49 protein-coding genes (2 of these 49 cut by a window edge) are annotated in these 57,109 nt (G+C 65.7%); 28 read left to right on the top strand and 21 right to left on the bottom strand.

The annotated features are described in order from the left end of the window. Both ACSU1L_RS06450 and ACSU1L_RS06445 read right to left on the bottom strand, forming a co-directional pair. A protein-coding gene (locus ACSU1L_RS06450) for an AMP-binding protein (RefSeq protein WP_439255126.1) crosses the window boundary here: on the bottom strand, positions 1-529 show its beginning. The gene continues 1,130 nt to the left of window position 1, outside the view; the window shows 529 of its 1,659 coding nt (coding positions 1-529); the start codon lies at positions 527-529; its stop codon lies off the left edge, out of view. A 16-nt stretch (positions 530-545) separates the two neighbouring features. Further along, positions 546-1,334: a nuclear transport factor 2 family protein gene (locus ACSU1L_RS06445; protein WP_439255125.1), complete on the bottom strand. Its 789-nt coding sequence runs from the start codon at positions 1,332-1,334 to the stop codon at positions 546-548. Between the two features lie 103 nt (positions 1,335-1,437). Here ACSU1L_RS06445 and ACSU1L_RS06440 point away from each other — a divergent pair, with 103 nt between their 5' ends. Beyond that, positions 1,438-2,214, top strand: coding sequence for an SDR family NAD(P)-dependent oxidoreductase (locus ACSU1L_RS06440; RefSeq protein ID WP_439255124.1), 777 nt, complete (start codon positions 1,438-1,440; stop codon positions 2,212-2,214). A 14-nt stretch (positions 2,215-2,228) separates the two neighbouring features. Beyond that, entirely contained in the window at positions 2,229-3,263 is a 1,035-nt protein-coding gene (locus ACSU1L_RS06435; RefSeq protein ID WP_439255123.1) for an MBL fold metallo-hydrolase, read from the top strand. A gap of 32 nt (positions 3,264-3,295) precedes the next feature. On the opposite strand, the gene ACSU1L_RS06430 is transcribed toward ACSU1L_RS06435, so the two are convergent. Beyond that, complete coding sequence (locus tag ACSU1L_RS06430; protein ID WP_439255122.1) at positions 3,296-5,371, bottom strand: 3-hydroxyacyl-CoA dehydrogenase NAD-binding domain-containing protein; 2,076 nt, start codon at positions 5,369-5,371, stop codon at positions 3,296-3,298. Between the two features lie 202 nt (positions 5,372-5,573). Between ACSU1L_RS06430 and ACSU1L_RS06425 the strand changes: the two genes are divergently transcribed. From ACSU1L_RS06425 to ACSU1L_RS06405, 5 genes are read left to right on the top strand one after another with little or no spacing between them, the layout of a single operon-like run. Further along, on the top strand, positions 5,574-7,076 hold the full coding sequence (locus ACSU1L_RS06425; RefSeq protein WP_439255121.1) for a CoA-acylating methylmalonate-semialdehyde dehydrogenase: 1,503 nt from the start codon (positions 5,574-5,576) through the stop codon (positions 7,074-7,076). 5 nt (positions 7,077-7,081) lie between these two features. Beyond that, entirely contained in the window at positions 7,082-8,227 is a 1,146-nt protein-coding gene (locus tag ACSU1L_RS06420; RefSeq protein WP_439255120.1) for an acyl-CoA dehydrogenase family protein, read from the top strand. Next, positions 8,224-9,282 (top strand): enoyl-CoA hydratase/isomerase family protein, encoded by a 1,059-nt coding sequence (locus tag ACSU1L_RS06415; protein ID WP_439255119.1) that lies wholly within the window; start codon positions 8,224-8,226, stop codon positions 9,280-9,282. Before ACSU1L_RS06420 ends, ACSU1L_RS06415 begins: the two co-directional genes overlap by 4 nt. A 15-nt stretch (positions 9,283-9,297) precedes the next feature. Continuing rightward, positions 9,298-10,206, top strand: coding sequence for a 3-hydroxyisobutyrate dehydrogenase (mmsB, locus tag ACSU1L_RS06410; protein WP_439255118.1), 909 nt, complete (start codon positions 9,298-9,300; stop codon positions 10,204-10,206). A gap of 11 nt (positions 10,207-10,217) precedes the next feature. Next, positions 10,218-10,994 (top strand): enoyl-CoA hydratase, encoded by a 777-nt coding sequence (locus ACSU1L_RS06405; RefSeq protein WP_439255117.1) that lies wholly within the window; start codon positions 10,218-10,220, stop codon positions 10,992-10,994. A 36-nt stretch (positions 10,995-11,030) separates the two neighbouring features. Here ACSU1L_RS06405 and ACSU1L_RS06400 read toward each other — a convergent pair whose 3' ends face one another. Then, positions 11,031-11,564 (bottom strand): MarR family winged helix-turn-helix transcriptional regulator, encoded by a 534-nt coding sequence (locus ACSU1L_RS06400; RefSeq protein WP_439255116.1) that lies wholly within the window; start codon positions 11,562-11,564, stop codon positions 11,031-11,033. A 316-nt stretch (positions 11,565-11,880) separates the two neighbouring features. Between ACSU1L_RS06400 and ACSU1L_RS06395 the strand changes: the two genes are divergently transcribed. Together ACSU1L_RS06395 and ppsA are read left to right on the top strand one after the other, a co-directional pair. Next, positions 11,881-12,717, top strand: a complete 837-nt coding sequence (locus ACSU1L_RS06395) for a pyruvate, water dikinase regulatory protein (RefSeq protein ID WP_439255115.1) — start codon at positions 11,881-11,883, stop codon at positions 12,715-12,717. A gap of 36 nt (positions 12,718-12,753) precedes the next feature. Beyond that, the gene (ppsA, locus tag ACSU1L_RS06390; protein ID WP_439255114.1) at positions 12,754-15,150 is read left to right on the top strand and encodes a phosphoenolpyruvate synthase; all 2,397 of its coding nucleotides are present in this window, start codon (positions 12,754-12,756) and stop codon (positions 15,148-15,150) included. Positions 15,151-15,177: 27 nt separating this feature from the next. On the opposite strand, the gene ACSU1L_RS06385 is transcribed toward ppsA, so the two are convergent. Continuing rightward, on the bottom strand, positions 15,178-15,822 hold the full coding sequence (locus tag ACSU1L_RS06385; protein ID WP_439255113.1) for a GntR family transcriptional regulator: 645 nt from the start codon (positions 15,820-15,822) through the stop codon (positions 15,178-15,180). A gap of 144 nt (positions 15,823-15,966) precedes the next feature. Here ACSU1L_RS06385 and ACSU1L_RS06380 point away from each other — a divergent pair, with 144 nt between their 5' ends. The 6 genes from ACSU1L_RS06380 (at position 15,967) to ACSU1L_RS06355 (ending at position 24,678) form a co-directional block, all read left to right on the top strand. After that, positions 15,967-17,367: an FAD-binding oxidoreductase gene (locus ACSU1L_RS06380; protein ID WP_439255112.1), complete on the top strand. Its 1,401-nt coding sequence runs from the start codon at positions 15,967-15,969 to the stop codon at positions 17,365-17,367. Further along, positions 17,364-17,792 (top strand): GlcG/HbpS family heme-binding protein, encoded by a 429-nt coding sequence (locus ACSU1L_RS06375; protein ID WP_439255111.1) that lies wholly within the window; start codon positions 17,364-17,366, stop codon positions 17,790-17,792. Before ACSU1L_RS06380 ends, ACSU1L_RS06375 begins: the two co-directional genes overlap by 4 nt. Next, positions 17,789-19,996, top strand: coding sequence for a malate synthase G (locus tag ACSU1L_RS06370; RefSeq protein WP_439255110.1), 2,208 nt, complete (start codon positions 17,789-17,791; stop codon positions 19,994-19,996). Before ACSU1L_RS06375 ends, ACSU1L_RS06370 begins: the two co-directional genes overlap by 4 nt. After that, complete coding sequence (locus ACSU1L_RS06365; RefSeq protein WP_439255109.1) at positions 19,993-20,517, top strand: hypothetical protein; 525 nt, start codon at positions 19,993-19,995, stop codon at positions 20,515-20,517. The genes ACSU1L_RS06370 and ACSU1L_RS06365 overlap by 4 nt, the downstream gene beginning before the upstream one ends. 254 nt (positions 20,518-20,771) lie before the next feature. Then, positions 20,772-23,486, top strand: coding sequence for an alpha/beta hydrolase-fold protein (locus ACSU1L_RS06360; RefSeq protein WP_439255108.1), 2,715 nt, complete (start codon positions 20,772-20,774; stop codon positions 23,484-23,486). Positions 23,487-23,559: 73 nt separating this feature from the next. Next, on the top strand, positions 23,560-24,678 hold the full coding sequence (locus ACSU1L_RS06355) for a COG1470 family protein (RefSeq protein ID WP_439255107.1): 1,119 nt from the start codon (positions 23,560-23,562) through the stop codon (positions 24,676-24,678). Between the two features lie 4 nt (positions 24,679-24,682). Here the strand turns inward: ACSU1L_RS06355 and ACSU1L_RS06350 are convergent, their stop codons facing one another. After that, positions 24,683-25,711, bottom strand: coding sequence for a LacI family DNA-binding transcriptional regulator (locus ACSU1L_RS06350; protein WP_439255106.1), 1,029 nt, complete (start codon positions 25,709-25,711; stop codon positions 24,683-24,685). 121 nt (positions 25,712-25,832) lie between these two features. Here ACSU1L_RS06350 and ACSU1L_RS06345 point away from each other — a divergent pair, with 121 nt between their 5' ends. The 5 genes from ACSU1L_RS06345 (at position 25,833) to ACSU1L_RS06325 (ending at position 30,810) form a co-directional block, all read left to right on the top strand. Further along, complete coding sequence (locus ACSU1L_RS06345) at positions 25,833-26,531, top strand: GntR family transcriptional regulator (protein WP_438253974.1); 699 nt, start codon at positions 25,833-25,835, stop codon at positions 26,529-26,531. A gap of 121 nt (positions 26,532-26,652) precedes the next feature. Then, positions 26,653-27,633 carry a sugar phosphate isomerase/epimerase family protein gene (locus ACSU1L_RS06340; RefSeq protein WP_439255105.1) on the top strand — a complete coding sequence of 327 codons (981 nt, stop codon included), beginning with the start codon at positions 26,653-26,655 and terminating at the stop codon, positions 27,631-27,633. Further along, complete coding sequence (locus ACSU1L_RS06335; protein WP_439255104.1) at positions 27,630-29,396, top strand: dihydroxyacetone kinase family protein; 1,767 nt, start codon at positions 27,630-27,632, stop codon at positions 29,394-29,396. Before ACSU1L_RS06340 ends, ACSU1L_RS06335 begins: the two co-directional genes overlap by 4 nt. Next, positions 29,393-29,860, top strand: coding sequence for a ribose-5-phosphate isomerase (locus ACSU1L_RS06330; RefSeq protein WP_438253977.1), 468 nt, complete (start codon positions 29,393-29,395; stop codon positions 29,858-29,860). The genes ACSU1L_RS06335 and ACSU1L_RS06330 overlap by 4 nt, the downstream gene beginning before the upstream one ends. After that, the gene (locus ACSU1L_RS06325; protein WP_438253978.1) at positions 29,857-30,810 is read left to right on the top strand and encodes a 3-hydroxyacyl-CoA dehydrogenase family protein; all 954 of its coding nucleotides are present in this window, start codon (positions 29,857-29,859) and stop codon (positions 30,808-30,810) included. The genes ACSU1L_RS06330 and ACSU1L_RS06325 overlap by 4 nt, the downstream gene beginning before the upstream one ends. Before the next feature lie 93 nt (positions 30,811-30,903). Here ACSU1L_RS06325 and ACSU1L_RS06320 read toward each other — a convergent pair whose 3' ends face one another. The 3 genes from ACSU1L_RS06320 to ACSU1L_RS06310 form a co-directional block, all read right to left on the bottom strand. Beyond that, positions 30,904-32,238, bottom strand: coding sequence for an ABC transporter substrate-binding protein (locus ACSU1L_RS06320; RefSeq protein WP_439255103.1), 1,335 nt, complete (start codon positions 32,236-32,238; stop codon positions 30,904-30,906). 66 nt (positions 32,239-32,304) lie between these two features. Then, positions 32,305-33,198, bottom strand: coding sequence for a carbohydrate ABC transporter permease (locus tag ACSU1L_RS06315; protein ID WP_438253980.1), 894 nt, complete (start codon positions 33,196-33,198; stop codon positions 32,305-32,307). Next, entirely contained in the window at positions 33,195-34,112 is a 918-nt protein-coding gene (locus ACSU1L_RS06310; RefSeq protein WP_438253981.1) for a carbohydrate ABC transporter permease, read from the bottom strand. The genes ACSU1L_RS06315 and ACSU1L_RS06310 overlap by 4 nt, the downstream gene beginning before the upstream one ends. A 145-nt stretch (positions 34,113-34,257) precedes the next feature. On the opposite strand from ACSU1L_RS06310, the gene arfA reads away from it, so the two are divergent. The 6 genes from arfA (at position 34,258) to ACSU1L_RS06280 (ending at position 42,332) form a co-directional block, all read left to right on the top strand. Continuing rightward, complete coding sequence (arfA, locus tag ACSU1L_RS06305; RefSeq protein ID WP_439255102.1) at positions 34,258-35,769, top strand: arabinosylfuranosidase ArfA; 1,512 nt, start codon at positions 34,258-34,260, stop codon at positions 35,767-35,769. Positions 35,770-35,891: 122 nt separating this feature from the next. After that, positions 35,892-37,007, top strand: coding sequence for a LacI family DNA-binding transcriptional regulator (locus ACSU1L_RS06300; RefSeq protein ID WP_439255101.1), 1,116 nt, complete (start codon positions 35,892-35,894; stop codon positions 37,005-37,007). Positions 37,008-37,475: 468 nt separating this feature from the next. Then, complete coding sequence (locus ACSU1L_RS06295; RefSeq protein WP_439255100.1) at positions 37,476-38,195, top strand: L-ribulose-5-phosphate 4-epimerase; 720 nt, start codon at positions 37,476-37,478, stop codon at positions 38,193-38,195. After that, positions 38,192-39,775, top strand: a complete 1,584-nt coding sequence (locus ACSU1L_RS06290; protein ID WP_439255099.1) for a xylulokinase — start codon at positions 38,192-38,194, stop codon at positions 39,773-39,775. The genes ACSU1L_RS06295 and ACSU1L_RS06290 overlap by 4 nt, the downstream gene beginning before the upstream one ends. Positions 39,776-39,861: 86 nt before the next feature. After that, complete coding sequence (araA, locus tag ACSU1L_RS06285) at positions 39,862-41,385, top strand: L-arabinose isomerase (RefSeq protein WP_439255098.1); 1,524 nt, start codon at positions 39,862-39,864, stop codon at positions 41,383-41,385. Positions 41,386-41,408: 23 nt separating this feature from the next. Beyond that, positions 41,409-42,332: an aldose 1-epimerase family protein gene (locus ACSU1L_RS06280; protein WP_439255097.1), complete on the top strand. Its 924-nt coding sequence runs from the start codon at positions 41,409-41,411 to the stop codon at positions 42,330-42,332. 90 nt (positions 42,333-42,422) lie between these two features. On the opposite strand, the gene ACSU1L_RS06275 is transcribed toward ACSU1L_RS06280, so the two are convergent. The 9 genes from ACSU1L_RS06275 to ACSU1L_RS06235 all read right to left on the bottom strand — a co-directional run bounded on the left by ACSU1L_RS06275 (position 42,423) and on the right by ACSU1L_RS06235 (position 52,233). Then, positions 42,423-43,001 (bottom strand): antibiotic biosynthesis monooxygenase, encoded by a 579-nt coding sequence (locus ACSU1L_RS06275; RefSeq protein WP_439255096.1) that lies wholly within the window; start codon positions 42,999-43,001, stop codon positions 42,423-42,425. Positions 43,002-43,151: 150 nt separating this feature from the next. Then, positions 43,152-44,129: an endonuclease domain-containing protein gene (locus tag ACSU1L_RS06270; protein ID WP_439255095.1), complete on the bottom strand. Its 978-nt coding sequence runs from the start codon at positions 44,127-44,129 to the stop codon at positions 43,152-43,154. A 133-nt stretch (positions 44,130-44,262) separates the two neighbouring features. Then, on the bottom strand, positions 44,263-45,315 hold the full coding sequence (locus tag ACSU1L_RS06265) for a branched-chain amino acid ABC transporter permease (RefSeq protein ID WP_438253998.1): 1,053 nt from the start codon (positions 45,313-45,315) through the stop codon (positions 44,263-44,265). Next, positions 45,312-46,190, bottom strand: a complete 879-nt coding sequence (locus tag ACSU1L_RS06260) for a branched-chain amino acid ABC transporter permease (RefSeq protein WP_438253999.1) — start codon at positions 46,188-46,190, stop codon at positions 45,312-45,314. The genes ACSU1L_RS06265 and ACSU1L_RS06260 overlap by 4 nt, the downstream gene beginning before the upstream one ends. Position 46,191: 1 nt before the next feature. Continuing rightward, a complete protein-coding gene (locus tag ACSU1L_RS06255; protein ID WP_438254000.1) occupies positions 46,192-46,899 on the bottom strand; it encodes an ABC transporter ATP-binding protein in 708 nt (235 codons plus the stop codon). Then, a complete protein-coding gene (locus tag ACSU1L_RS06250) occupies positions 46,896-47,663 on the bottom strand; it encodes an ABC transporter ATP-binding protein (protein WP_439255094.1) in 768 nt (255 codons plus the stop codon). The genes ACSU1L_RS06255 and ACSU1L_RS06250 overlap by 4 nt, the downstream gene beginning before the upstream one ends. A gap of 59 nt (positions 47,664-47,722) precedes the next feature. Beyond that, positions 47,723-49,015 (bottom strand): ABC transporter substrate-binding protein, encoded by a 1,293-nt coding sequence (locus ACSU1L_RS06245; RefSeq protein ID WP_439255093.1) that lies wholly within the window; start codon positions 49,013-49,015, stop codon positions 47,723-47,725. A gap of 32 nt (positions 49,016-49,047) precedes the next feature. After that, a complete protein-coding gene (locus tag ACSU1L_RS06240; protein WP_439255092.1) occupies positions 49,048-50,637 on the bottom strand; it encodes an alcohol dehydrogenase catalytic domain-containing protein in 1,590 nt (529 codons plus the stop codon). A 3-nt stretch (positions 50,638-50,640) separates the two neighbouring features. Then, positions 50,641-52,233, bottom strand: a complete 1,593-nt coding sequence (locus tag ACSU1L_RS06235; protein ID WP_438254005.1) for a long-chain-fatty-acid--CoA ligase — start codon at positions 52,231-52,233, stop codon at positions 50,641-50,643. A 186-nt stretch (positions 52,234-52,419) separates the two neighbouring features. On the opposite strand from ACSU1L_RS06235, the gene ACSU1L_RS06230 reads away from it, so the two are divergent. Next, positions 52,420-53,631 (top strand): TetR/AcrR family transcriptional regulator, encoded by a 1,212-nt coding sequence (locus tag ACSU1L_RS06230; RefSeq protein ID WP_439255091.1) that lies wholly within the window; start codon positions 52,420-52,422, stop codon positions 53,629-53,631. Between the two features lie 115 nt (positions 53,632-53,746). Here the strand turns inward: ACSU1L_RS06230 and ACSU1L_RS06225 are convergent, their stop codons facing one another. Continuing rightward, on the bottom strand, positions 53,747-55,237 hold the full coding sequence (locus ACSU1L_RS06225) for an aldehyde dehydrogenase family protein (protein ID WP_439255090.1): 1,491 nt from the start codon (positions 55,235-55,237) through the stop codon (positions 53,747-53,749). A gap of 115 nt (positions 55,238-55,352) precedes the next feature. On the opposite strand from ACSU1L_RS06225, the gene ACSU1L_RS06220 reads away from it, so the two are divergent. After that, complete coding sequence (locus ACSU1L_RS06220; RefSeq protein WP_438254008.1) at positions 55,353-55,958, top strand: TetR/AcrR family transcriptional regulator; 606 nt, start codon at positions 55,353-55,355, stop codon at positions 55,956-55,958. Between the two features lie 49 nt (positions 55,959-56,007). Here the strand turns inward: ACSU1L_RS06220 and ACSU1L_RS06215 are convergent, their stop codons facing one another. Further along, positions 56,008-57,000: an NAD(P)H-dependent flavin oxidoreductase gene (locus ACSU1L_RS06215; protein ID WP_439255089.1), complete on the bottom strand. Its 993-nt coding sequence runs from the start codon at positions 56,998-57,000 to the stop codon at positions 56,008-56,010. Then, on the bottom strand, positions 56,997-57,109 hold the 3' end of the coding sequence (locus ACSU1L_RS06210; RefSeq protein ID WP_439255088.1) for a 3-hydroxyacyl-CoA dehydrogenase NAD-binding domain-containing protein. Its footprint extends 2,119 nt past the window's final position; 113 of the gene's 2,232 nt are visible here — the last part of the coding sequence; its start codon lies beyond the right edge, outside the window; it ends in the stop codon at positions 56,997-56,999. The genes ACSU1L_RS06215 and ACSU1L_RS06210 overlap by 4 nt, the downstream gene beginning before the upstream one ends.

The following is a 57,109-nucleotide window of genomic DNA, read 5'->3' as shown; positions in this document are numbered from 1 at the left end:
GGTTCTTGAGCTCATCGAGCGAGATCCCGGCTGCTGCGGCATCGAACTGTGCACGTGTCAGGAACGAGTCCACGCGTCCGGAGAAGTCCACGACGTGCCGCAGTGTGTCGCCGATCGATTCGTACGCGTCACCCGGCGGCGGGTTGAGCACGCGATGAACGAGACGGGGGTAGTCGGTGCCGGCATCGTCGGCGTTCACGAGGAGGATGCTGAGATCGGCATGATCGATGATGTAGCTTGCCTCGGCCTCTCTAAATCGGCCGTTGATCGGTACGCTCACCGCTCCGACCTTCGCGGTGGCGATGAGGGCGAGCACGAAATCCAGGCAATTGTGCATCAGGATGCCGACGTGGTCTCCCGAGCGCACGCCCAGTCCGATCAGGCTTGATGCGAAGGCATCGGTGCGCTGCGCCAGTTCTGGATAGCTCAGCCGCACGCCTGACGGCATGACAAGAGCGATCCCGTCGTTCGTGGCCGCTTGCCGATCGACGATGTCGCCGAGCGGACTGGTGGGGGGTGTCAGGGGCATGCTCGTGTCCTCTGTCTTACTTCATCGCGCGCAGTTGCCGGTGTACCGCGACGCGATTGCTCGCGCCACGCAGGTCGTTCACGGTGCTGCCTGTGAGGTCACCGATCGCGCCGACCCAAGTCTGGACGGTGCAGCCCAGCAGCTCATCGTCGTCCGGCAGGCCACCTTCGTACGTGCCGATGATCTTCGCATTGAAGCCCACTCGGTTCGCCTCAGCGACGACGGCGATCAGCTCTGTCGTGATGATTCGGATGCGGGGCTGTTCGGCCTGTGCGAATCCGGTGTCGAGTCGGGATTCCGCCGGCGGCCATGCTTCGAGGCCATTCAGCCAGGAACGCACGGTTGGCGCCGCAGCGGCGGATGCGCTCGGACTCGCATCCTCATGCCCCGACCAGGGGTCGACCGCAACCGGGGGCACCGGGTCGCTCACTCCGGCCTGGAGCTGACGGCGTTTGCCGTAGTGGTCCTGTTCCACCCAGCATTCCACGAGCCGGCTGCCGGCAGCGCGGTAGATGCCCATGCCGATCCAGGAGGCCTCGTTGTCGGGGTGACGCGATGACCGACCGTGTTCGCTGAAGAGCACCGCTGTCTTCTCGCCGTCCGTGACGAGTTCATGGATGCTGTAGCCCAGCTGGGGGAACTGTTCCATCTGTAGCTGCACAGCAGGAAGGTAATGATCGTCGCGTCCTACGAGCGTCTCGGTGCCCACGTGCAGGGTGTAGTCATCGCTCATGATCTCCAGCGGCACAGCGAAATCGCGGCTGTTCACGAATCCGTACGCGTAGCGACGCAGTACTTCGATCATCCGGTTCAACTCCTCATCGAGTGGATATTCTTAGGGTACACCTTATTCGACCAAACGAACGGTCGAACGTGTATGGTCGAACATGCAGACAGAGGGGGCATGAATGGACAGCACAACTTTGCGCGGCCGTGCCGCGCTTGTCACCGGTGGTTCCCGGGGGATGGGCCGTGCGATCGCCGTGAAGCTCGCTCGCCAAGGCGCAACGGTCGCATTCTCATACCGTAAAGACGGCGATGCCGCCCGTGAGGTCGTGGCCGAGGTCGAGGCGTTCGGCGGACGTGCGGTATCGATTGCCGGTGATCTGCGTGCCCCTGGTGCCGCTGGTGATCTCGCGCGCCGAGCTGCGGAGGAAGTCGGGCCGATCTCGGTGTTGGTGAGCAATGCCGGGATGGCGTCTCGGGGGCACACGGTCACCGAGAGCTCGCGAGACGAGTACCAGGACATGCTGCAGATGCATGCCTTTGCCGTCGTGGAGATGGCCGGGGTCGTGCTTCCGGGGATGCGCGAAGCCGGGTCGGGCAACATCATCGTCGTCACCAGCAACGTGACGATCTCGCTGCCGGCCAACACCGCCCCATATGCGGTGGCAAAGACTTCCGCGGAATCCATCGTGCGGGTGCTGGCGATGGAAGAGCGAGCCAACGGCATCCGAGTCAATGCTCTCGCGCCCGGGCTGGTCGCCACAGACATGGGCGAGCGTCTCGTCCGCGCCAGCGTTGACAGCACGCTCGACTCCCTCGCTGACGCCTATCCGTTCGGGCGCGTCTGCCGCCCCGAGGACATCGCCGATGCGGTGGCGTTCCTTGCTGCGCCTGATTCGTACGTGACCGGCCAGCGACTGGTCATCGACGGCGGAGGCCCGGCGCTGCCGCTTTACTGACGAGAGGGATGATGATGACTGCCCAAGACTGGACGACACCCGGGGCGTGGGAGATCGCGCCCGATCTCTACCGGATTCCGCTCGCAATGCCCAGCAACGGTCTGCGCGCGGTCAACGTCTACGCTTTCCGTGCGGGCGATCGCGTCACTATCATCGACTCCGGATGGGCAGTTCCCGAAGCGCGTGCGCAGCTCGATGCCGCACTGCAGAGCATCGGTCTCGGGCTACACTCCATCGACGAGTTTCTCATCACCCACTCCCACAGTGATCACATCACCCTCGGCGTGCAGTTGCGCGCAGAGTTCGGGATGAAGCTCAGCGTCGGCAAAGACGAGGAGCCGAACATTCGGGCCGTAATGGAGCACTGGTTCAACGGTTTCAAAATGAACTTCCACCGGCTGCGTGCAGCAGGTGCCGGCAGCGTCGCGGATGCGATGCATGCTCGGATCGAGGCGAATCCCGATGCCGAGCGGATGGCCGAGGAGTACTTCGAGCTGCCCGATCGCTGGCTCAACGACGACGACATCATCACGGTCGGTCGGTACCGATTGCGTGCGATCGCGACACCGGGGCACACCCGCGGACACCTCGTATTCGCTGACGAGGCTGCACGGATCATCGTCACCGGTGATCACGTGCTGCCCACGATCACGCCATCGATCGGATTCGAAGCCCAGCGCAACGGATTGCCGCTCAAGCGTTTCCTTGAATCTCAGGAAGTGATGCTCGCGCTCCCAGATCTCCGGGTGCTTCCCGCGCACGGAGCCGTCACCGACAGTCTTCACGCGCGATCTCGTGAACTCATCGAATATCATGAGCAACGTCTCGACGAGTGCTTCGCCGCAATGCAGAGCGGAGCGGCTGATGCGCTCGAGGTTGCCCGGGCCATCGGATGGACGAGGCGCCTGCGACACTTCGATGAGCTCGACGAATTCAATCAGATGCTTGCGGTCACCGAGACCATCGCTCACCTTGATGTGCTCGCTGACCGCGGGCTCGCTGATGAGGACATCATCGACGGTGTGAAGTTCTACCGACTGGGGCAGTAGGCATCGGCGCACTGCCCCAGTCGATCCCTCGCTCAACTGCCTGGGGATACCAAGCGTGATTCGTCTGCGAATGATGCACCAGAGTCTGTCAGCTGGGGCAGGCGGGAACCGATGGGAAACGCGTTCTCGCCGAGTTCGGCGCAACGCGCGATGACCCAGTCGAGACCCTGCTGGTCAGCCCAGTGGTACGGGCCGCCGAGCGCCCTCGGGAAGCCAATCCCCAGCACGGATGCGACGTCACCATCAGTGGGATGGAGGATAGTTCCATCGTCCCAGCACAGGAAGCCCTCAGTTGCGAATGCGAGCAGCAGTCGGTCAGCGATGGACTGCTGGTCCATATCGCTCGGCGTGACCGCCAGCGTCTCAACAACCAAGGGATTCACGCCTGCGCGCTTGCCATCCTGATACGTGTAGAAGCCTGCCCCGAAACGTCGCCCTTCCACTCCCACCGCAATGAGAGATTCGAGGGCGCTGCGCACCACGGCGACGTCTAGCCTGCCGGCCATGACGGGCTCGGCGACCTGGGTGATGCTGGCCTTCACGACCAGATCGAGCGTTGCCTCATCGTGCGCCTGGAGTGGGCCAACGGGAAAGCCTGCAGCTTTCGCGGCACTATCCACAGCATCCGGAGCTACGCCGTCAAGCAGGAGGCGCACTCCCTCCATGAGCCAGCGCGCATACACCCGTGACGTGAAGAATCCGGGCTTGTCTGCTACCACAACCGGGAGCTTTCCGAGTGAGCGCGCGAGTGATCCCGCGCGCTCGACGGTCCCCACAGAAGTGCCACTGTGTGGCACGAGCTCGACCAGCGGCATCCGCTCGACCGGGGAGAAGAAGTGCATTCCGAGGAAACGCTCGGGTGCTGCTACAGCGGACGCCAGGCTGCCCACCGGGATAGCAGAGGTATTGGTCGCCACTAGTGTTTCGCTGGAGACGATGTCGCTCACAAGTGTAAGCGTCTCGCGCTTGACTTCAGGCAGCTCAAATACTGCCTCGATGACAGCATTCGCTGACTCAAAGCCAGCCCATTCCGTCGTTCCAGCCCAGTTCGCGATGAGCTCTTCCTTGCGGCCGGGGTCACTGCGGGTGAGGACGCGATCGACGTAGGAGCGGGCACCGTCGAGCTTGTCATCAGTCACGTCGCGGACGACCGCGGAGAGGCCGCGACCCACCGCGGTGGCAGCGATGCCGGAGCCCATTTGTCCGCCTCCGACGACCCCGACGCGCTGAAATGCCGCGCCGGTGCCGCGGCTGCGTCGTTTGATGTCGTTCTCTGCCGTGAACAGATGGATGCGCGCCTTCGCCTCTGCGGATTCGACGAGGGCAATAAATGATGAGCGCTCGGCCGCGCATCCGGCTGCATACCCGTCTGTGATCCCGGCACGCACGGCGTCGATGATGGCCCCCGCAGCCATGGAAACCGCGTCCCCTCGCCGCGCTACGAGCGCGGCGAGGGCGATGGTCGTGTCCTCGGCGACGACCGCGCGAGGCATCTCGCGGTCGGTGAGGCGCTGAGCCGTCGCAAGCGCTACCGCGAGCAGGTCATCGTCCGCGATGGCGGCCACGAGCCCGATCTCTTGCGCCGTGGCCGCATCGATCGTCCGTCCACTGAGGAGTAAGTCGAGCGCTGTCGTCGTGTCGACGAATCGTCGGATGAGCTGGGTTCCTGCGCCGCCGGGGATGAGGCCGAGCGTGATCTCTGGCAGGCCGAGGATCGCGTTGGGGGCCGCGACGATCGCGTGCATGGAGAGTGCTACTTCAAGTGCTCCGCCGAACGCCGCACCGTGCACGGCTGCGACATAGGGCTTCGGGGAGTCGGCGATCTCGGCCATGAGCTGATGCACGGAATCGAGGAAGCCATCGGCGTCGGGGCGGGCGACGAGTTCGGGAAGCCAGGAGACGTCTGCCCCGGCGCCGAAAGCCCCGGGCTTTCCGGAGGTCAGCACCACGGCGGAGATCGTGTTGTCTTCCGCTACGGTGCGCACCTGCTCGCGGAGCTCTACGAATACCGACTCATCCACGACGTTCATGGAGCGGTTGGGGTAATCGAAGGTGAGAACGGCGATGCCGTCATGATCCATGCGTGTGATCCGTGCCGTGACGTTCATGAAACCCCTATCTACCAACCGACCAGTCGATTATACTATTGCACTCACTCGGCGCGCGTGCAACAGCGGCGCCGGGCGGGGATCGATGCAGGTGGGGTCCCGCGGCATAGTGGACCGGTTGACAATAGTTGGTCTTCCTATTATATGGTTGGGGCCACCAGGTATGCGCTGCGACGAATGCACCGCGAAAGGACTCGTCACAATGACTCGTGAACTTACCCACTTCATCGGCGGCAAGCACGTCGCCGGTACGTCCGGACGTTTCGCGGATGTGTTCGATCCGAGCACCGGTGAGGTGCAGGCACGGGTACCGCTGGCGAGCACGGAGGAGATGTCCGCCGCGATCGCGAACGCGGAAGAGGCTCAGGTCGGGTGGGGTGCGACGAACCCACAGAAGCGTGCCCGTGTGCTGCTGAAGTTCCTCGACCTGATCGCGAAGGACGCACCGGAACTTGCCAAGACGCTGTCGCGCGAGCACGGTAAGACGGTTGATGACGCACTGGGTGATATTCAGCGTGGTGTCGAGGTGATTGAGTTCGCAGCCGGCGCTCCGCACCTTCTTAAGGGGGAGTACTCGACCGGTGCCGGCACCGGGATCGACGTCTATTCGATGCGTCAGCCGCTCGGTGTCGTGGCGGGTATTACGCCATTCAACTTCCCGGCCATGATCCCGCTGTGGAAGATGGGCCCGGCGCTCGCCGCCGGTAACTCCTTCATCCTCAAGCCCAGCGAGCGCGACCCCTCTGTGCCATTGCGCATCGCGGAACTTTTCCTCGAGGCAGGTCTGCCAGCTGGCGTGCTGAACGTCGTCAACGGCGACAAGGTATCCGTTGATGCGATCCTGCATGACGAGCGGGTGAAGGCTGTCGGGTTCGTCGGTTCGACGCCGATCGCGCAGTACATCTACGAGACCGCCGCCCAGAACGGCAAGCGCGCTCAGTGTTTCGGCGGCGCGAAGAACCACATGATCGTAATGCCGGATGCTGACCTCGACCAGGTTGCTGACGCTCTGATCGGCGCAGGCTACGGTTCGGCAGGCGAGCGTTGCATGGCGATCTCGGTCGCTGTTCCGGTAGGCAAAGAGACCGGTGACGCGCTCGCCGCGAAGCTCACCGAGCGTGTCAAGGCGCTCAGGATCGGCCCGGCCCTCGCCGATGGCGTCGACTACGGGCCCCTCGTCACGGCCGAGGCGCTCCAGCGCGTCGAGGGCTACATCCAGACGGGCATTGACGAGGGCGCAACGCTGCTCGCCGATGGCCGTGGATACACGGTCGAGGGGTACGAGAACGGGTTCTATCTCGGCCCGACGCTGTTCGATAACGTGTCGACCGACATGACGGTGTACAAGGAAGAAGTCTTCGGCCCTGTACTGTTCATCGCGCGCGCTGACGACTACGAGCAGGCACTCGCCATGGCGAGCGATCATGAGTTCGGCAACGGCGTCTCGATCTTCACACGCGACGGCGACGCTGCCCGCGACTTCTCCACACGGGTGAACGTCGGCATGGTCGGCGTCAACGTGCCGATCCCCGTGCCGATCGCCTACCACACGTTCGGCGGGTGGAAGAAGTCCGGTTTCGGTGATCTAAATCAGCACGGCCCTGATGCCTTCCGTTTCTACACGAAGACGAAGACGGTCACGAGCCGTTGGCTGTCGCACGACCTCAAGGAAGGCGCGAGCTTCGTCATCCCGACGATGCACTGACTGCCATGTCGAGCACGATCATTGAGGAGCGCGCCGCACTCGTCGGCGCCGTCCGCGACTTCGCCGAGACCGAACTCGTCCCGTACGCCGCGAAGTGGGATGCCGAGAAATACTTCCCGGTCGACACGTTGCGCAAAGCGGGTGAGATGGGTCTCGGCGGCATCTACGTCCGCGAAGACGCCGGCGGATCCGGGCTCTCGCGCTCGGATGCCGTCGCGATTTTTGAGGAGCTCGCGAAGGGCGACACGACTATCGCCGCCTACATCTCTATTCACAACATGGTCGCGTGGATGATCGATACGTTCGGTGACGACGCGCAGCGGCAGCGCTGGGTCCCCGGGCTCGCTGAGATGTCCGCGCTGGGTAGTTACTGTCTCACCGAACCGGGCGTGGGTTCTGATGCGGCGGCGATCACGACCTCCGCGATCCGCGACGACGATGAGTATCTCATCAACGGTGTGAAGCAGTTCATCTCGGGCGCCGGCTCTTCTGCGGTGTACATCGTGATGGCTCGCACCGGTGCTCCGGGTTCACGGGGCATTAGCGCGATTGTGGTTCCTGACGGGACGCCAGGTCTGAGCTTCGGTCCGAACGAGGAGAAGATGGGCTGGAACGCACAGCCCACCCGTCAGGTGTTCTTCGACAACGTCCGCGTGCCGGTCACGCATCGGCTCGGCGAGGAGGGCGACGGCTTCGGCATCGCCATGAAAGGCCTCAATGGCGGGCGAGTGAACATGGGCGCCTGCTCGCTGGGAGGTGCCCAGTGGGCGTTGGACCGCGCGACGAGGTACGTGCAGGAGCGTCACGCTTTCGGTGGTCCGCTCTCCGATAACCAGTCGATCGTGTTCACGCTCGCGGACATGGAGACCGAGTTGCAGGCAGCCCGCGCGCTGCTCCAGCGCGCGGCGGAGAAGATGGATGAGGGAGCGCCCGACGTGGCAGTGGCGTGCGCGCTCGCGAAGCGATTCGCGACCGACGTGGCATCCTCCGCGGCCAATGCGGCCCTCCAGCTCCACGGTGGCTACGGCTACCTCAAGGAGTACGGCATCGAACGCGTCGTGCGCGACCTGCGTGTGCACCAGATCCTGGAAGGCAGCAACGAGATCATGCGACTCATCGTCGGACGTGAGCTTCTGGCGGCGACACGATGAGCGACGTCGCCGAACATGACGTGCTCTTCGAGCAGCGCGGACGGCTCGGACTGATCACGCTCAACCGTCCGAAGGTCATCAACGCCCTGAACCATGCGATGGTCATCGCGATGAGTGAGGCGCTCACCCGCTGGGCTCAGGACGATTCGATCCAGACGATCGCGATCACGGGAGCAGGCGAGCGCGGCCTCTGCGCCGGCGGCGACATCGTGGGCCTGTACGAGGACGCACTGTCTGGCGACGGCTCCGCCTCCGCACGGTTCTGGTACGACGAGTACCGTCTCAACGCACAGATCGCACGTTTCGCGAAGCCTGTCGTTGCGATCCAGGACGGTATCGTCTTGGGCGGCGGCATCGGGATATCGGCCCATGCTTCGCATCGGATCGTCACCGAGCGCAGCAGGCTCGGACTGCCAGAGGTCGGTATCGGCTTCATTCCCGATGTCGGTGCCACCTGGCTCCTCTCTCGTGCGCCGGGCCAGATCGGCACCTTCGTCGCGCTGACTGCGGGCTCTGTGGGCGCAGCGGACGCGATCGCGATCGGGCTCAGCGACGACTTCATCTCATCCTCCAAGATTCCGAAACTCCTGAAGGCGCTGGAAACGACGGATGCGGCCGAAGCGATCCTGCTGCTCGCAGCGGATCCGGGGATAGCTCCGCTGGTCGCGAGTCGCCCGTGGATCGACGATGCGTTCTCCGCGCCGGGCGTTCCGGAGATCGTGGGACGTCTGCGCACTGTCGGTAATCCGGAGGCGGAACGCGCCGCGGACGCCATTGATGGGAAATCGCCGCTCGCGCTTGCGGTCACCCTCGAATCACTCCGCCGGGCGTCAGCTCTGACGAGCCTTGAGCAGGCGCTCGATCAGGAGTATCGAGTTTCTCGTCGTGCACATGCCGCTCCCGACTTCGCTGAGGGCGTGCGTGCGCAGGTGATCGACAAGGATCGCAATCCAATTTGGGAGGCATCCAAGGCTCTGTCACCAGACACCATCGATGCCTACTTCTTGCCACTCGGCGACCATGAACTCGGACTGGCTCCCGCCACCGGCCACTGAAAGAGAGCACAAGTCATGACCAGCATCGCATTCCTCGGCCTCGGGCACATGGGCGGCCCGATGGCAGCCAACCTCGCCACCGCAGGTCACCGCGTCATCGGGTTCGATCCGATGCCGAAGGCCCTCGCCACCGCGCGAGAGCACGGAATCGAGATCGCAACGGACTCCATTACCGCAGTGGCGGACGTCGACATCGTGATCACCATGCTGCCCACGGGCGGGCATGTCATCGCCGCCTACCAGGGCGACGGTGCTCACACCGGTCTGCTCGCCGCGGCGAAGCCCGGAACACTGTTCATCGACTGTTCGACGATCGCCGTCGACGAAGCACGTACGGCGCACGACCTCGCGCTCGCGGCTGGCCACCGGGCGGCGGACGCTCCGGTGTCCGGGGGAGTCGTCGGCGCGGAGAAGGGTACCCTCGCGTTCATGGTGGGGGCGAGCGATGAGGACTTCGAATCCGCGCGGCCGATCCTGGAAGTGATGGGCGGACGCATCGTGCACTGCGGTGGGTCGGGGCTGGGGCAGGCGGCGAAGGTCTGCAACAACATGATCCTCGGGATCACACAGATCGCGGTCGCCGAGGCCTTCGTGCTCGGCGAGCGACTCGGGCTCAGCCATCAGGCACTGTTCGATGTCGCATCCAACGCCTCCGGACAGTGCTGGGCGCTGACGACGAACTGCCCCGTCCCCGGCCCCGTGGCCACCAGCCCCGCGAACAACGACTACGAGCCCGGCTTCGCTGGCGCTCTGATGTCGAAGGACCTCGGCCTGGCAGAATCGGCCATCGAGCTGACCGGGGTAGACGCGCAGCTCGGGCGCCACGCGCGAGAGATCTACCAGGCGTATGCCGACGGTGATGGCGCGCGCAAAGACTTCTCCGGAATCATCAACACGATCCGTGCGCAGAGCGCGGACGCCTGACAGGAGCGATAGTGAGCGACTACGAAACGATCATCACCGAAACCAAAGGCCGCGTCGGCTGGATCACGCTGAACCGTCCCGAGGCGCTCAATGCGCTGAACGCAAAGCTCATCGGCGAGGTCGTTGCGGCGGGAAAGGCCTTCGACGATGATCCCGCCATTGGCGCGATCGTGATCACCGGTTCCGCGAAGGCATTCGCGGCGGGAGCGGATATCAAGGAGATGGCGGACAAGGGGTACATCGACATGTATCTCAACGATCCCTTCGCCGACTGGAACGACTTCGGTCGGCTGCGCACCCCGGTGGTCGCTGCCGTGGCCGGGTTCGCACTCGGTGGCGGATGCGAGCTTGCGATGATGGCAGACATCATCCTCGCCGCTGACACCGCGAAGTTCGGGCAACCCGAGATCAACCTCGGTGTCATCCCCGGCATCGGTGGTACTCAACGGCTCCCTCGCGCGATCGGCAAGTACAAGGCTGCGGAGCTGGTGCTCACCGGACGCATCATGGGTGCCGAAGAAGCTGAGCGGTCAGGCCTCGTCTCACGCGTCATCCCTGCCGATGAGCTGTTGGACGAAGCAGCGAAGGTTGCTGAGACGATCGCATCGAAGTCTCTCCCGGTTGTCTATGCGGCCAAGGCTGCGTTGCTGGCGGCAGAGGAGACCACCCTCGCCGAGGGCATGCGGTTCGAGAGGCAGGCGTTCGCTGCAACGTTCGCCTTGGATGACCAGACCGAGGGCATGGCGGCCTTCCGCGACAAGCGCGCCCCGGTCTTCAGCCACCGCTGAGAACCTGATGCTGTGCGCCCTCGCAGGCGTAAAGCATCAGAGCGGGTCCGGTGGCTGCACAGGGTCCGAGAAATCTCCGGCCTCTTTGCGGAAGCGTGCGAGGATCCGGACAAGATCGATGGTGTCGCCATCAGCAAGCCCGACGTCACAGAACACTTCGTTCAGTGCTGCGGTTGCCGACTCGATGATCCCCCGGCCGGCGGGAGTCAGGACGACGAGGGCGGCTCTGCCATCGTCAGGATGCTGTTCTCGCTGCACCAGCTCGTCTTTCACGAGCCGCGTCACCGTGTTCGTCACACTCGTCGGGTGAACCTGCAGGCGCGCGATCGCACTGGCCATCGGCATCCGGCCCTCGCGAGTGAAGGCGAGTAGCCGCAACATTTCGAACCGTGCGAAAGAAAGCCCGAAAGGCTTCAGCGTCCGCTCAACCCGCGCGAGCATGAGCTGTTGCGTGCGCATCACCGACGTCACTGCCGACATGCCGGCGGCGGCATCCTGCCACCCGTGAACGGTCCACTGGCGCTTGGCCTCAGCGATCGGGTCAACAGGAAGCGGATTGTTGCGTGTCATCGTTCACTCTCCCCTTCACCGTCAAACATATTCGTTCTGACTCAATCGGCAGAATGCACCACGCAGGGCTTGTCGGCGCACGGGGGGGAGGGGGGGGGGGGGGGGGGAGAGCAGCGGTCCCACAAAGGAAGGGAAANCCCCCCCCTACCCCCCCCCCCCCCCCCCCCCCCCCCCCCCCCCCCCCCCCCCCCCCCCCCCCCCAACAGCGGTCCCACAACGGAAGGGAAAGACTTCGTCTTTCCGGTCGGGTAAATATGCAGAATCCTTCGCCATGAAATGGCCATTCAGCATGATGAACTTTCCGTAGCGTTGTCTCATGACCACCCCCGCAGTCCCAGACACCGCCGCCGCGCGCGCCGCGTACTTCGTCTCGGACAGCACGGGTGTCACCGCGGAAACTCTCGGCAATGCACTGCTGGCGAACTTCCCCGGTATCCGCTTCCTCAAACACACGATCCCGTTCGTGGTCACCGATGCCGAGGCGCGCGGAGTCGTCACTAGCATCGACGCGGACGCTGAACTAGGCCGCGCGCCGCTCGTCTTCACAACGGTGAAGCACGCGGCGATCCGCAGCATCCTGGCCAGCTCCAAGGCTGTCCTGATCGACCTCCTCGCCGGTCACCTGACGGAGCTGGAGACAGCACTCGGCACGACGGCATCAGAACAACTCGGCCAGTTCCATGGCCTGGGTGACACCGACCGCTACTTCGCGCGCATGCGCGCCGTCGAATACGCGATCGAACACGACGACGGGCAGAGCTCAAGGGCTCTCGACCAGGCCGACGTCGTCATCATCGCGCCATCCCGTTGCGGCAAGACGCCAACGACCATGTACCTCGCTCTGCAACACGGGCTGCGAGTGGCGAATTACCCGCTCACGGACGACGACTACCCGTCCGAAGCACTCCCGCGTGCAGTGGCGAAGTATGGTGCCCGCTGCTTCGGGCTCACCACCACGCCCCTGCGGCTGAGTCAGGTGCGCCACGAACGGCGGCCGAGCTCGCAGTACTCCAGCCTCGAGCAGTGCACCGTCGAGCTGCGCCGTGCCGAAGACCTCTACCGACGAAACCGTGTTCCCTTCCTGAACTCCGCGACCAAAAGCGTCGAGGAGATGTCCGCGGTCATCATGCAGACCATGAAGCTGCGGGCGTGACCGCGCTTTATATAACCCAGTGAAAGAAGCATCCTTATGAGCAACATCCTGTGGTTCGACGAGGTCGGCATGGCAGACCTTCCTCAGGTCGGCGGCAAGAACGCCTCCCTCGGCGAGATGGTCTCCCACCTCGGAGGCCTCGGCGTGCGCGTGCCCGGCGGCTTCGCGACGACAGCGGATGCTTATCGCTCCTTTCTTTCGACGAGCGGCCTCGACCTGCGCATCCGCGAAGCGGTCGAAGCAATCGACGTCGACGACGTCACCCAGCTCTCCCGCGTCGGCGCCGCGGTGCGCGAGTGGATCGAGCAGCAGCCGCTGCCCGATGACATCGAGCGTGACATCCGCTCCGCTTACACGCGCCTGGTCGAGAACGACCCCGCCCCGGATGCCGTTTCCTGGGCCGTACGTTCATCGGCCACCGCAGAAGACCTCCCCGACGCCTCTTTCGCCGGCCAGCAGGAGACATTCCTCAACATCGCCGGCATCGAGCACATCCTGCAGGCAGTGAAGCAGGTGTTCTCGTCGCTCTACAACGACCGCGCAATCTCATACCGGGTGCACAACGGCTTCGACCACCACGACGTGGCGCTCTCCGTCGGCGTGCAGCGGATGGTGCGCTCCGACATCGGAGCATCCGGAGTCATGTTCACCGTCGACACCGAATCCGGTTTCGAGGACGCCGTCTTCATCACCAGCTCTTACGGGCTGGGCGAGGCCGTCGTGCAGGGTGCCGTGAACCCGGATGAGTTCTATGTCTACAAGCCGGCGCTCGCCGCCTTCCGCCCCGCGATCCTCAAGCGCTCCGTCGGCGAGAAAGCGATCGCGATGCGATACACCGAGAGTGAGCAGGTCGGCGGAACGACCGTCTTCGAAGACGTCCCGCTCGACCAGCGCCGCCTGCTCAGCATCACGGATGCTGAGGTCGAAGAACTGGCCCGTCACGCAGTCACGATCGAGCAGCACTACGGACGCCCGATGGACATCGAGTGGGCGCGCGACGGCGTCGACGGCAGGATCTACATCCTGCAGGCTCGACCAGAGACCGTCGTTTCCCGCGCCGACGCGAACGTCATGCGCCGCTTCGTACTCGCCGAGCGAAGTGATGTGCTCTCGACCGGACGCGCGATCGGTCAGAAGATCGGCTCCGGCGCGGTGAGCGTGCTGCGCAGCATCGACCAGATGGCGGACTTCAGAGCGGGCGACGTGCTCGTGGCCGACATGACCGACCCCGACTGGGAGCCGATCATGAAGAAAGCATCCGCGATCGTCACGAACCGCGGTGGCCGCACCTGCCACGCGGCGATCATCGCGCGCGAGCTCGGCATCCCCGCGGTCGTCGGCACGGGAGATGCGACCAGCGTGCTCCCTGACGGCCTTGACGTCACCGTCTCGTGTGCGGAGGGTGACGACGGCCTCGTCTACCAAGGTCTCCTCGACTTCACCGAGGAGGAGACCCACCTGGATCGGATGCCGGAGGTCCCGGTCAAGATCATGATGAATGTCGGCACACCCGATCAGGCCTTCTCCTTTTCGCGCCTGCCCAATCGTGGTGTCGGACTCGCGCGCCTGGAGTTCGTCATCAACCGCCAGATCGGCATCCATCCGCGTGCTCTGCTCGATTACGAAACGCTCCCGGACGATCTGAGAACCCAGATCTCCGACCGCATCGCGGCGTACTCGTCACCGCGGGAGTTCTTCGTGCAGCGCGTCGTAGAGGGTGTGGCGATGCTGGCCGCAGCGTTCGCTCCGGAGCCGGTGATCGTGCGCATGAGCGACTTCAAGTCGAATGAGTACGCGAACCTGCTCGGTGGTGACCGCTACGAGCCGCACGAGGAGAACCCGATGATCGGGTACCGTGGGGCGTCGCGCTACATCTCCGCGGACTTCCGCGAGTGCTTCGATATGGAGTGCGAGGCTATCCGCCGGGTGCGCGATGACATGGGCCTGAAGAACGTCAAGATCATGATCCCGTTCGTCCGCACCGTGGCCGAGGGCGCAGCCGTTATCGAACTACTCGCCGCGAACGGCCTGCGTCGCGGCGAGAACGGACTCGAGGTCGTCATGATGTGCGAGGTGCCGTCGAACGCGCTGCTGGCGGACGAATTCCTCGATCACTTCGACGGTTTCTCGATCGGCTCGAACGACATGACCCAGCTGACGCTCGGCCTTGACCGCGACTCCGCGCTCGTCGCGCAGACGTTCGATGAGCGCGACCCGGCAGTGAAGAAGATGCTCGCGATGGCGATCGAGGCGTGCCTGCGTCGCGGCAAGTACGTCGGCATCTGCGGGCAGGGGCCATCGGACCACCCGGATCTCGCCGACTGGCTGCTCGATCAGGGAATCGAATCGATGTCGCTCAACCCCGACACTGTTGTGGAAACCTGGATGCGGTTGGCGCAGCGCGCGGACAAGGCGGTGCCCGCGCTCGGGTGACACCTGCGCGGCAGCACGCAGCACCTCTTACCGCCGATGCGCCCGATCGTGGATCGATCGCATGTGCTCCATGAGGCGCGTCGAGAACGCGGCGACGTCCCGTTGTGAGACGATCTCGGCGAGATCCGCATGGTCGGTCACGATCGCCTGCATCCGCGTCTTGTCGTGCCAGACCGACCGCGTCGTCATGCGCCGAAGCCTGTCACGCAGACCGCGATAGATATCGGCGAGGATGTCGTTGCCGCTGGAATTCACGATCACGAGGTGGAACTCGGCATCCAGTGTCGTGAACGTCTCGATGTCACCGGCATCCATCGCCACACGCATCTGCTCGGTGATGTCGAGCAGCCGGCGGCGCAGGGCCTGGGCGGCATCGGCGCTCGCCGCGATCGTGGTCATCGCGTGCGTCTCGATGAGTTGCCGCGCCTCGAGAACCTGTTCCTTCTCCTCCGGCTGAACGGGCACGACCAGCGCGCCGCGCTTCGGATAGAGCTTCAGCCACCCCTCGGCCTCGAGCCGCAAAAAAGCTTCGCGCACGGGTGTGCGGCTGAGGCCGGTGGCTTCAACGAACTGCCCCTCGGTGATCAGCTCACCGGAGCCGATCTGTCCGTCGAGGATGAGCTCACGAACATGTCGGTAGACCTGATCCGACGCAGACATCGGCTGGGACATCCGGACCTCCTTCGCCTCGCCCTCCAGATTATCGCGCAAAGCGGGCGTTGGGATTCATGTTGTATCTATCTTGCATCTATGACGTATCTAACGCTAGCCTCGGTTCGAACGGGCGCGAAGGCCCAGGGAGCAGATGGAGACAATATGACAGCCGCAGCTCACCCGGTGATCCCAGAACTAGCGCAGGCGCTTCCTGCCGACGCGCTCATCACGGACCCGGCATCCATCGACGCCTACCGGTGGGATCGGGCCCTTGATCCGAACGCCGGCGTCCCGCTCGCCGTCGTGCGCCCGACCACGACCGAGCAGGTGCAGGAGGTCGTGCAGATCGCGGCCCGCAATCGCATCGCCATTGTGCCGCGCGGCGCCGGTTCAGGGCTCTCGGGCGGCAGCTCCGCCGTCGAAGGCGCGCTGATCGTCTCTCTCGATCGGATGCGACGGATCGAGGTCGATGCCGCAACCCGGATGGCCACAGTCCAGCCCGGGGCCTTCAACGCCGAGGTGAAGCAGGCCGCCGCAGCCCACGGCCTCTGGTACCCGCCGGACCCGTCCTCGTTCGAGTTCTGCTCGATCGGCGGCAACGTCGCAACCAACGCCGGTGGTCTCTGCTGCGTCAAATACGGCGTGACGACCGACTATGTGCTCGGCATGACGGTCGTCCTCGCCGATGGCCGCGCCGTGACCCTCGGCGGACCCCGGCTGAAGGACGTCGCTGGGCTCTCCCTCGCCAAGCTGTTCGTCGGAAGCGAAGGGACGCTCGGCATCATCACCGAGATCATCCTCCGTCTGGTCCCCGCCCAGCGGCCCCCATCCACGGTCGTGGCCACCTTCCCGACGCTGACGGGCGCGACCGACGCGGTGCTGGAGATCACGCGAACTATGCGCCCATCGATGCTGGAGCTCATGGATCGCATTTCGATCAATGCCGTCGAAGACGAGACGCGCATGGGGCTCGACCGGGAAGCCGCGGCGATGCTCATCATCCAATCCGACGAGTCACCGGCCGCGGCGAGTGAAGAGGTCGCACGGGTGGAGGCGATCTGCCAACAGTTCGGCGCGAGCGAGTGCTACATGACAGCGGATCCCGACGAGAGCGAGGCATTCGTCGTCGCCCGTCGAATGGCGATTCCAGCGATAGAGAAGAAGGGCAAGCTGCTGCTCGAAGACGTCGGCGTTCCGCTCCCGCGCCTCGGTGATCTGGTCGCCGGGCTCGAGCAGATCTCTGCCGCGCGTGAGGTTCTGATCGCCGTCATCGCGCACGCGGGCGATGGCAACACGCATCCGCTCATCGTGTTCGACCCGAACGATCTCGACCAGCAGGCCCGCGCCGAAGCGGCCTACGGAGAGGTCATCGACCTTGCGATCTCACTCGGCGGCACCATCACCGGCGAGCACGGGGTCGGCCGACTCAAGCAGCCGTGGCTGCCGGCGTACCTCGGCCCGGACGTGCTCGAACTCAACATCCGCATCAAGAACGCCCTTGACCCGCAGAACATCTTCAACCCCGGCGCCGTATTCGGCCCCTTGGGAGAGGCAGCCTCATGACCACGCACACAACCATCCAAGCCGTCACCTATGCCACCGCAGCCCGCGCGATCGAGCTCGGAATGCAGATTGCGACCGCCGCGGGCGTGCGTGCGGTGATCACCGTCGCCGACCCCACCATGGCTATGGTCGCCTTCGGCCGCACCGATGGTGCCACACCGCACAGTGTTGAGACGAGTCGCCGAAAGGCGGCAACCGCCGCGTCGACCCGCAAGCCCACCGTTGCGATCGCGCCCGAGTTCGCCGTCGCGCTCGAGCACGGCACCGGCGGACTGCTCACCAGCGTTGCCGGTGGCGTTCCCCTCTCGTTCGCCGGTGTGCACATCGGTGGAATCGGCATCGCTGGTGGGCGTCCGGACCAGGACGCTGAGATCGCGCTTGCTCTGCTCGCCGAACTCGGTGCCGACGTGGAGGTCGCCCGATGAACGCGCAGCGGGTGGGCCGGTCTGGACTTCAGGTGATGCTGCCGCTGGCGGAATTCGTCGAGAGGGAGGCGCTTCCGGCATCCGGAATCGAGGCGGGCGCGTTCTGGGCGGGCGTGGCCGACATCATCCGCGATCTTGCTCCCGTCAATCGCGAGCTTCTCGACGTTCGTGACCGGATGCAGCAGAGCATCGATGCATATCACTTGGCGAACCCCGGACAACCGGATGCTGCCGACTATCGCCGCCACCTGGAAGAGATCGGGTATCTGCTGCCGGCTCCGGCATCCGTCACGGTCGTCACCGAGGGCGTCGATGCGGAGATCGCGCAGATCGCCGGCCCCCAACTCGTGGTGCCGCTGCTCAACGCACGATTCGCGATCAACGCCGCCAACGCGCGGTGGGGTTCGCTCTACGACGCACTCTACGGCACAGATGTGATCTCTGCCGATGGTGATCTCGCACCAGGAAGCGGCTACAACCCCGCCCGTGGCGCTGCGGCGATTCAGCGCGGGCGTGAACTGCTCGATCAGGTGGCACCGCTCGAGCGCGGATCGCACCGCGATGCCACGGGTTACCGGGTCGAAGACGGAGCGCTGCGGGTGCAGCTCGCGTCCGCGGGCCCCGTCGCTCTTGCCGACCCGGACGGATTCGTCGGCTTCACCGGCGACCCGGCAGATCCAGCATCGGTCGTTCTCGTCCATCACGGATTGCACGTCGAGATCGTGCGCGACCGCGAGAGCACGATCGGCAGCTCTGACCCGGCCGCGATCGCTGACATCGTGATCGAATCGGCCACGACGACGATCATGGACCTCGAAGACTCGGTCGCGGCGGTGGATGCCGAAGACAAGGTGCTGGGATACCGCAACTGGCATGCGCTGATGCGCGGTGACCTCACGGCCGAAGTGGCCAAGGACGGATCGACGTTCCTGCGGACGATGAATCCCGATCGCACGTTCACCACTCCCGATGGTGGCAGTGTGTCGCTGCCGGGGCGTTCCTTGCTGCTTGTGCGCAACGTCGGTCACCTGATGACCACCGATGCGGTTCTTGATGCGTCGGACGCTGAGATACCCGAGGGCATCCTCGACGCGGTCATGACGGTCCTCGGCTCGGTCGCCGACCTGCGGGGGGATGCCGTGGGCGGAAACTCTCGCACCGGATCGGTCTACGTCGTCAAGCCGAAGATGCATGGACCGGAAGAGGTGGCGTTCGCCGTCTCGCTCTTCGAACGGGTCGAGAAGCTGCTGGATCTGCCGCACGCGAGCGTGAAACTCGGCATCATGGACGAGGAACGCCGAACGACCGTCAACCTCGCCGCCTGCATTGAGGCTGCGCGCGAGCGCGTCGCCTTCATCAACACCGGCTTCCTCGATCGCACCGGCGATGAGCTGCACACCTCCATGCATGCGGGCGTCATGGTCCCGAAGGCCGCCATGCGCGATGAAGCATGGTTGGCGGCGTACGAGCGCTCCAACGTCGACGTCGGCACGGCCTCTGGCCTGCGCGGACGCGGTCAGATCGGCAAGGGGATGTGGGCGATGCCCGACCTCATGCGCGACATGCTCGAACAGAAGGCGTCGCAGCTGCGGGCCGGAGCGACGACGGCGTGGGTACCATCGCCGACCGCGGCAACCCTGCATGCGCTGCACTATCACGAGGTTGACACAGACGCGGTGGCCGCCGAGCTAGCGGAACGTCCGGCACAGTCCATCGACGAGATCCTCCACATTCCGCTGGTGGACGGTTCGCTTTCGCCGGAGACGATCGAGGTTGAGCTCGACAATAACGTGCAGTCGATCCTCGGCTACGTCGTGCGCTGGATCGATCAGGGCATCGGGTGCTCGAAGGTTCCCGACATCCATGGCGTCGCACTGATGGAGGATCGCGCCACACTGCGCATCTCCAGCCAACTGCTGGCGAACTGGCTGGTGCACGGCGTGATCGACGTCGACGACATCGACCAGAGCCTGCACCGGATGGCACCTGTCGTTGACCAGCAGAACGCGGATGACCTGCTGTACGAGCCGTTGGTCGGAGCGTACGGGCCGGGGCTCGCCTTCGATGCGGCCCGACGACTGATCATCGAGGGCGCCCGCCAGCCCAATGGTTATACCGAGCCGCTCCTGCACCGACTGCGGCGTGAGAAGAAGGCAGGCGTGGAGTCATCGCAGCACGCGGACTCTGCCAAAATAGGCGGATGACGAGGACGAAGACCCTGGTGCCGCTGATCGGAATGCTCGTCCTGGGAGCAGCGCTGATCAGCGGATGCGCACCGGTGCCAGCCATTGAGGATTCGACGCCGCCGGCGGAGGCGGTTTCGGAATCGCCGACACCAACCGCCGCGCCGTCGCACCCGACGACATCTTCCCCCGACACGGATGCGACAACGAGCTTCCTCGCGTGGCTCGATGCTTCGCGCGTTCCCGACCTCGATGCTGCCTGCGCGCCGCTGTCGCCCGCGCTCGTCGCCCGGATGCTCGCGGAAATGCAGCGCGACGGTTTCCCTGAGGTCTCCACGTGCGAGGAGATGATCACTGTCGCTGCAGAGCTGTATCGCGCGTTCGATCAGAGTGCTGAGGTGACCATCGACGTGCAATCCGAGACGGCGAGCGACGCCGTTCTGTTCGTCACCTACCTCGCCAGCGGGGACTGCGGGACAGTCGTGATGGAGCGTCCGGCATCCGAATGGATCATCACCGAGCAGACCGAAGAGTGCGCCTGATCTGCTGCGCGCGCGGCTGAGCTATCCGTCTACGACTCAAGGTCAGCGATCAATGTGGACTTTCGTTTACAACGTCGTAATTTCTCTTGACTTCGATTGATAATTAGCGCCATGCTGGCCATCGGACGGATTACTACGTTGTAAACGCCGATCGTCTGGTGATGCCTCGTGGGATTCGCCGCGTGCCGCCTCGCTGCCGTCGCGGCATCCGAAGCGCGCCTTCATGCGCGTCAAAACGAGAGGAATCAAAGGTGATGAGAACTCGAACAACCGCTCCCCATCCCGCAGGCTCAGGCCGGCGATGGGCAGCGATTCTTACCGCTGCTGCGGTGGGAGCGGGATCGCTACTGGCGACCCCGTCAGCCTTCGCCGCAACGCCAGAGGATCCGTGGATAGGCCACCCAGCCGAGGGGCTGCACCGGTTCTATGTGCCGGACGCTGTTGTACAAGCCGAAGTGGGAACGTCCGCAGCTTCCGTCCGTGTCGAGGGAAACTTCGGGCCCGGCAACACGTGGTCTCACCTGAATCTGGGACTCAACGGCGACGAGTGGAACGCGACGATCGGGCCGCTCGAGCCGGGGCAGTATTACTACCAGTACACGGCAACGATCGCGGGCAGCGATGAGGAGGTTACCTTCCGAAACCCCGATATCGAACAGGTGGTAACCGCTCAGCCCGCGATGAACACCTTCTTCGTAGCGGGTGACTCAGCGGCGTGGCTGGCTGACGTGCCTGCAGGCGGCCAGCTGGAAACCTTCACGTACGACAGCGCCGTGGCCGATACTGAGAAGTCCGCGCAGGTGTGGACCCCGCCGAGCTACGACCCGAACCGCGCCGAGCCATACCCCGTGCTGTACCTGTTGCAAGACCGCGGGCAGGCGCACTCAGAATGGACCGAACTTGGTCGAGCGGCGCAGATCCTCGACAATCTCGCAGTCGAGGGTGATCTCGAACCCATGGTTGTTGTGATGGGCGACGGGGACTCCACCGATGTCCGTGCCGAGGTGCTCGACAGCCTCGTGCCCGCGGCTCAGGACGAGTTCCACATTTCCATAGATCCTTCGGAGCAGGCAATCGCTGGCATCGGCCGAGGCGCATCGCAGGCGCTGAACCTCATGGTGACCGATCCTGGCGAATTCTCGCATGTTGGTTCGTTCTCTGGGAGCCTCGCGAGCAGTATCTCTGCGGCTAAGGCTCAGCAGATCAACGAGGGCACAGACCTGGTGCGTCTGTACGTCGGCAACACCACTGACCGCTCGTACAACCAGAACGTGAGCCTGGTCGGCAAGCTCGACGCCGCGGGCGTGGAGTACGAGTTCGACGGTTCGAACCCTGATTTCGGTGACGTCTGGGAGACCTGGCAGCATTCGCTCCACGACTTCGCCTCGCGACTGTTCCGCGATGTCGGTGATCACGGAATGAGCGAAGGGCATCTGGCGCTGGATGGCGGACACTCGCTACCTGCACCAGGAACAACCCCGACGCCGTGGGTGGACGAGAACGGCATCGTCACGTTCGAGACGGGTACTGAGTTCAGCTCGGCCAAGAACGTCACGATCTGGGCGAACTGGGCGCCGGCAGGAAACTGGCTGCGCATTCCGATGGAGAAGGCCGGAGACCGGTGGCGTCTGACCCTGGGGCCGGTCGAGGGCGGCTCGTACTATTACAAGTTCGTCGTCGATGGAGTCGATCACAAGGACACGGGTAACCCGACCTTCGTCAACTCGGAGCCGACCTGGAGCACGTTCTTCGTTGCGGGCGACGGGATCAGAGGCGAGTTCACCGGAGATGTGGCACCGGACAATCGCGGTGCTGTCGACACGATGAACTACGAGAGCAGTGCAGGCGGAGACGCGCGCTCGGCCTACGTCTGGACGCCCCCGGGGTATGACGCTGATCGTGAAGAGGCCTATCCGGTCTTCTTCTTGCAGCACGGTGGCGGTCAGACCTGGAGCGACTGGGTGCAGGTCGGTCGCGCCGCACAGATCCTCGACAACCACTACGCCAAGGGCAACATCACCCCGATGGTGGTCGTGATGGCCAACGGCAACGGTGTGGATTATCCGAAGGAGATTCTGCAGAACATCATCCCGGCAACCGAATCGGCGTACAACGTCAGCTCGGATCCGGCACAGCGCGCTCTGGCCGGGCTTTCGATGGGATCGGGACACGCTCTGAGTACGCTCTACGCGCATCCTGGCGAGTTCGGCTACATCGGAGCCATGTCGGCGTTCAGCCCGCCGCCGGCCAGCGCCGACGTCGAGGCGATCAACGCAGGAACGAAGCTTTTGGCCGTCTACACCGGCGACATCCAGGACTTCACCTACGAGAACACCATGACGCTCGTCGCTGCGCTGGAGGATCGCGGAATCAACCACGAGTTCAACCCACCGATTCCGGGACCGCACAGCTGGGACGTCTGGCAGAAGTCGATCATCGACTTCCTGCCGAAGCTCTTCAAGGCGGACAGCACGTCCGGTATCCCGATCGAGGCCGCCATTACAGAAGGGGAGAACGGCGTGCTCGCGATCACCGTTGCCGATTTCGGCGCGGGCATCGCACTGTCGGCGCCGGAGAACGTCGGCGACCGGCTGCGATTCAGCGGAGCGCTGCCAGAGGTCGCAGTGACCGACTCCCGCACGGCACAGCAGGCGGGGCTGGGCGGCTGGACCGTCGCAGCTCAGGCGCGATCATTCACCTCGGGAGGTCAGACCATCCAGGCTGATCACCTGGGGTGGATTCCAGAAGTGCTGACCCCGCGTGATGGGCTCGCCGCCGGCGACTCGATCGCGACAGCGCTGGACGGTGGTCTGGGTCTGTCGACTCCCGCAGAGCTCGCCAGTGCGAACACTGAGGGACGCTTCGGCGCAGCCAAGCTCGGAGCAGGACTCCTGCTGGAGGTCCCCGTGGACACCCAGCCGGGAACCTACTCCAGCGTCCTGTCCGTCTCGCTGTTCCCGGTCGACTGACCGCGGAACCCTGATTGAGTGTGGCCGGCCGGTCGACTTCCGTCCGGCCGGCCGCACCAGGGCATGGAGCATCATGATCTCCCGTCATCTCAACCGCATCAGTACGGTCGCGCTCGCCGCGTTCCTTGTGCTCGGACAGCCAGCGGTCTCGAGCGCTCACCCGCTTATCGTCCCCGCAGCGGCCGATCCCGCATCCGAGCCATCCGAGAGCGTTACCTGGGCTCTGCAGCCGGCATCCGGCGAGGGCGCCGATGGGCGCGTCTCGCTGCGGCACGCCGTCGATCCTGGTGGCTCGGTGGACGAATATCTGGCACTCACGAACTACAGCGGACAGCCCGCAGACTTCGCCGTCTACGCCAGCGACGGCACGGTCGGTGCAGACGGCAGCTTCGATCTGATCTCCCCTGATGAGGAATCGGTCGGCAGTGGCTCGTGGGTTGCTCTCGCCGCTCCGGACGGCGCGCAGCCCCGCGCAGAAGGCGGGTTCGTGGCCACGGTGCCCGCGGATTCTACGGTCGTCATCCCGGTGCAGATCGCGGTGCCAGCAGACGCCACGCCGGGCGATCACCCAGCAGGCATCGTCGCCGAGCTCATCCCTGCCGCTGCGACGGAAGTGCACCTGGCATCCCGAATCGGTGTGCGCGTGCATCTCCGAGTATCCGGAGACATCGTCGCGGGCATTCACCCTCAAAACGTCACTTCCACCTACGTGCCATCGTGGAATCCGTTCGCCCCCGGCACGATGATCGTGGACTATTCCCTTGTGAACTCCGGGAACGTGCGACTCGGCGCAGACTCCATCGTGTCGATTACCGGTCCTTTCGGTGTGCTTCCCGCCGAGAGTCCCGCTGTGGACAAGCGTGAGATCTTGCCCCAGCAATCGGTGGAGGTATCTGCACAGTTCCCGGTCTGGCCGCTATTCCTCGCCGAGGGGACCGCCTCAGCCGCACCGAAGGTCGTCGGTGGCGACACGATCGAGAATCAGTTGGATTCCTCGGCCGAATCTTTCAGCGCCTGGACGGTGCCGTGGGCGCAGCTGTGCCTGCTCGTGCTGCTCGTCCTCGGAGTGTTCGGGATTCGGCGTTGGCGGGAGCATTCGGCGGTGCGCGTTCAGGCCCGCATCGATGCGGCGGTCGCCGCCGCCCAGTCGTCACCGGTGCTCGCGGAGACCCCTGCCCAGACAGAAAGCTGAGCTCCTATCCAGTTCCCGGGAAGCCGGTGGATTCGCGACGGACGATGCGGAAGTCGGGCTTGACGGTGCGAGGAGGGCGTCGAGATCCCTTCTCGGCGATGCGCTCGATGAGCAGATCCACCGCGGTAGCCGCGATCTGCTCACTGCCCACATCCACGCTTGACATGGACGGGAGGGAGAACCTGGCCTCATCGATATTGTCGAAGCCGATGACCGCGACATCCTCGGGGATACGGAGTCGCGCCTCGCCGAGCGCTCGGAGCGCGCCCAGCCCCAACGTGTCGTTGAGGGCGAAGACCGCGTCGAACGACGTGCCCTCTTCGATCAGTTCACGGATCATGGAAGCTCCGGCGGAGTGGTTCCAGTGGGGGCTGCTGCGGATCAGAGACTGATCGACCTCAATGCCGGCGCCCTCGAGCGCAAGGACGTAACCGTCCAAGCGCAGACTCGCCGAGCTGACCTCGTCGCCGCGCTCCGCTTCAGCACCGATAACGGCGATTCTGCGGCGTCCGATGTCGAGGAGATGCTCCACCGCGGCGCGCGCCGACGACGTGTTGTGCATGGCGACATGGTCTGTCGGGCCGTTGAAGATCCGCTCTCCCAACAGAACCAGCGGAAAATCGGTGCTCAGCGATTTCACGTCATTCTGGCCCAGGGTGAACGGGCTGAACAGCAGGCCGTCCGTCAGGCGCAGACGCCCGCCGGCGACGACTTGCAGCTCGCGCTCGCGATCGCCGCTGGTCTGTTCGACAACAACGCCGAGGCCCCGGGCATCCGCGGCCCGAATGATTGCGTCCGCGAGCTCGGCGAAATAGTTCTCCCGAAGTGCGGGCACCGCGAGGCCGATGACGCCGGTTCGTCCCGAGCGAAGCCCTCGGGCTGAGAGGTTCGGGCGATAGTCCAGCTCGGCGATGGCCGCGAGTACTCGATCGCGCGTATCGGGACGGACATGCGGATGATCGTTGATGACGTTCGATACGGTCTTGATCGAAACGCTCGCCAGGCGCGCGACGTCATGCATCGTCGAGCCCATTAAGCCACCCATCGTCCTGCCCCGCGCTCGGTGCGTCGCGTTCCCCATACTTTAGCTGGCACCTGCTCCCGCGCCCCGCCATGTCACCCGGCCCCTGGCGCGCGCCGCGTATGATGGCGCAATGCCGACCGAGCTTTCTCGACCTGATCGGCCAGCGCGGATCAGTCCTCGGCTGGTGGTGGATGACGTCCACGATCAACTGCTGCGTCTCATCATCGACGGGCATATGGAGCCAGAATCGCCGTTGAGCATTGACGCGCTGGCTCGTGATTTCGGTGTCTCCAGCAGCCCGGTTCGCGAGGCGCTGGCCCGTCTGGAATCGACCGGCCTCATTCAACGACTTGCATTGCGCGGATACCGTGTTGCGCCGGCCCTTGAGGCGCATGAGCTCGCCGAGCTCATGGATGCGCGCCTGTTTCTGGAACCGGCCGCCGCCGCCGCAACTGCTGAACGGGAAGGGCGCGCACCGCTGCTCGAGCAGCTGGACGCGACGCTGAGCACGCTAGCCGCAGATCAAGCGGGCGAGCAGTTCGAATCCTTCCGTGCGTACTACGAAGCGGACCGTGAGTTCCACCGGGCCATCGTTGCGGGAACCGACAATCGTTTCCTGCTGCATGCCTACGACGCCCTGGGGGGACACGTCCAGCGTTTCCGCCTCTTCTCCGGCAGGGGCGTCACCGACGCCGATGCGACAGTGGCTGAGCATCGTGCGATCAGGGACGCGATCGCCGCGGGTGACTCCGCCGCAGCCGAGGCGGCCATGCGCGCGCATCTCACCGGTGTTCGCGAGCGCTCGCTCGCCGAAATCGCTGTGGACTGACCGCGCGAGAGCCACCTGACTGACTCTCGTTCGCTTCGCTCGGGCTGAGACTCGTGAGCCCCATTGGTGAACCTTTTTCGTGTATCGTGCACGATACCGGATTCGATGGAGTTGATGGACGATGGCACTCACTGCCGACACCTGGCCGATTGCGGCGGCAATGCTGCCGTTTCCCACGAGCATGCCTCCGGGAGGAAATGACGACGCGCTTCGTGCCGAGTGGTCGCGCGCACTCGGCGAAGTGGCGGATGCCGGATTCGACAGTGTCGATCTGACTGACTCCTGGGTGCGCTGTGGCGATCTTGGGCCCGCGCATCTCGCCCTGCTTCAGGAAGTTCTCGACGAGCACGACCTGCGTGCGATCTCGCTGTCGGCCATCCGTCGTTCCGTGATCGATGCGGCGCACGGCGACGATAACCTCGCCTACAGCCACCGCACGCTGGAGGCCGCGGCGCAGCTCGGCATCGGGGTGGTTTCCTTCGGCCTGCATCAAGCCTTGACCGACGAGCAGCGCCGGGCGCTGTGGTTCTGGACGGCGCGCGGTCATGAGGATCGGATCGACGACGTAGAGGCCCGGGCGCTCGCCGTGCGACGATTCCGGGAGCTCGGCGCGCATGCCGAGGAACTGGGGCTGCTTGTCTCGCTGGAGATGTACGAGCACACCTATCTCAGTACGGCTGCTTCGGCGGTGCGTCTCGTGGAGGAGATCGACAACCGTGCGGTCGGGCTCAATCCCGACATCGGCAATCTGATCCGCCTGCACGAACCCATCGAGGACTGGCGGGAGATGCTCACCGCGACGCTGCCCTATACGAACTTCTGGCACGTCAAGAACTACCTGCGCGATGAGGACCCCGCCTCGGGCGTCGTGACGACATTTCCGGCCTCGCTGGAATCGGGGCTGATCGACTACCGCTGGGCGATGCGCGAAGCGGTCGCCGCCGGATTTCAGGGCATCATCTGCGTCGAGCACTACGGCGGTGACGGATTGAGCGTCAGTGCGACGAATCGCGAATATCTGCGCAGCAGGGCTCTGCCCAGACGTGAGTATGCGCTGGGGAGCAGCCGCGTGGAACAGCAGACGGACCAGGTGCGCCGATGACGAAGATCATCACAGACCCGGATGTCTTCGTCGCTGAGTCCCTCGACGGGCTCGTGTTAGCGCATTCCGATATCCTCCGGCGCGTGGACGGCGGCGTCGCGCGTGCCCAGGCTCTTCCTGCCGGACAGGTCGCGGTCGTTGTTGGCGGCGGCTCCGGTCACTATCCCGGCTTCGCCGGGGCGGTGGGTGAGGGGTTCGCCGCTGCAGCGGTGTGCGGCAACATCTTCTCCTCGCCGTCCACAGCGCAGGCCATCCGCGTGGCGGACGAGGTGGAGGCAGGCGGAGGCATCCTCTTCTCTTATGGGAACTACGCCGGTGACGTGATCCACTTCGGTGAGGCCGAACGCCGGCTCCGCACCCGGGGCGTGGACGTGCGCACCGTGCTGGTGACGGACGACATCGCAAGCGCACCGGCGGAGCACGTCGATCAGCGGCGGGGCATCGCCGGAGATCTCTGCGTCTTCCGCATCGCGGGGGCATCCGCATCCCGAGGTGATGCGATCGACGAGGTCGAGCGCCTCGCACTGGCGGCGAACGCGAGAACGCGGACGCTGGGCGTCGCGTTCTCCGGGTGCACCCTGCCCGGAGCCACCGAGCCGCTGTTCCGGGTACCGGAGGGGATGATGTCCATCGGTCTCGGCATCCATGGTGAACCGGGCATCCGTGACGTCCCCCTCGAGACAGCCGATCGCCTCGCTCTGACGTTGCTGCACCCCCTTCTCGAAGAGCGACCGCACGGCGCCTCGGATCGCGTGGCGCTCCTGGTGAACGGCCTCGGGGCGGTGACGCAGGAGGAATTGTTCGTCCTCTTCCGGCACGTATATGAGGAACTCGTCCGTCACGGTCTCACGGTGGTGGCGCCGCTGTGCGGCGACCTGGTGACGAGTCTGGACATGGGCGGTGTCTCGGTCACGCTGATGTGGCTGGACGATGAGCTCGAAGAGCTCTGGTGCAGTCCAGCACGAACGGCCGCGCTCGTTCGCGGCAATCCGGTGCGGCAGCCTTCCGTGCTCCCCGCTCCGGGGGAAAGCGGGCGCCGGGCGCCCACGGAGAGCCCGGCACTCGCGGGGAGAGATGCCGAACCGTCCGCCCCGAGGCGCTCGGCGAGCGCGGAGTCGGTGCGTGCGGCGACGGTCGCGCGGGATCTGCTCGGCGCTGCGAGGGACGCGATCGCCGTCGAGGCCGATGCACTGGGCGCACTCGATGCCATCGCCGGCGACGGCGATCACGGAGTCGGGATGCTGAGAGGGCTGGAAGCGACGTGCACCGCAGTCGAGCGGGTCGTGCCGGAGGCGGGCATCGGCGAACTGCTGGAGGCCGCCGGCGACGCCTGGGCCGATCGGGCCGGCGGTACTTCCGGTGCTCTCTGGGGAGCGGCGCTCGCCGAGTTCGGTGCTGTGCTCGAGCGCTCCCCGACCATCGATGGCGCAGCTGTCGCAGAAGCCGTGATGCGGGCACGCGAACGCCTGGTCCAACTCGGCGGCGCGGAACCGGGCGACAAGACGATGCTCGATGCCCTGCTGCCCTTCGAACAGGCGCTGAAAAGCGCGATCGAGTCGGGCGCCGATCTCATCGACGCGCTGGCGGCCGGAGCGTTTGAGGCCGAACGTGCGGCCGACGCTACCGCGGCCCTTTCCCCGAAGCGCGGCCGCGCGCGTCCCCTCGCCGAGCGCAGCATCGGGCACCCCGATCCGGGGGCGGTCTCGTTCGCAGTAATCGTGCGCACGACGCATTCCGTGATGGTTGAAAGGAACCGGACATGAACAGATGGCGCATCATCATCGGCGCGGATGACGCCGGCTACGTGCTCAAGCAGATGCTGCGGGAGATGCTCGAGGCTGACGAGCGTGTCGAGTCGATCATCGACATCGGCGTGGATGCTTCGGGCACCACCCCCTATCCGCGCATCGCCGCAGAAGCCGCTCGCCGCGTCGTTGACGCCGAGGCAGATCGGGCGCTGCTGGTCTGCGGCACGGGGCTGGGCATGGCGATCACTGCCAACAAGGTCGCCGGAATCCGGGCCGTCACCGCTCACGATGCGTATTCGGTGGAGCGCTCCGTACTCAGCAACAACGCTCAGGTTCTGACGTTGGGGGCACGTGTCATCGGCGCGGAACTGGCCAAGAAGCTCATCGACGAGTGGCTGGATCTCCGGTTTGATCCGGAATCCGGCTCAGCGGCGAAAGTGGCACTCATCAGTGATATCGAGAAAGAGGAAGCAGAATGAGTGAACGTGTTGCCGTCGTCGGCTCGGGATATATGGGTGGTGGTATCGCCCAAGTGATCGCGCTCTCCGGTCGGGATGTGGTGCTCGCGGATGTGTCCGCGGAGCAGGCAGCCCGCAGCCACGAGCGGATCGTGCGCGAGGCGGAGAAGTTCGAACACGACGGACTGTTCCCTGTCGGAGCGGCAGAGATCATCGCGCAGCGCGTGCGGCCGGCAGCATCCATCGAGGATGCCGTCGCCAATGCCGACCTGATCGAGGAGGCTGTGCCGGAGGTTCTCGAGATCAAGCATGAGACTCTGCGTCGCATCAGTACGGCCGCGTCGCCCGACGCCCTGATCGGGAGCAACACCTCGACGATCTCGATCGCCGCCCTCGCGGAAGCCGTCGTGCTGCCAGAGCGTTTTCTCGGCATCCATTTCAGCAATCCCGCCACCTTCATTCCGGGGGTGGAGGTCATCCCGCATGCGGGGACCGATCGTTCGCGAGTGGATCAGGCCATCACGTTGCTCGAGGAGTGTGGCAAACAGGGTGTCGAGGTCCCCGACGTCACCGGTTTCGTGCTCAACCGGCTGCAGTACGCGCTGTTCACCGAAGCGGCGCGCCTTGTGGAGGAGCAGGTCGCATCGCCCGAGGCGATCGATACCATCGCCCGGACGACGTTCGGTTACCGGCTGCCGTTCTTCGGCCCATTCGCGATCGCAGACATCGCCGGGCTCGACGTCTACGAGTTCTGCTACGGCTCGCTCGGTAGTGCATACCCGGATCGGTTCGCCGAGCCGGAGGTGCTGCGCACGAGGGTCGCCCAGGGCGATCTCGGTGTGAAGAGTGGGCGCGGGTTCCTCGCAACTCCGCCCGAGCGCTCTGCCGAGCTGGTCGCCTATCGGGACCGGGCTTATGCCGCCATGGCGGAGCTATTGGAGCGGCTCGGACCGGCCCCGGTCGACTACTGAAGCGGAGTCGACTACTGAAGCGGAGTCGACTACTGAAGCGGAGAACGTTGAGGGCCTGAGCCCGGTGCAATACCGGACTCAGGCCCTTTGGGGTTACTGGCCCAGCTCGTTCAGCACGGTTGCCTGCGCCTGCTCGAGGGCTTCTTCAGCTGGGGTGCCGCTCTCATAGATCTCGTTGAGAGTGACCGTCCGGAACTGATTGTCCACGGTGGGCAGGTTCTCGTTGGAGAACGACTGGAAGTGGCCGATGCCGTCCTTCACCGAGTTCAGCACGTCGAACAGGTTCGTCTGGAAGTACTGGTTGAACTTGTTGTCGGGGTTGTGCGTGACCGCTTCGTCCTCCCAGACCGACATGTTGACCGGATCGAAGCCGAGAACCTCCCACACGGCCACGTTGGCGTCGAGGGACAGCTTCGTGAAGGCGAGGAACTCGCTGGCGAGTTCCTTGTTCTCGCTGGCCGCCATCACCGAGGTGCCGGTGCCGCCGCCACCGATCGTGAGGACTTCGGCGCCCTCGATCTGCGGTGCGGGAGCGATCGCGATCTTGCCGGCCAGCTCGGGCATGTAGTCGACATAGCGCGAGGTGTACCACGCCGGGTAGACGATGGCCGCGTAGTCGCCGTTGTTGATAGCGCCGAAGGCCTCCTCGCTGTCCGGGCTGCCGCCGGGGATCGTCGAGATCGCGCCCGATTCCTTCATGTCCTGGAACATCTGCATCGTCTCGACGACCTCGGGACTGGTCAGCGCAGGTGCGCCGAGCCCGTCATCGTCGAAGAGCTGTCCGCCGTTCTGAGCGATCGCCAGTGGCTCGGTGAAGTAGACGCCCGTGCTTGCAACGCTGAAGGCCTTGTCCGTCGCCTGGTTGTACTCGGTTCCCGCTGTCGCGAAGTCATCCCAGGTCTTGATCGTCGTGTAGTCGATGCCGGCGCTCTCGAGCAGCTCGGTGTTGTAGAACGCGACGAAGGCGCCGACGTGCGTCGGGTAGCCATAGATCTTGCCGTCTCGGCTGTACAGATCGAGCCGGGCCTGCACCACGTCATCGGCGTAGGGGGCGGCGGCCTCGGTCAGATCGGCGAGCGGCGGGTTGCTGCCCTTGACGAAGTTCGCGAACTTGCCGACTTCGATGTCGGCGAGATCGGGCAGTCCCTGGTTCGAGTTCACCGCGAGCAGGAGCTTGTCGTGCATGTCCTGGTACGGGTAGACCGTGAGGTTGAGATCGATCGCCTTATCGGGGTTCTCCTCGTTCCACTTCTCGGCCATCTCCTCGTAGACCTGGCCGTGGAGTTCGGCGAACACCCACATGTCTAGTGTGGTGGTGCCGTCGGCGCCTTCGCCGCCGCCCGATTGGTCGTCGCTCGTGCAGCTGGATAGAGCTCCGACTGCCAGCCCCGCCGCGATCGTTGCGGTCAGAATCCTTCGGATTCGCATGATATTGCTCCTGACTGTGTGTGTTGGGGTACTGCGGATAAAGGGGGAGGAAGGATGCTGCTGAGATCAGCCCTTCACCGAGCCGGCAGTCATGCCTGCGACGAAGAAGCGCTGGAAGGCGAGGAAGAGGATCAGGATCGGGATGAGGGAGAAGAACGAGCCGATGATCAGCAGCTCGTAGTTGTTTCCGTGCGGGGTCAGCAGGGTGTTGAGGCCAATGGGAAGCAGGAACTTCTCGGGCGAGCGCAGCACGAGAAGCGGCCAGAGGAAGTTGTTCCAGATGGTCATGCCGTTCAGGATCGCCATGGCGGCGAAAGCGGGCTTGGCGATGGGGACGATGAGACGGAAGAAGATGCCGAACTCCGAGACGCCGTCCACGCGACCGGCCTCGAGGATCTCCTTGGGCACACCCAGGAAGTACTGGCGGAAGAAGAAGATCGTCACCGCCTGCGCGAGGAACGGCAGCACGACGATCCAATACTGGTCCGCTGCGCCGATGTCATTGACCTGCACGTAGAGCGGCAGCATGAGCATCTCGAAGGGGATGGTCATCAGGATGATCACGAGGATGAAACCCAGGCTCTTGCCGCGGAACTCGTACATCGCGAATCCATAGGCGACGAACGAACTCACCAGCAGCGTGCCGGCCACCTGGATGACGGTCAGCACCAGGCTGTTCCAGAACCACTGGAAGTACATCCCGGAGTCTGTGAAGAGCATCGTGTAGTTATCGAGGCTCAGTTCGGAGAAGTCGATCGAGAACGAGATGCCGTTGCGGATGACATCGTTGCCGTCCTGGAAGGTGCCGACGAAAATCCCGAGCACGGGCACCAGCGAGATCAGTGCGATCACGATCAGGAAGGCGCTCTGGATGAGCGTGGCCGTCCTGCGGGTCATGCGTGGCCGCGAGGCGTTGGCGCTGGAGGTGCGATCGGATCTCGTCGCTGTCTGCTGAGTCATCGCGTCGATTCCTTCTTGAACGTTCCCGTGGCGGTGAGCTGAGTGAGGTTGATCGCCAGGACCAGCACCAGGAGTACGACACCGACAGCGGAAGCGAAGCCGAGGTCGTTCTCCTGGATGCCCTTTCGGTAGAGGTAGCCGACGATTGTGAGGCCCTGATTGTTCGGGGAGTTGTTGCCGGCGTAGAGCATGAAACTCTCCAGGAACATCGCCAGCCCTCCGTACACGCTGATGGTGGTGACGTAGACGATCGTGGGCTTGAGGCCCGGAAGCGTCACGTGGAAGAACTGCTGGATCTTGCTGGCACCGTCGATCGATGCTGCTTCGTAGTAGTCGGTGGGGATGGCCTGCATTCCAGCGAGGAAGTACATCGTGTTGACGCCCGCCCAGCGCCACAGGGCAAGAAGTAGCAGCGCAGCTAAGCCGGTGAGGTCCTCCCGGAGCCAGCGCACCGGGCCGAACCCGAGGAACTCGACGATCTGGTTCATCAGTCCCGAGTCGGTCTCAGCGAACATCAGCCGGAACACGATGCCGGCCACGACCACCGATGTCAGAGCCGGCACGAACAGTGACGACTTGAAGAAGTTCTTGATCCGGCCGTTACCCACCCGGGAGTTGATGACGGCTGCGAGCATCATCGGGATCGGAACGAGGATCACGAGTGTCAGCACCATGTAGCGGATGCTGTTAAACATGGCCTTCCAGAAGACCTGGTCGCGCCAGAGCCGGTCGTAGTTCGCGGTGCCGATGAATGTCGCCTGCCCGTACAGAACTTCCTGGAAGCTCATGATCACCGATCGTCCGACCGGAACCAGCCAGAAAATGAGCAGCGTCAACAGGAACGGCAGGATGAAGAGGTACGGCGCGAGCCGCTGGCTGTAGAGCAGCTTCTTCATGCGATTTGTCTCGGTCATGGCAGTTTCTTCCTCGAACTATGCCTCTGGGACTGCAGTTGTCCGCCCCTCGGTTGAGAAGGCTATACTCCGGAGAGAGAATTTACAACGTTGTATTCCAACGTTGTATTTCAACGTTGTACTTCAGGAGCCAGAGGAGCAGAGCATGCCGGCAGCGCATCTGACCATCGACCCGCACTTCGTCACGGGACGCATTCACCGCAGGTTGTTCGGCGGCTTCGTCGAGCACCTCGGTCGGCACGTCTACGACGGCATCTACGAACCGGGTCACGAGACGGCGGATGCCGAGGGCTTCCGGCAGGACGTGATCGCGCTCGTCCGCGAACTCGGAGTCTCCACGATCCGCTACCCGGGTGGAAACTTCGTCTCCGGGTTCCGCTGGGAAGACTCAGTCGGGCCGCGGGAGCAGCGTCCGCGCCGACTGGATCTGGCCTGGCACTCCACTGAGACGAACGAGGTCGGACTGCATGAGTTCTCCTCGTGGCTGGAGAAGGTGGGCAGCGACCTCATGCTCGCGGTCAACCTGGGTACGCGGGGCACGCTGGAGGCACTCGACCTGCTCGAATACACCAACATTCCCGGGGGCACCGAGCTCAGTGAGCGCCGCCGGGCCAATGGACGTGACGAGCCCTTCGCCGTGGAAATGTGGTGCCTCGGCAATGAGATGGACGGGCCCTGGCAGCTGGGGCACCGTTCGGCCGACGACTACGGCAAGCTCGCCGCGCAGACGGCGAAGGGGATGCGTCAGATCGACCCCGACGTCACTCTCGTGGTGTGTGGTTCCTCCGGAGCTCACATGCCGACCTTCGGTGAGTGGGAGCGCGTGGTGCTCAGCCACACCTACGACGATGTCGACTACATCTCCTGCCACGCGTACTACGAAGAGAAGGACGGCGATATCGACTCCTTCCTCGCCTCGGGCGTCGATATGGATCGCTTCATCGAATCGGTCGTCGCGACAGCCGATCACGTCGGTGCCGTGCGCGGCAGCTCGAAGCGGATCGACATATCCTTCGACGAGTGGAACGTCTGGTACATCGACCGCTACCACGGTGTCGACAAGATCAGGGGAATCGAGAACTGGCCGGTGGCGCCGCGGATCCTCGAGGACAGCTACTCGGTGCTGGATGCCGTCGTCTTCGGTGGTCTGATGATCTCGCTGCTCAAGCACGCCGATCGTGTCACCAGCGCCTCGCTTGCTCAGCTCGTGAATGTGATCGCGCCGATCATGACCGAACCGGGTGGTCCCGCTTGGCGGCAGGCCACGTTCTTCCCGTTCTCGATCACCTCGCGCCTGGCGCAGGGCGAATCGCTCGAGCTCAAGCTCGACTCGCCGACGTACGAGACAGCGCGTTTCGGCGAGGTTCCGCTGGTGGATGCCGTGGCAACCCACGATGCCGAGGCCGGTCGCTCCGCGGTGTTCCTCGTGAACCGCAGCACGACGGATCCGATCACGGTCACAGTCGATGTCGCCCGGCTCGGCGACGTCTCGGTGCTCGAGGCTCACACTCTGAGCGACTCCGACATCTACGCCAAGAACACCCTCGAGGAGCGCGATCGCGTCGCTCCGCACGCGAACGACACAGCATCGCTCGCAGCCGGTGTCCTCACGGTCGTTCTTCCTCCCGTCTCGTGGAGCGCGATCGCGCTGGGGTGAGCTAGGCCCCTGTTCGGGGGTTCGTTCGACAAGCGCAAGTTGCTGCATCTGAGCGTCGAATCGAGCCATTTGCGCTTGTCGAACGTCAGATTGTGGGACTGGAGCGCCGTACAGTGGTCGGCGTGAGCGAGTTGAGCGAGTTGAGCGCGGGCGCAGCCCGAACCATCGGCGTCCGGGACGTGGCGGCGCTCGCCGGTGTTTCCCGGCAGACCGTCTCGCGCGTGCTGAATGACCACCCAGAGGTTGCCGCAGGCACGAAAGCTCGCGTGCGCCAGGCGATGGTCGACCTCGGCTACCGCATGAACAACGCTGCCAGGGCGCTGGGCACTCGGCGCTCGCACACGCTCGGCGTCCTCGCCTCGGACGCTCTGCAGTACGGCCCCTCCCGCAGCATCGCCGCTATCGAGGCATCCGCTCGCGACGCCGGATACTGGGTGAGCGCGGCCTTCGCCGACTCGGGGGATGCCGTCGCGGTCGTCGCGGCCGTCGACCATCTCGTCGCGCAGGGGGTCGAAGGAATCGTCGTCGTCGCACCGCACGCGCGGACGCTGCGTACCCTGGACGAGTTAAGCATCGGCATTCCCGTGCTCACCCTGCACTCGGCGGGGCGAGGCTCGGCCGGATTGTCCGTTGACCAGGCGGCTGGCGCGCGGCTCGCCGTCGCAGCGCTGGCGGATGCCGGCCACACCCGCATTGCGCATCTCGCCGGGCCCGCCGACTGGCTCGAAGCGGAATCCAGGGCGAACGGATTCGCTGCTGAGCTCGCGGCGAGAGGACTGCCGGCCGGACCCGTGATCGCGGGGGACTGGACCGCACGATCGGGATACGAGGCGGCTGCTGTGGTGCGGGAGGCCGACGTCACTGCGGTTTTTACGGCGAACGACCAGATGGCGCTCGGACTGATCACCGGGCTGCGCGAAGCGGGCGTGGCCGTGCCGGGCGACATCAGCATCGTCGGCTTCGATGATGTCCCGGATGCGGCGTTCTACTGGCCACAGCTGACTACGGTTCGTCAGGATTTCGAAGAACTCGCGCGACGCGTGGTTGCCGCACTCACCGGTGGGGTGGCCTGTGCGGCGGGTGCCCAGGATGCCGCCGGTGCGACGAATGCCGCCGGTGCGACGGACGCCGCGACAGCAGCGGCATCATCCCCGGCATCCGCGTCCATGCTCGCGCCGGTCGAGCCGGTGCTCGTCGAGCGCCATTCTGTCGCGGCCCCACCGGTTCCACGCGCATAACTCCTGAAAAATCCCGCCGAATCCCGACCGGGCCCCGCGGGACCCGCATATTTCCGGCGAGCCCAGGCGACAGTGCCACCAAAGTTCAGGAGTTGTGCGCGAGCGCGTCCATGCTCGCGCCGGTCGAGCCGGTGCTCGTCGAGCGCCATTCCGTCGCGGCCCCACCTGTTTCCCGCGCATAACTCCTGAAAAATCCCGCCGAATCCCGACCGGGCCCCGCAGGACCCGCATGTTTCCGGCGAGCCCAGGCGGCAGTGCCACCGAAGTTCAGGAGTTGTGCGCGAGGACGAGAGGAGTTGTGCGCGAGGACGAGCCGAGTTGTGCGCGAGGACGCGCCGAGTTGTACGCGATCACGCAGGAGTTGTGCGCGAGCACGCGCGGAGACGGGAGGCTTGACCCGCACCTGGCGCCGTGATTTCATAGACCGTGACCGGTCACGGTGGCCGTCTGCAATCCAACGAGGTTCCCGTGAGCAACGAAGCCCCCGCCTTCGGCCCCGAGGTCGAAGCATCCATTGCCGCCGTCCGCGCAGACGTCGCCCGCCTGCACAGTGAGCTGGTCCGAAACGGTCTGGTGGTCTGGACCGGTGGCAACATCTCGGGCCGCGTTCCCGGCGCGGACCTGTTCGTCATCAAGCCCTCGGGCGTCAGTTACGACGACCTCACTCCTGAGAACATGATCCTCTGCGATCTCGACGGCAATGTCGTCCCCGGCAGTGCTGGCAGCGACCGCTCTCCCTCGAGCGACACGGCCGCCCACGCCTACGTCTACCGCAACATGCCCGCCGTCGGCGGCGTTGTGCACACCCACTCCACCTTCGCCGTCGCCTGGGCCGCTCGCGGCGAGGAGATCCCCTGCGTGATCACAGCGATGGCGGATGAGTTCGGCGGCCCGATCCCGGTCGGTCCGTTCGCGATCATCGGCGACGACTCGATCGGACGCGGCATCGTCGAGACGCTCACCGGACACCGCTCCCGCGCGGTGCTCATGCAGAACCACGGTCCCTTCACGATCGGAACCGACGCGAAGGATGCCGTGAAGGCAGCCGTCATGGTCGAAGACGTCGCCCGCACCGTGCACTACGCCCGTGAAGCAGGTGCTCTCATCCCGATTCCGCAGGAAGCCATCGACAGTCTCTACAACCGCTACCAGAATGTGTACGGTCAGTCGACGGACAACCGCCGATGAGCGCCCGCGACGATATCGCCGCAGGTCGCACGAGCCTCGGCATCGAACTCGGATCCACCCGCATCAAGGCCTGTCTGATCGGGCCGGACGCCACCGAAGTGCTCGCCACTGGATCATTCTCGTGGGAGAACAGCCTCGAAGACGGCCTGTGGACTTACGCCCTGGAAGACGTCTGGCAGGGGTTGCGGAGCGCCTACGCCGATCTCGTCGATGATGCCGAGACACGTCACGGTGTGCGCCCCGATACCTTCGGTGCCATCGGGATTTCGGCGATGATGCACGGGTACCTCGGCTTCGATCAAGCCGGCGAGCTGCTCGTGCCGTTCCGCACCTGGCGCAACACCAACACCACTGTCGCGGCTGCGGAGCTCACCGAGCTGTTGGGCGTCAACATCCCGCTGCGCTGGTCGATCGCGCATCTGCATCAGGCCGTCGTCGACGCTGAACCGCACGTGCCGAACCTCGACTTCGTTACGACGCTTGCCGGGTATGTGCACTGGCGCCTCACCGGCGAGAGAGTGCTCGGTGTGGGAGACGCGTCCGGGATGTTCCCGATCGACTCCGCCACCTGCGATTACGACGCGCGGATGCTGGATGCCTACGACGCGCTCGCCGCAGACCGCCTCCCGGCGCCGGTGACGAGCCTGTTCCCGCGGGTGCTGGCAGCCGGTGAGGATGCCGGATCGCTTACCGCTGAAGGGGCGACGCTGCTGGATCCGGCCGGAGCGCTCGGCGCCGGCATCCCGCTGTGTCCGCCGGAGGGCGATGCCGGCACCGGCATGGTCGCGACGAACTCCGTCGCACCGCGCACCGGCAACGTCTCAGCCGGCACGAGCATCTTCGCGATGGTCGTGCTCGAGCATCCGCTGGAAAAGGTGCACCACGAACTGGACCTCGTCACCACCCCCGCCGGAGACGGCGTCGCCATGGTCCACTGCAATAACGGCGCCAGCGAACTGGCCGCGTGGGTGGGACTGTTCTCGCAGTTCTCGGCGGCCGCCGGCCAGCCGGTCGACAGCGACGCCGCCTTCGAGGCTCTCTTCCGTGAAGCGCTGAAGGGCGAAGCGGATGCCGGTGGCCTGATCGCCTACAACCATCTGGCCGGCGAGCCGATCGCTGGTCTGATCGAGGGGCGGCCGCTGTTTGTACGCACACCCGACAGCGATTTCACCCTGGCCAACTTCATGCGCGCCCAGCTTTACGGCGTGTTCGGGACCCTCGCGCTCGGGATGAAAGTGCTTGAATCCGAAGGAGCGCAGCTCGACCGGATGTTCGCGCACGGTGGCATGTTCCGCACCGCCGGTGTCGCGCAGCGATTCCTCGCCGGAGCCCTGGATGCTCCGGTCGCGGTCGGCGAACTCGCATCCGAAGGCGGGGCCTGGGGGATCGCCGTGCTGGCGTCATACCTGTCTCATGCCGATTCCTCGGACCTCGGCACCTATCTCGATGAGCAGGTGTTTGCCGCGGCATCCATCTCCACCGTCGATCCGGATCCTGCCGACGTCGCCGGGTTCGCTTCCTACCTTGACCGCTACCGCGCTGGCCTCGCCGTCGAGGCCGCTGCGGTCGAATCGCTATAACCCCGTTCCGGTCGCACTTCATGCGGTTATTTCGCTCTCAGAGCGACACGAACTGCGACCGGAGCTGAGAAGAGAAGGACACGCTCATGACCCGCACGCCGCTCAATACCTCTCTCGACGCCTACGAGGTCTGGTTCCTCACCGGTAGCCAGCACCTGTACGGACCCGAGACGCTCGCCCAGGTCGCCGAGCAGTCACAGGAGATCGCTCGTCTGCTCGATGAGGCCGGCGATGTCCCGGTGAAGATCGTCTGGAAGCCGGTCCTCACCGACAGTGAGGCCATCCGCCGCACCGCGCTCGAAGCCAACGCCGACGACCGCGTCATCGGCCTCATCGCCTGGATGCACACCTTCAGCCCCGCGAAGATGTGGATTGCCGGGCTCGATGCGCTCAAGAAGCCGCTCGCCCACCTGCACACCCAGGCCAACGTAGAACTGCCCTGGGCGGACATCGACTTCGACTTCATGAACCTCAACCAGGCCGCCCACGGCGACCGTGAGTTCGGTTACATCCAGACGCGGCTCGGTGTGCCGCGCAAGACCATCGTCGGCCACGCCAGCGACCCGCGCGTACAGCGGGAGCTCGGCACCTGGCAGCGCGCAGCGGCCGGACTCGCGGCATCCCGCTCGCTGAAACTTGCCCGTTTCGGTGACAATATGCGCTTCGTCGCCGTCACCGAGGGCGACAAGACCGAGGCAGAGCTGCGCTTCGGCGTGCAGGTCAACACCTGGGGCGTGAACGAACTGGCGGATGCTGTGGATGCGGCATCCGAGTCCGAAATCGACGCGCTCGTTGCCGAGTATGAGGAGCTGTACGAAGTCGCGCCTGAGCTGCGGCGCGGGGGAGCCCGGAACCAGTCGCTGCGTGACGGCGCCGCGATCGAGATCGGTCTGCGCTCCTTCCTTGAGGAGGGCGGATTCGGCGCATTCACAACGTCGTTCGAAGACCTGGGATCCCTGAAGCAGCTTCCGGGTCTCGCCGTGCAACGTCTGATGGCCGAGGGCTACGGCTTCGGCGCCGAGGGCGACTGGAAGACCGCGGTGCTCGTGCGCATCGCGAACGTGATGGGTGCCGGGCTCCCCGGTGGTGCGAGCCTCATGGAGGACTACACCTACGACATGACACCCGGCGACGAGCTCATCCTCGGCGCGCACATGCTCGAGGTTTCGCCGTCGCTGACCTCGGCGAAGCCGACACTGGAGATCCACCCGCTTGGCATCGGCGGCAAGGATGACCCGGTGCGTCTGGTCTTCACTGCCGACGCGGGGCCGGCGATTGTTGTCGCGATGAGCGATATGCGCGACCGCTTCCGTCTGACCGCGAACGTCGTCGAGAACGTCGCGCCGCGCGCGTCGCTGCCCAACCTGCCCGTGGGGCGAGCAGTGTGGAAGCCGCAGCCGGACTTCAATACCAGTGCCGCTGCCTGGCTGACGGCCGGCGCGGCCCACCACACGGTGATGTCGACGGCGGTGGGCCTGGAAGCCTTCCGCGATTTCGCCGAGATGGCGGAGGTCGAACTGCTCGTGATCGACGATGACACCACGCTGCCGGAGTTCCAGAAGCAGGTGCGCTGGAACCAGGCGTACTACCGTCTCGCACAGGGCCTGTGAGCGGGGCGGCTATCGTCGAATACATGAACGATTCTTCCCCGGCATCCGGTCGTCAGCTACGCATCTCAGCGCACGGATATGAGGCGGTCATCGCCAGCGTCGGTGCTTCATTGCGGATGCTCACCCACGAGGGCCGCGACCTCGTCGTGCCCTTCGATGCGGATGAGGTGCGCCCCGCGTACCGAGGTGCGACGCTCGCGCCGTGGCCGAATCGAATCGTCGATGGTCGGTACACGTTCGGCGGTAGCGCGCATCAGTTGCCGCTCACGGAGCCTGCCCGCGGGCACGCTCTTCATGGTCTCGTGGCCTGGGCGGAGTTCACCGACCGCGATGTCTCGGATGAGCGGGTCGTGCTCGCCGCTGTGATCGAGCCGCAGAGCGGGTACCCGTTCCGTGTCGAAGTCACTGTCGAGTTCCGCCTGGGCGCGGACGGTCTGACCCAGACGGTCACGGGACGCAATCTCGGAACGGGTGCTGCGCCCTGGGGAACCGGCCCGCACCCGTACCTGGTGGGTGGCGCCGGCCGCGTCGATGACTGGACGCTCACCCTTCCGGCATCCGAGGTTCTCACGGTCACGTCCGACCGGTTGAGCCCGGTGGCGGTGGAACAGGTCGAGCGGCATCCGGAGTGGGATTTCCGCGAGGCACGCGCGATCGATGATGTGTTCATCGACCACGCGTTCACCGAGCTCTCACGCGTCGACGGTGCCGCCGAGGTGCGCGTCGTGGCAGCGGACGGGCGCGGGGTGGCGCTGAGCTGGGATGAGAGCTGCCCCTGGGTGCAGGTGCACACGGCCGATCTTCCCGCGGATGCGGAGAACCATCGGATCGGCCTCGCCGTGGAGCCGATGACCTGCCCGCCCGATGCCTTCAACTCCGGCGTGGACCTGGTTGTTCTGGAGCCCGGCGCGGAGGCTGCGGCATCCTGGCGGTTCACGGCGATCTGACCGCTGCCTCGCCGCTCGCGTTCGACAAGCGCAAATGGCTCTATTCCGGCGTCGGATGCAACCATTTGCGCCTGTTGAACGCCGCCGCGCTCAGCGGGCGAGCCAGCTGCGCAGAGCGCGGGTGACCCAGGGGAGGACCCAGTAGGTCATGATCGGCGTCAGCACGAGCGTCGTCACGAGCACGCGCAGCCAGAGGGGGAGTTCGCCCCATCCGGGTACCGGCGTCATCGCGAGGCTGAACAGCAGATTGACCGGGAAGAAGCCCAGCCAGATCGTCACAGCCTGCTTCCACCGGGCTGGAGCTGGCGAGACACTCTCGACGGTGGCGGTATCCGGAAGATTGATCGCCCCGGTCGGCGGCTCGTCGAACCAGCCCTCGATTCCGGTGCGGCGTCTGGAGCGCTCACTGCGGATGAAGTCCTGACCCATCGACAGCCACCAGGTCCGCTCGGGTGACTGCTCCCAGGCCTCGAGCGTCTCGGTGCTGGCGAAGCGGTAGAGCATGTGCCAGACCTGGGAATCGTCGCCAGCGCGCACCCACCCTGAGCCGAGGAAACCGGGGTACTTGTGGGCGAGGTTCACTCCGGTCTGCACCCAGGTCGTCGCCTCGGAGATGTGTGCAGGATCGACCTCGCGGCGGATTGAAACGGTGATGGGTGCGCTGGACATGGGTGGCCCCTCGGGAAGAAGTTGCTTGTGGCGACCCCGAGTGTACGTGGGCTATGTTTCGCGTCCGTTTCCGACCGCCCGAGTTTCGACAAGCGCAAATGGCTCGGTCTGGATGCCGGGTGCAGCCATTTGCGCTTGTTGAACGCCGCATCAACGGCCGAGCGCCGCCGAAACACGACGGACCAGGTCGGCAGGGCGCCTCAGCAGCGGTGCGGTCACCTCGATGACGGTCCAGCCCGCGGCGCGGAGGGCAGCCAAGCGCTCGACGTCTTCTGCCCAGCGCTGGCCATGCAGCATCCCGAGATATTCGACCGCTACCTTCTCGCCGGGGTAGGCCATGTCAACGCAGCCGAGGAACACTCCTGACTCGTCGAACACGTCGATGTTGAGCTCGGGCTCCGGCAATCCTGCAGCGACCAGGATGCAGCGCACGCGCGTCTCGCGCGGGGACCAGGAATCTTCCCGTATCGACTCGAGCGCTTCGCGAAGACGCGCGGCGCCACGTCGCCGGCCGGCATCCAAGGCTGCTCTGAGCGCATCGCGCGTGGCCAGGGGTGGCCGGCCGGTGTCGGGCCTGCCGTACCCCGAGCGCCACTCGCGGCAGAAGTAGTCGCCCAGCGCGATCAGATCGATAAGCGGCAGCGTTCCGAGCATCGCCCAGGTCGAGGCGGGGGAGGAAACCCGGAGCCCGTCGTGCTCGATCACAGAGGTGAGGCTGAGTAGCGTGCGATGGCCGGTGGCGCCTTTCGCCCGAGGGAACGGCACATGGCCGCGGGCGGTGATGTGCAGCGCGAGGTCCTCGTCGGCCATCACCATGTCATCGTCAGCGAACTCCAGCGGCAGTGGCCCGCCCCAAATCGATACGGCGGTTTGATGGCTGTAGAAGTGTCCGAAGTGCAGCTGCGGTGCATAAAGGCGAGCGCGGGCGACGCGTGCTCGCCGTTGCCGTTCGTACGGGTCGGCCAGTGCCAGGCCGGGGTCTCCGGCATTCGGTGTCGCCCGCACGCCGTGGAAGGGACTCTCCAGATCGGTGCCGCGCAACCGCCCGCGGCCCACGCCGCTGGCCTTCGCGATGCGCACCGAGAACGCGCCGTCGAACTCGTCTGGAAGTGGCTGTCGTCGTCCCATAGTGCACACGGTGCCACAGCTCCCGTCGATGCCGTCGGAGTTGTCCACAGCCCCGGTTCGAATCGCTCAAAGTGCTCTATCTCGGCGGAAATGGAGCACTTTGCGCGATTCGAACGGGGGAGGGGAGGAGGGGCTACCGGCGACCGGGCAGCCGATCCACCAGCGACGCAAGCGCGCCGCGCAGCAGACCGACGAGTCCGAACGGGATGAAGAACGCGAACAGGATCAGCACGATGCCGTAGGCGGCGCCGGTCGCGGCAGGACTGATGCTCGAGGTGAACGTCGGCACGTACTGGATGAAGATCGCCCCCAGCACCGCGCCCGGCACGGTCGCGAGCCCGCCGACGACGATCAGCGTGATGAAGGAGATCGACATCGTGAGCCCGAAGTTCTCAGGACCTACGAACTCCAGCAGCATCGCATACAGGCCGCCGGCGACACCGGCGAAGGCTGCGGATGCCGCGAACAACCGTGTCTTGGTCTGCCACACGTCCACGCCCAGGGTCTCCGCGACGAGTTCGGCATCGCGCACGGCGATGAACGAGCGGCCGAGTCGGCCGCGGCCGAGGCGACGGGTGACGAGATAGGCGACGGCGACGATCACGAGCGCGAGGTAGTAGACCCACTGATCGTGCGCGAGAGGGATCCAGGCTGGCGCATCCCCATCGATCGCGATGCCGCGACTGCCGTGCGTGAACGGCTCGAAGGCGCGGATCGCCGCAGGCGTCGCCATCGCCATCGCCAGCGTCACAAGTCCCAACTGCAGCCCTTTCAGCCGCAGCGCCGGCAGGCCGATGACGTAGCCGACGGCGAAGGGCAGGGCGCCGGCGATCACGAGCGTGAGCGGGTGCGCCCACCCCGCCTCGCCGGCGACGGCCACCGAATACGCACCGATCGCGAAGAACGCCGAGTGCCCGAGGGAGATCTGTCCGCCGAAGCCGACCAGCAGGTTGAGCCCCAGCCCGACGATTGTCCAGATCATCACGAGCGTGACGGTGAGGTTGATGTAGCTCGGGTTCACCAGCGGCACGATCGCGAGCGCGATGAGCAGCAGGGCCGTCAGCACGATCAGTAGCGGACGGGGCAGGTTCAGCGGCGGGCGCGGGCGGCGCAGCCACTCGCCGACCGAGGTGCGCTGCGTCTTCGCGGCCAGCAGATTGCGGATGGGGGAGGTCACCACGCTCATGCGCGCACCAGCTCTCGTCGTCCGAACATTCCTTGTGGCCGCACCAGCAGCACGACCACGATGATCAGCAGCGCCACGACCTGCTTCAGCTCTGCGCCGATGACGGGGATGTATGTTCCGGCCAGATTCTCGATCACGCCGACCGTGACCCCGCCGAGGAGGGCGCCGAGCGGCGAGTCCAGACCTCCGAGGGTCGCTGCGGCGAAGGCGTAGATGAGCACCGGCGCCATCATCCCGGGATGCAGGAACAGTTCGGGCGCGATGAGCGTGCCTGCCAGTGCGCCGACCGCGCCGGCGATGGCCCAGCCGATCGACATGGTGCGCCCGGTGGAGATGCCGCTGAGCTCTGCGGATTCCGGCGCCGACACTGCCGCCCGCATCCGCAGTCCGACCCGGGTGCGGCCGAGCAGCAGCGCCAGCGCGATCGCCGCGATGCTCACGCAGACGACGATCCCGACATCCTGACGAGAAAGCGAAACGGCACCGATCGAGAAGGAGCCGGACCCGAACAGGGCTGGCACCTCTTTGGTCTGATAGGTCCAGACCCAGCCGATCAGCGCGTTCAGCGCGATCATGAGTCCGAGGCTGACGATGATCAGAGCCAGGTGCTGGTGTCGTCTGACGAGCGGACGGAACATCACCCGCTCGATCCCTGCCGAGAACGCGGCGAGAGCGAGCATCGAGATGATGAGCGCGACCCAGATCGGCATCCCCCAGGCGGTGAGCTGCCAGGAGACGTAGGCACCGAGGAGGGCCATCTCGCCCTGCGCGAAGTTCAGCGTGCGCGATGCCCGGTAGACGAGCACGATCGCCAGGGCGAGCGTGCCGTAGATCGCACCGGTGGCGATGCCGTCGACGAGTTGCTGCAGGAACATCTCACACTCCCAGATACGCGCGGCGCACGTTGTCGTCGTTCTGCAGATCGGATGCCGCGCCGCGCAGCGTCACCTCACCGCTCTCGATCACCAGGGCTTCCTCGGCGATCTCGAGGGCGAGCTTGGCGTTCTGCTCGACCACCAGCAGTGCCGTGCCGCGCTCGTGCGAGAGCTCGTCGAGCGTGGCGAACAGCTCGGTCGTGATCTTCGGCGCGAGCCCCAACGAGGGTTCGTCGAGCAGTACCAGTCGCGGATCGGCCATGAAGGCGCGGGCGATCGCGAGCAGTTGCTGCTCGCCGCCGCTGAGTCCGGATGCTGGCCTCGCGCTGCGCTCGCCGAGACGCGGGAACCTGTCCAGCCAGCGGTCGGCGTCGGCCGCGGCATCCCGGGCCCTGCGCATCGTGGCGCCGGCCAGCAGGTTCTCGCGCACGGTGAGGTCGCCGAAGGTCCCTCGCCCCTGCGGGACATGGGCGATGCCGGCGGCGGCGACGCGGTACGGAGGGAGACCGGCGAGCTCGCGTCCGTCGAATCGGATCGAGCCCTCCATCCGGCACATCCCTGAGAGTGTGCGCAGGGTGGTCGTCTTGCCGGCTCCGTTCGCGCCCAGGATGACGAGGCGCCCGCCATCGGGAACCTCGAAGCGGATATCGCGGAGGATCGTCACCGGACCGTACCCGGCCGCATCGATCTCGACGCTCAGCAGGCTCATGCGACGCTCCCCAGATAGGCGGCGACGACCTCCGGGTCACGCGCAACGGTCTGCGGGTCGCCTTCGGCGATGAGGCGGCCGAAGTTCAGCACCACGACCCGGTCGCAGACGCTGGTCACCAGGCCCATGTGGTGCTCGACGAGCAGGATCGCCGTGCCGCGCTCGGTCGCCAGACGCCGGAGCGTCTCGCCCAGTTCGTGTACCTCGCTGTGGATCAGACCGTTCGCCGGTTCGTCGATGAGCAGCAGTCGCGGGGCGCTCAGCAGGGCCCTCGCGAGCTCGACGCGTTTGAGTGTGCCGAACGGCAATGCTGCGACGACCCGGTCCGCGACGGCGGAGAGCCCGAGCTCATCAAGCAGCGCATCGGCCCCGGCACGCAGCGCTCGCTCGGTTTCGGCGATGCGCGGGAGCGCGAGGGCAGTTGCCCAGAAGCCCCCGCGAGTGGTGTGGTATCCGCCGGCGAGCACGTTCTCGCGTACCGTCTGCGACGGCAGGAGCCCGAGATTCTGGAAAGTGCGACTCACCCCCAAACCGCTGATACGGTGCCGGGGCATGCGCGTCACCTCCGTGCCCGCGACTCTGATGCTGCCGCTCTGCGGGCGGTAGAGCCCGCCGATGCAGTTGAACAGGCTGGTCTTCCCAGCACCGTTGGGACCGATCAGTCCCACGACTTCGCCGTCGGAAACTTGGAAGCTCGGACCATCCAGAGCCTGCAGTCCGCCGAACGAGAGTCGGACGTCGCGCACATCGAGCAGCGCGTCCATGTCACCTCCCAGGTGGAGTCGGTGGGTCCCCGTTCCCGTTCGGGGGCCCACCGGCATCGTCAGTCGACCGTGTAAGTGTCCTCGGTGAGATCCCAGTTGTCGCCGTTGAAGATCTGGATGCTCAGCTCGCGGAACGCGAACGGGTAGTCCGCGGTGGTCGTGATGCTTACCGGCGAGAGGTCGAGTTCGACGGCGTCGAATGAGGATGCCGATTCGAGCAGCGCTTCTCGCGTGCAGTCCTCCAGGCCCAGAAGCGCCGCCTCGAGCAGCTGCGCGGTCTGGTAACCGGCAGCAGCCGGGGCGGACAGTGCGTTGACCTCATCGGGGTGAGCGGCGGCGAACTCTGTCCAGGCATCGAAGCCGGCGTCTCCGGCGAGTGACGCATCGGTGATGTCCTTCGTGTACGCGATCGACAGGACGCCATCGGCAGCTCCGGGGCCAGCGGGCTTGAGGAAGAATGTCGCGTCGGCGGCGGGTGCGTTGATCACAGTCGTCGCATCCCAGCCGAGTTCGAGCTTCTTCTTCAGTGACTGGGTGGCGAAGGCGCCGACGGCCCAGTTCAGGAACACGTCCGCACCGGATGCTGCAAGGTTCGTGACTTGGCTGTCGACGGTCGCCGAGGTGAGCTCGTAGGGCTCTGCGGCCACGATCTCGATGTCGGTGCCTTCGAAAGCGGTCTCGAAGCCGGCCCGGATGCTCTCGCCGAAGTCGTCGTTCTGATAGAGGATCGCAGCCTTCGCTCCCGGGTGGTTCTCGATGAGGTACTCCGAGAGCGCCTTCACCTCGAAGCCGTACTGGGGCATGAAGCCGGTGGTCAGCGAGGGCTGCTCCTCGTGGAGAGTGAGGATCGCGTCGGACCCCGTTCCGGTGAACAGGTTCGGCACGCCCTGTTCCTCGACGTACGGGGCGACGCTGATGGCCGCGCCCGTGCCGAGGACGCCGGCGAGCGCGAAGACCTCGCTCTGCTCAACGAGAGTGCGCACGTTCGTCGCAGTCTTCGCCGGGTCGTAGCCGTCGTCGATGATCTCGATCGTCACCTCACGCTTGTTGCCGTCGGCGAACTCGAGACCGCCTGCGGCGTTGATGTCGTCGAAGTAGGCCTTCATCGTCTGCGCGATGGCGCCGTAGGTGGCGGCGGGACCGGAAAGCGGGATGCTGGTGCCGATCGTCACCGTGGTGTCGGTGAAGCCGGGGCTGCAAGCGGCCCAGGCTGCTGCGCCGTCGGCCGGGGCCGTGTCGGCGGTGGCGTCGTCGCCTCGTCCGGCGCATCCGGACAGGATGAGGCCCGCGGCCAGGGTGCCGACGAGAGCGATCGGTAGCGCGCGGTTTCGGGTGCTGCGCAGTGTGGACATCATTCCTCCTCGAATGATCAGGTGCTGGTGATTCAGGTGCTGCGTGGGATGTGGTCGGGGATGAGGACTTCGCGGTCGCCGACCTTCTCGAGCGCGAAGAAGTACAGGGCGCCGTCGTCATCGGCGGCGCCTCGGCCAGTCATGACGCCGAGGACGGCGTCGGGGGAGATGCGGGTGAACAGGTCGATGACCGGCATCCCGTCGTACGACATGGCGGCGGTGCGAATGCCGTCGTGCTCGACTGTTCGCAGCATCGCACCGCCGTGGGCGAGCGCGACGTTCGCAGACAAGACGCCGTCGAACCCTTCGCAGACCAGCGGGATGACATCGTCATCGGAGCGGAACAGTTTGCCGAACCAGCCGGTGTGCTGCAGCATCCGGTGCGTGCGATGGGCGGGGCTGAGGCCGACGCCCCGCCAAAGTCCGCGTAGCTCGTCCGGCGCCACCGGGGGCAGCGAGCGCCACAGCAGCGAGAGATCTTCGGCGCCCATGCGCCCCGCGCGTAGGAGCTCGATGAGCTCCACCGCCGCCACCGGCACCTCGGCGGCTGCATCCGCGTCGTCCATGATGAGCACGGGCTTGATCGCGCGCCCGGCGCAGGCGTCGTCGATGGCGGTGCCGATCTCGTCGAAGCGATAGCGGCGGATGAGCTTCTCGACAGGCAGACGACCCGCACGCCACAGGACGATGAGTAGCGCGATGTCGCGGTGAATCTGCGCGTCGCCCTCGATCACGCCGGTGAGGGTCCGGCCCCACAGCAGCTGTGACTGCGAGAGGGTCACCCGGTTGGATCCGGCGTGCAGCGCCACGGTGGCGCAGACGCCCAGCGGAGCGAGGGCCGCGAGACCCGCATCGATCGTCTCCTGGCGCCCGACGGTGTCGAGCGTGTGCGTGACGCCGAGCCGACGGGGGTTGAGCCCGTCGGGGGCGAACGCCTCGGTGGCGCCGAGTTCGAGCGCGAGCGCCCGCCGCTCGGAATCAGGGTCGCTGACGATGATCCGCCCGACACCGCGGTGGGCGGCGGCCATGATGCCGGCGAGTCCGGTCGTGCCGGCGCCGATGATGAGAAGAGAGTCAGTGGGGCCGGGGCGCAGCACGTTGAGTACGGTGCCGGCACCGGTGAGGATGCCGCAGCCCAGGGGAGCGGCGACCTCCCACGGAACGTCGTCCGGGATTCGCACGGCGTTCGATGCCCGGGCCAGGGCGAGGGTCGTCCAGGACGACTGCGCCATCCAGCCCGTCGTGACGGGCTCGTCGCTGCTCGTAGCATCCGATCGCGGGTCGTAGTTGCGCTCCGCGAAGCGCTCGCAGTACGCAGGGTGCCCCTCATCGCACCGGGGGCACCCGCCGCAGGCGTCGAAGCTGAGCACGACCCGATCCCCGACCCGCAGGTTCTCTACGGTCGGACCCACGCGCTCGACGGTTCCTGCACCCTCATGGCCGAAGACGGCCGGGAAGCGATCGCCGGCACCGCCGGACATACCGAACAGGTCGGTCGGGCACACCCCGGAGGCATGGATACGGACGAGGATCTCGCCCGCGCCGGGCTCGCGCACCGAGACGTCCGAGAGCGCGACGGGTCCGCCGCGCTCCCGGACGAGCGCGGCCACAGCTGCATTCATTGTCTAGATCACAGCCTCTTCGCGGTCGGCACTGCGCAGCGCGACCTTGTTGACCTTGCCGCCGGCGTTGCGGGGCAGAGCGCCGATGGTGACGAGCGCCTTGGGCTGCTTGAAGCGCGCGAGCTTGTCGCTGAGCCATCCCTGCAGTTCGTCGAGGGTGAGCTCCGCACCGGGACGCACCGCCACGGCCGCAACCGGGATCTCACCCCAACGCTCGTCAGCGCGGCCGTACACGGCGGCCTCGAGGATCTTCGGATGCGCGGCCAGGATGTTCTCGACCTCAGCGCAGTAGATGTTCTCGCCACCCGAGATGATCATGTCCTTCTTGCGGTCGACGACCCAGACGAAGCCCTCCTCGTCTTGGCGGACCAAGTCTCCGGAGTGGAACCAGCCGCGCTCGAATGCCTCAGCCGTCTCGGCGGGCTTTCGCCAGTAGCCCTTCATGAGGTTCGGGCCCCGGTAGAGGATCTCGCCGACCTCGCCGCGAGCGACGTCGTTGAAGTCTTCGTCGACGACGCGGTACTGGATGGTCGGGATGGGCTTGCCGACGCTGCCGAGCTTGCGCAGCGAGTCCTCGCCGCTGAGCGCACAGGTGATCGGCGTCATCTCGGTCTGGCCGAACACCGCGACATTCGTCGCCTTCGGGAAGCAGTCGGACATCTGCTTCAGCAGGGTGTCGGACGCCGGGGCCGCGCCCCAGCTGATGATGCGCAGGTGGAGATCACGGTCAGGGATGGACGGGTCGGCGCAGATTACCTGCCACTGCTGCGGGACGTTGAAGACGATCGTCGCCTTCTCTTTCTCCCAGGCGTCCAGCAGCTCCGTCGGGTTGAACGCGCCGAGCGGGTGGATGACGGTCGGGATGCCGATGACGAAGTTCGGTGCGATCGACCCGAGGCCCGCGATGTGGAACAGCGGAGCGGTCATGAACGCGATGTCGTCTTCGCCGAAGACCTGGTTCACGCGCAACAGGGTGAGCGACTGCGCGAAAAGGTTGACGTGGTCGAGCATCGCGCCCTTCGGGCGACCGGTCGTACCCGAGGTGTACATGATCAGGGCCGTGGTGTCTTCGGGGACGTCGGGGTACTCGAATCCCTCCGGGTCCTCGACGACGAGGTCAGCCCAGGACTCGGCATCCCCGGTCTCTGAGCCTGTTGAAGGACCGCCGATCACGATGACCTTCTTGATGCGGTCCGTGACCTGGGCGACAGCGCCGACGAGCGGCGCCAGTGGCGCCTCGACGATCAGCACGTCGGCATCGGCATCGTCCGCGATGTAGGCGATCTCGGGTGGGGTCAGACGGATGTTGATCGGCACGGCGATCGCGCCGAGGCGGTTGATTGCGAAGACGGAGAGCACGACCTCCGGACGGTTCAGAGTCAGCAGCAGCACGCGGTCACCAAAGCCGACTCCGCGGCGGGCGAGGGCTGCGGCGAAGGAATCCACGCGGTCGGCGGCCTGGCGCCAGGTGGTCACCTCGCCCAGGAACTTGAAGGCGGTCTCGTCTGGCTTCATCTCGGCGTGCGTTGCGACCTGGTTCATCCAGTGGTTGCGGCGCACCGCCGCGGGAATCGCGGTGGCGTTCTGCTCGGACATCGGGCTGGTCCCTTTCATACGTCTGTGTATCTTCACCGCATCGTCGCGGCGGGGCTTGCCATGAGTATGCCATCGTCCGCGCCGGTTGTCACGCGTTTTGTTAATCGACATTCACATCCGCGCGTCGCTAGAAGTTAATGAGTAATCACATCAGGAGGTCGGCGGCGCCCCGGTAGGCTGTGGGACATGCCCTCATCCGCCGGCCTCCCCGCGAATCGCACGCGTCCGCGCGATCGCAAGCGCCACATTCAGGAGGCGGCGGCGTCCGCGTTCGCGCGCAACGGCTATCACGCGGTCGGGATGCAGGACATCGCGGATGCCGTCGGAATCTCGGCCCCGGCGCTGTACCGGCACTTCCCGAACAAGTACGCCCTGTTCATGCGCACCGCCTTCGCGCTCGTGCAGCAGCTGATCGAGGCGACGGACGATGCCGCCGCGCAGCCGGTGGAGACCGCGACCGACGCGCGCGCTGCACTGGATGAGCTGCTCGACGACATCATCGCTACGACTGTCGAGCTGCGCGCGATCGGCGGCATCTATCGCTGGGAGGGGCGCTACCTCGAACGAGGGGACCGGGAACAGCTCACCGGCCGGTTCCGCCTGCTGCGTGAGCGCTTCGAGGCGCCGCACCGTATCTACCGTCCCGACGTCGACGACGCCGAGCGCCGGCTGATCGTGCTCGCAGCTCTCAGCGTGGTGGCCAGCATCACCGCGCACCGCACGGTCGTCGCGGCGCGGAGCCTGCGGGCTCTGCTCAGGGAAGCGGCCTGGCGGATGCTCGACATCGACCCGGCGATCACCTCATCCATTCCCGCCGGGGGCGACTTCGTCGAGGAGTCGGATGCCCCCACTGGGCGCCGCGAGCAGCTCGTGGACACTGCGATCCGGCTGTTCGCCGCACGCGGCTATAACGAGGTCACGATCGAGGATCTGGCCGCCGAGGTCTCCCTCACCCCCTCCGGCGTCTACCGGCACTTCGATGGCAAGCCCGCCGTCCTCCTGGCTGCCTGCGACCGTGCGGCCGTGGCGCTCGAGCGCGCGGTGCTGCGCGTGCGCGAGTCATCGGTGACACCGGATGAGGCGCTGCGCCGGCTGTGCCGGGCATATGTCGAGCACTCGTTCCGCAACCTCGCGCTGATGCGCATCTACTTCTCCGAGCTCGGCAACCTCGCACCCGAGGATCAGCGCCGCCTACGCGCCATGCAGCGCGCGCACGTCGCGGATTGGACCGCGCTGCTGCAGGCCGTCCGCCCGGAGCTCGGCGGCCGCGAGGCCGCGGTGCTCGTGCATGCGGGCTTCAGTGTCATCACGGATGAGATGCCGCTGCTGTCCGCGCGCGATGAGGCCGCCGCCGCACGGCTCGCCGGGTTCATGGAGACCGTGCTCGGGATCGGCTGAGCCCCCGTACGTTCACAACTCCTGAGATTCCGTTGCGCCTGCGCGATGGAGCCGCACCATCTCGCACCGCGACGTGCCGAGAACGACCATTCCTCAGGAGTTGTGAACGCGAAGCTCAGCGGCTGCGTCCGTGCAGCATGGGGATCATCTTCGCCACGAGGTGCATGTCGCGGTCGCTGCGCTCCATCGTCAGCAGGTTGAGAGCCGCTTTGCCGGTCTGGCGGGCGACCGACTTCGGCACGCTGAACTCGCGGAGGCCATCGGCGCCGTGGATGCGACCGAAGCCCGAACCCTTCACGCCGCCGAAAGGGAGCGCGGGGATCGAGGCGAAGCCGAGGACGGAGTTGATCGTGACGACGCCGGACTTCAGTCGCGCGGCAACGGCCTCGCCGGTCTTCGCACTCTTCGTGAAGATCGCGGCTCCGAGGCCGAAATCCGTCGCGTTCGCGAGGGTGATGGCCTCGTCGAGGTCGGCGACGGCGTTGATCACAATCGTCGGCCCGAAGGTCTCGCAGCGCACGGCATCCGACTCCTCCGGTACGTCGACGAGGACGATGGGGGCGACGCGGCGGCCGCCGACAGACTCCGGACCTCCGAGCACCGCGCGGCCGCCCTTGGCGACGGCATCCGCCACGTGATCGGCGATGACCTCGGACTGTGAGGCGAGGGTGAGTGGGCCGTAAGACGGGTCCTCTCCGTCCAGGCGCAGGCGCTTGGCGCGCTCGACGACCTTCTCGACCAGCGCGTCACGGACCGAACGCACCGCGTAGACGCGCTCGACGCCGACGCAGGTCTGGCCGGCGTTGCCCAGGCCGCCGAAGACGATGAAGTCCGCGGCGGAGTCGAGGTCGGCATCTGCCGCGACGATCAGGGCATCCTTGCCGCCGCACTCCGCGACCAGTGGGGTGAGTGTCTCGGCGCATGCGGCCATGACGCGCTTCGCGCTCGCCGTGGATCCTGTGAAGGCGACCTTGTCGACGCCGGCGCGCACGAGTGCGGCGCCCGTGGTGCGATCGCCGGTGGTCACCTGCAGCACGGGGCGGTCGGCGACCTCGTTCCAGCGGGCTTCGATCCAGCGAGCGGTGCCCGGGGTGAGCTCGCTGGGTTTGAACACGATGGCGTTCCCGGCGGCGAGTGCGTACGAGATCGATCCCATCGGCGTGTAGAGCGGGTAGTTCCACGGGCCGATGACGCCGACGACGCCGTGCGGTTCGTAACGCAGCGTGGCCTTCTGGTTGTAGTTGATGATTCCGGCCTTGACTCGACGCGGCTTGAGTACGCGGTGGGCGTTCTTGGCGGCCCAGTCGAGGTGGCTGAGCGTGAGCATTACCTCGAGCAGGGCGTCGCCGGATGGTTTGCCGGTCTCGCGAGAGATGATCGCGGCGAGATCCTGGGCGCCGCGGGCGATCGCACCCTTCCAAGCGAGCAGTGTGCGCTTGCGACCGTCGAAGCCCTGGTGCGACCACCAGGCGGCGGCCTCGCGGGCGATGCGGACGCGCTCGACGACGCGGGTGTCGTCTTCGAGGGCGTACTCGGCGATCACACGCTCATCGCGCGGATCGCGGGTGACGAGTCCGGTGGACGTTTCTTCACGGGTGGTGGTCATGTTGGGCACCTCTTGCTCTTCATTGAGAAAAAGTTAATCAAGATTCACGTTAGCGGCGTTGTGTTCGCAGGGCAAGAGGCGGCGACACTTTTCGAATGACGGTTAGAATGATCGAATGACGATGGAGCAGACATCGAAGTCGGCGCGTACCCGCCAGCGGATTCTGGATGCCGCAGCTCAGGTGCTCAGCCGCAAAGGCTATGCCGGCACGCGGCTCACCGACGTCGCCGAGGCGGCCGGCGTCCAGGCGCCTGCGATCTACTACTATTTCTCCTCACGCGACGAGCTCGTCGAGGAGGTCATGTGGGCGGGGGCTCACCGTGTGCGCGTGCACGTCGAGGAGACGCTCGAGGCGCTCCCTGATGACGCTACTGCGTGCGACCGCATCCTTGCTGGCGTCGACGCCCACCTGCGCTACGAGCTGCAGATCTCCGACTACACGACCGCTTCCGTGCGCAACGCCGGACAGGTTCCGGAGCATCTGCGCGTGCGCCCGGCTGCGGAGGAGGGGGCGTACAGCCGCTACTGGCGCGAGCTCTTCCTCGCCGCGCAGGATGCTGGTGAGCTGCGCGACGGACTCGACATCAATGTCTTCCGGCTGCTGCTGCTCGGTTCCATGAACTGGGCGGTGGAGTGGTGGAACCCCCGGACGCGATCGCTGGACGACCTCGTCCGGAGTGCGCAGGATATGGTCCGCTTCGGGACCTTCGCCCAGCCGTGAGAATACCCGTCCGCATGGCGCCGAGCACCATACGGACGGGGTGGAAGTGTCAACCGAACATCGCCAGACGTTCGGTGAGGACCCGGTGCGCCTGTGCGACGGTGCGACGCACCACATCTCCCGCGCTCGGAATGTCCCGGATGATGCCCTGGACCTGACCGACAGTCCAAATTCCGGCATCCAGGTCTCCATCCTCGAAGACCTTGCGTCCGCGGGTGCCGGCGACGAGTGGCTGCACGTCGGGGAACTGCCCGCCATCGGCGAGGATCTGCACGACCTCGTCGGAGATGGCGTTCTTCGCGACCCGCGCGGTGTTGCGCAGGCTCCGGAAGATGAGGTTCGTGTCGAGCTCTGACGCCTCGACGATCCGCTCCTTCACGGCCTGCGCGATCGGGGACTCGATCGTGCTCATGAAGCGCGAGCCCATGTTCACACCGTGTGCGCCGAGGCTGAGAGCGGCGGCGAGACCTCGCCCGTCCGCGAAACCGCCGGAGGCGATGAACGGGATCTCCAGCGCATCGGCCGCAGCCGGGATCAGTACGAGTCCGGGGACGTCGTCCTCTCCCGGATGGCCGGCGCACTCGAAGCCGTCGATCGAGACCGCGGCCACGCCGACCGCCTGTGCCTTGAGAGCGTGGCGCACCGAGGTGCACTTGTGGATGACCTTGACGCCTGCGGCGTTGAAGATGTCCATGTGTGGTTCGGGGCTGGAGCCCGCGGTCTCCACGATCGTGATGCCCGCATCGATGATCGCTCGCCGGTACTCGTCGTAGGGTGGAGGGTTGATCGAGGGCAGGATCGTCAGATTCACCCCGAACGGCTTGTCAGTCAGCGTGCGTGCCCGCTCGATCTCCTTCACGAGATCGGCCGGCGTCGGCTGCGTGAGCGCGGTGATCATCCCGAGACCGCCGGCCTCCGAGACGGCCGCGGCGAGCTCGGCACGGCCGACCCACATCATGCCGCCCTGGACGACCGGATGCTCGATGCCGAGCGCCTCGGTGAACGGGGTGCGCAGGCTGGGCACGGTCCGCGTCTCGCTCATCGGTACTCCTCCCCGGACTCCGCGCGGGCGATGAGTGACGCGGGCGGTGCGAAGCGCTCGCCATAGGCGGCTGCCAGTTCGCGGGCGCGGGCGACGAAGCCCGCCAGCC

This window comes from Microbacterium sp. A94 (assembly GCF_051842855.1).
Lineage (GTDB): Bacteria > Actinomycetota > Actinomycetes > Actinomycetales > Microbacteriaceae > Microbacterium.
Note: the sequence above shows the minus strand (reverse complement) of the source record. Positions and strands in the feature narration are given on the sequence as shown.

Bases quoted from the DNA above. Each gene is read 5' to 3' on its own strand.
- ACSU1L_RS06275 (WP_439255096.1), bottom strand. From the start codon at position 43,001: ATGTCCAGCGCACCCATCACCGTTTCAATCCGCCGCGAGGTCGATCCT.
- ACSU1L_RS06360 (WP_439255108.1), top strand. From the start codon at position 20,772: ATGAGAACTCGAACAACCGCTCCCCATCCCGCAGGCTCAGGCCGGCGA.
- ACSU1L_RS06245 (WP_439255093.1), bottom strand. From the start codon at position 49,015: ATGTCCACACTGCGCAGCACCCGAAACCGCGCGCTACCGATCGCTCTC.
- ACSU1L_RS06290 (WP_439255099.1), top strand. From the start codon at position 38,192: ATGAGCGCCCGCGACGATATCGCCGCAGGTCGCACGAGCCTCGGCATC.
- ppsA (WP_439255114.1), top strand. From the start codon at position 12,754: ATGAGCAACATCCTGTGGTTCGACGAGGTCGGCATGGCAGACCTTCCT.
- ACSU1L_RS06335 (WP_439255104.1), top strand. From the start codon at position 27,630: ATGACGAAGATCATCACAGACCCGGATGTCTTCGTCGCTGAGTCCCTC.
- araA (WP_439255098.1), top strand. From the start codon at position 39,862: ATGACCCGCACGCCGCTCAATACCTCTCTCGACGCCTACGAGGTCTGG.
- ACSU1L_RS06230 (WP_439255091.1), top strand. From the start codon at position 52,420: ATGCCCTCATCCGCCGGCCTCCCCGCGAATCGCACGCGTCCGCGCGAT.
- ACSU1L_RS06250 (WP_439255094.1), bottom strand. From the start codon at position 47,663: ATGGACGCGCTGCTCGATGTGCGCGACGTCCGACTCTCGTTCGGCGGA.
- ACSU1L_RS06355 (WP_439255107.1), top strand. From the start codon at position 23,560: ATGATCTCCCGTCATCTCAACCGCATCAGTACGGTCGCGCTCGCCGCG.
- ACSU1L_RS06340 (WP_439255105.1), top strand. From the start codon at position 26,653: ATGGCACTCACTGCCGACACCTGGCCGATTGCGGCGGCAATGCTGCCG.
- ACSU1L_RS06430 (WP_439255122.1), bottom strand. From the start codon at position 5,371: ATGAACGTCACGGCACGGATCACACGCATGGATCATGACGGCATCGCC.
- mmsB (WP_439255118.1), top strand. From the start codon at position 9,298: ATGACCAGCATCGCATTCCTCGGCCTCGGGCACATGGGCGGCCCGATG.
- ACSU1L_RS06325 (WP_438253978.1), top strand. From the start codon at position 29,857: ATGAGTGAACGTGTTGCCGTCGTCGGCTCGGGATATATGGGTGGTGGT.
- ACSU1L_RS06445 (WP_439255125.1), bottom strand. From the start codon at position 1,334: ATGATCGAAGTACTGCGTCGCTACGCGTACGGATTCGTGAACAGCCGC.
- ACSU1L_RS06415 (WP_439255119.1), top strand. From the start codon at position 8,224: ATGAGCGACGTCGCCGAACATGACGTGCTCTTCGAGCAGCGCGGACGG.
- ACSU1L_RS06225 (WP_439255090.1), bottom strand. From the start codon at position 55,237: ATGACCACCACCCGTGAAGAAACGTCCACCGGACTCGTCACCCGCGAT.
- ACSU1L_RS06440 (WP_439255124.1), top strand. From the start codon at position 1,438: ATGGACAGCACAACTTTGCGCGGCCGTGCCGCGCTTGTCACCGGTGGT.
- ACSU1L_RS06220 (WP_438254008.1), top strand. From the start codon at position 55,353: ATGACGATGGAGCAGACATCGAAGTCGGCGCGTACCCGCCAGCGGATT.
- ACSU1L_RS06260 (WP_438253999.1), bottom strand. From the start codon at position 46,190: ATGTTCCTGCAGCAACTCGTCGACGGCATCGCCACCGGTGCGATCTAC.
- arfA (WP_439255102.1), top strand. From the start codon at position 34,258: ATGCCGGCAGCGCATCTGACCATCGACCCGCACTTCGTCACGGGACGC.
- ACSU1L_RS06375 (WP_439255111.1), top strand. From the start codon at position 17,364: ATGACCACGCACACAACCATCCAAGCCGTCACCTATGCCACCGCAGCC.
- ACSU1L_RS06265 (WP_438253998.1), bottom strand. From the start codon at position 45,315: ATGAGCGTGGTGACCTCCCCCATCCGCAATCTGCTGGCCGCGAAGACG.
- ACSU1L_RS06215 (WP_439255089.1), bottom strand. From the start codon at position 57,000: ATGAGCGAGACGCGGACCGTGCCCAGCCTGCGCACCCCGTTCACCGAG.
- ACSU1L_RS06395 (WP_439255115.1), top strand. From the start codon at position 11,881: ATGACCACCCCCGCAGTCCCAGACACCGCCGCCGCGCGCGCCGCGTAC.
- ACSU1L_RS06255 (WP_438254000.1), bottom strand. From the start codon at position 46,899: ATGAGCCTGCTGAGCGTCGAGATCGATGCGGCCGGGTACGGTCCGGTG.
- ACSU1L_RS06240 (WP_439255092.1), bottom strand. From the start codon at position 50,637: ATGAATGCAGCTGTGGCCGCGCTCGTCCGGGAGCGCGGCGGACCCGTC.
- ACSU1L_RS06425 (WP_439255121.1), top strand. From the start codon at position 5,574: ATGACTCGTGAACTTACCCACTTCATCGGCGGCAAGCACGTCGCCGGT.
- ACSU1L_RS06315 (WP_438253980.1), bottom strand. From the start codon at position 33,198: ATGACTCAGCAGACAGCGACGAGATCCGATCGCACCTCCAGCGCCAAC.
- ACSU1L_RS06280 (WP_439255097.1), top strand. From the start codon at position 41,409: ATGAACGATTCTTCCCCGGCATCCGGTCGTCAGCTACGCATCTCAGCG.
- ACSU1L_RS06380 (WP_439255112.1), top strand. From the start codon at position 15,967: ATGACAGCCGCAGCTCACCCGGTGATCCCAGAACTAGCGCAGGCGCTT.
- ACSU1L_RS06235 (WP_438254005.1), bottom strand. From the start codon at position 52,233: ATGTCCGAGCAGAACGCCACCGCGATTCCCGCGGCGGTGCGCCGCAAC.
- ACSU1L_RS06270 (WP_439255095.1), bottom strand. From the start codon at position 44,129: ATGGGACGACGACAGCCACTTCCAGACGAGTTCGACGGCGCGTTCTCG.
- ACSU1L_RS06400 (WP_439255116.1), bottom strand. From the start codon at position 11,564: ATGACACGCAACAATCCGCTTCCTGTTGACCCGATCGCTGAGGCCAAG.
- ACSU1L_RS06435 (WP_439255123.1), top strand. From the start codon at position 2,229: ATGACTGCCCAAGACTGGACGACACCCGGGGCGTGGGAGATCGCGCCC.
- ACSU1L_RS06370 (WP_439255110.1), top strand. From the start codon at position 17,789: ATGAACGCGCAGCGGGTGGGCCGGTCTGGACTTCAGGTGATGCTGCCG.
- ACSU1L_RS06385 (WP_439255113.1), bottom strand. From the start codon at position 15,822: ATGTCCCAGCCGATGTCTGCGTCGGATCAGGTCTACCGACATGTTCGT.
- ACSU1L_RS06345 (WP_438253974.1), top strand. From the start codon at position 25,833: ATGCCGACCGAGCTTTCTCGACCTGATCGGCCAGCGCGGATCAGTCCT.
- ACSU1L_RS06420 (WP_439255120.1), top strand. From the start codon at position 7,082: ATGTCGAGCACGATCATTGAGGAGCGCGCCGCACTCGTCGGCGCCGTC.
- ACSU1L_RS06320 (WP_439255103.1), bottom strand. From the start codon at position 32,238: ATGCGAATCCGAAGGATTCTGACCGCAACGATCGCGGCGGGGCTGGCA.
- ACSU1L_RS06350 (WP_439255106.1), bottom strand. From the start codon at position 25,711: ATGGGCTCGACGATGCATGACGTCGCGCGCCTGGCGAGCGTTTCGATC.
- ACSU1L_RS06365 (WP_439255109.1), top strand. From the start codon at position 19,993: ATGACGAGGACGAAGACCCTGGTGCCGCTGATCGGAATGCTCGTCCTG.
- ACSU1L_RS06310 (WP_438253981.1), bottom strand. From the start codon at position 34,112: ATGACCGAGACAAATCGCATGAAGAAGCTGCTCTACAGCCAGCGGCTC.
- ACSU1L_RS06330 (WP_438253977.1), top strand. From the start codon at position 29,393: ATGAACAGATGGCGCATCATCATCGGCGCGGATGACGCCGGCTACGTG.